General features: G+C 73.0%; 52 protein-coding genes (2 of these 52 running past the window's edge). 18 read left to right on the forward strand and 34 right to left on the reverse strand.

What is annotated here, in order from left to right:
* The 3 genes in view from FB554_RS13985 to FB554_RS13995 are tightly spaced (at most 47 nt apart) and all read right to left on the reverse strand, a layout consistent with a single transcriptional unit that may run on beyond the window.
* Positions 1-1,576: the 5' portion of a flavin-containing monooxygenase gene (locus FB554_RS13985; RefSeq protein ID WP_142007006.1), read on the reverse strand. 2 nt of this gene lie to the left of the window's left edge; 1,576 of the gene's 1,578 nt are visible here — the first part of the coding sequence; the start codon lies at positions 1,574-1,576; the stop codon is cut by the window's left edge — 1 of its three bases falls inside, at position 1.
* A 47-nt stretch (positions 1,577-1,623) separates the two neighbouring features.
* Complete coding sequence (locus FB554_RS13990; protein ID WP_170206726.1) at positions 1,624-2,547, reverse strand: transglutaminase family protein; 924 nt, start codon at positions 2,545-2,547, stop codon at positions 1,624-1,626.
* Positions 2,540-5,170, reverse strand: coding sequence for a circularly permuted type 2 ATP-grasp protein (locus FB554_RS13995; RefSeq protein ID WP_142007008.1), 2,631 nt, complete (start codon positions 5,168-5,170; stop codon positions 2,540-2,542). The genes FB554_RS13990 and FB554_RS13995 overlap by 8 nt, the downstream gene beginning before the upstream one ends.
* Before the next feature lie 141 nt (positions 5,171-5,311).
* Here FB554_RS13995 and FB554_RS14000 point away from each other — a divergent pair, with 141 nt between their 5' ends.
* A complete protein-coding gene (locus FB554_RS14000) occupies positions 5,312-6,841 on the forward strand; it encodes an amidohydrolase (RefSeq protein WP_142007009.1) in 1,530 nt (509 codons plus the stop codon).
* 242 nt (positions 6,842-7,083) lie between these two features.
* Here the strand turns inward: FB554_RS14000 and FB554_RS14005 are convergent, their stop codons facing one another.
* The 9 genes from FB554_RS14005 to FB554_RS14050 form a co-directional block, all read right to left on the reverse strand.
* On the reverse strand, positions 7,084-10,551 hold the full coding sequence (locus FB554_RS14005) for a transglutaminase family protein (RefSeq protein ID WP_142007010.1): 3,468 nt from the start codon (positions 10,549-10,551) through the stop codon (positions 7,084-7,086).
* A gap of 21 nt (positions 10,552-10,572) precedes the next feature.
* Complete coding sequence (locus tag FB554_RS14010) at positions 10,573-11,640, reverse strand: hypothetical protein (RefSeq protein WP_142007011.1); 1,068 nt, start codon at positions 11,638-11,640, stop codon at positions 10,573-10,575.
* Between the two features lie 120 nt (positions 11,641-11,760).
* Positions 11,761-12,219, reverse strand: coding sequence for a hypothetical protein (locus FB554_RS14015; protein ID WP_142007012.1), 459 nt, complete (start codon positions 12,217-12,219; stop codon positions 11,761-11,763).
* 8 nt (positions 12,220-12,227) lie between these two features.
* Positions 12,228-12,470: a hypothetical protein gene (locus tag FB554_RS14020; RefSeq protein ID WP_142007013.1), complete on the reverse strand. Its 243-nt coding sequence runs from the start codon at positions 12,468-12,470 to the stop codon at positions 12,228-12,230.
* A gap of 404 nt (positions 12,471-12,874) precedes the next feature.
* Entirely contained in the window at positions 12,875-13,288 is a 414-nt protein-coding gene (locus FB554_RS14030) for a hypothetical protein (RefSeq protein ID WP_142007014.1), read from the reverse strand.
* Positions 13,289-13,489: 201 nt separating this feature from the next.
* Positions 13,490-14,158 carry a class I SAM-dependent methyltransferase gene (locus FB554_RS14035; protein ID WP_142007015.1) on the reverse strand — a complete coding sequence of 223 codons (669 nt, stop codon included), beginning with the start codon at positions 14,156-14,158 and terminating at the stop codon, positions 13,490-13,492.
* Positions 14,142-15,197, reverse strand: a complete 1,056-nt coding sequence (locus FB554_RS14040) for a prenyltransferase/squalene oxidase repeat-containing protein (RefSeq protein WP_142007016.1) — start codon at positions 15,195-15,197, stop codon at positions 14,142-14,144. The genes FB554_RS14035 and FB554_RS14040 overlap by 17 nt, the downstream gene beginning before the upstream one ends.
* Complete coding sequence (locus tag FB554_RS14045) at positions 15,194-15,910, reverse strand: class I SAM-dependent methyltransferase (RefSeq protein ID WP_142007017.1); 717 nt, start codon at positions 15,908-15,910, stop codon at positions 15,194-15,196. Before FB554_RS14045 ends, FB554_RS14040 begins: the two co-directional genes overlap by 4 nt.
* The gene (locus FB554_RS14050; protein WP_142007018.1) at positions 15,907-17,160 is read right to left on the reverse strand and encodes a glycosyltransferase family 4 protein; all 1,254 of its coding nucleotides are present in this window, start codon (positions 17,158-17,160) and stop codon (positions 15,907-15,909) included. Before FB554_RS14050 ends, FB554_RS14045 begins: the two co-directional genes overlap by 4 nt.
* A gap of 98 nt (positions 17,161-17,258) precedes the next feature.
* On the opposite strand from FB554_RS14050, the gene FB554_RS14055 reads away from it, so the two are divergent.
* The 5 genes from FB554_RS14055 to FB554_RS14075 all read left to right on the forward strand — a co-directional run bounded on the left by FB554_RS14055 (position 17,259) and on the right by FB554_RS14075 (position 22,271).
* Entirely contained in the window at positions 17,259-18,374 is a 1,116-nt protein-coding gene (locus FB554_RS14055; RefSeq protein WP_142007019.1) for a serine hydrolase domain-containing protein, read from the forward strand.
* A gap of 21 nt (positions 18,375-18,395) precedes the next feature.
* Complete coding sequence (locus FB554_RS14060; RefSeq protein ID WP_142007020.1) at positions 18,396-18,857, forward strand: hypothetical protein; 462 nt, start codon at positions 18,396-18,398, stop codon at positions 18,855-18,857.
* A 55-nt stretch (positions 18,858-18,912) separates the two neighbouring features.
* Entirely contained in the window at positions 18,913-20,376 is a 1,464-nt protein-coding gene (locus FB554_RS14065; RefSeq protein ID WP_142007021.1) for a purine-cytosine permease family protein, read from the forward strand.
* On the forward strand, positions 20,373-20,915 hold the full coding sequence (locus tag FB554_RS14070) for a cysteine hydrolase family protein (RefSeq protein ID WP_142007022.1): 543 nt from the start codon (positions 20,373-20,375) through the stop codon (positions 20,913-20,915). Before FB554_RS14065 ends, FB554_RS14070 begins: the two co-directional genes overlap by 4 nt.
* Before the next feature lie 78 nt (positions 20,916-20,993).
* Positions 20,994-22,271: a Fic family protein gene (locus FB554_RS14075; protein ID WP_142007023.1), complete on the forward strand. Its 1,278-nt coding sequence runs from the start codon at positions 20,994-20,996 to the stop codon at positions 22,269-22,271.
* 15 nt (positions 22,272-22,286) lie between these two features.
* Here the strand turns inward: FB554_RS14075 and FB554_RS14080 are convergent, their stop codons facing one another.
* On the reverse strand, positions 22,287-23,840 hold the full coding sequence (locus FB554_RS14080) for a class I adenylate-forming enzyme family protein (RefSeq protein WP_142007024.1): 1,554 nt from the start codon (positions 23,838-23,840) through the stop codon (positions 22,287-22,289).
* Entirely contained in the window at positions 23,837-24,805 is a 969-nt protein-coding gene (locus tag FB554_RS14085) for a phosphotriesterase family protein (RefSeq protein ID WP_142007025.1), read from the reverse strand. The genes FB554_RS14080 and FB554_RS14085 overlap by 4 nt, the downstream gene beginning before the upstream one ends.
* A 127-nt stretch (positions 24,806-24,932) precedes the next feature.
* Here FB554_RS14085 and FB554_RS14090 point away from each other — a divergent pair, with 127 nt between their 5' ends.
* A complete protein-coding gene (locus FB554_RS14090) occupies positions 24,933-25,955 on the forward strand; it encodes an ATP-dependent 6-phosphofructokinase (RefSeq protein ID WP_142007026.1) in 1,023 nt (340 codons plus the stop codon).
* A complete protein-coding gene (locus FB554_RS14095; protein ID WP_142007027.1) occupies positions 25,952-26,212 on the forward strand; it encodes a hypothetical protein in 261 nt (86 codons plus the stop codon). Before FB554_RS14090 ends, FB554_RS14095 begins: the two co-directional genes overlap by 4 nt.
* Positions 26,213-26,230: 18 nt before the next feature.
* Here FB554_RS14095 and FB554_RS14100 read toward each other — a convergent pair whose 3' ends face one another.
* Positions 26,231-27,640 (reverse strand): hypothetical protein, encoded by a 1,410-nt coding sequence (locus FB554_RS14100; RefSeq protein ID WP_236022409.1) that lies wholly within the window; start codon positions 27,638-27,640, stop codon positions 26,231-26,233.
* A 238-nt stretch (positions 27,641-27,878) separates the two neighbouring features.
* Between FB554_RS14100 and FB554_RS14105 the strand changes: the two genes are divergently transcribed.
* From FB554_RS14105 to FB554_RS14120, 4 genes are all read left to right on the forward strand, one after another.
* Entirely contained in the window at positions 27,879-29,171 is a 1,293-nt protein-coding gene (locus FB554_RS14105) for a DUF3533 domain-containing protein (protein ID WP_170206892.1), read from the forward strand.
* Positions 29,172-29,206: 35 nt separating this feature from the next.
* On the forward strand, positions 29,207-31,204 hold the full coding sequence (locus FB554_RS14110) for an acetoacetate--CoA ligase (RefSeq protein WP_142007030.1): 1,998 nt from the start codon (positions 29,207-29,209) through the stop codon (positions 31,202-31,204).
* 73 nt (positions 31,205-31,277) lie between these two features.
* Positions 31,278-32,726 (forward strand): sugar porter family MFS transporter, encoded by a 1,449-nt coding sequence (locus tag FB554_RS14115; protein WP_142007031.1) that lies wholly within the window; start codon positions 31,278-31,280, stop codon positions 32,724-32,726.
* 52 nt (positions 32,727-32,778) lie between these two features.
* A complete protein-coding gene (locus tag FB554_RS14120) occupies positions 32,779-33,723 on the forward strand; it encodes a helix-turn-helix transcriptional regulator (protein WP_142007032.1) in 945 nt (314 codons plus the stop codon).
* A gap of 28 nt (positions 33,724-33,751) precedes the next feature.
* Here FB554_RS14120 and FB554_RS14125 read toward each other — a convergent pair whose 3' ends face one another.
* Together FB554_RS14125 and FB554_RS14130 are read right to left on the reverse strand one after the other, a co-directional pair.
* A complete protein-coding gene (locus FB554_RS14125) occupies positions 33,752-34,405 on the reverse strand; it encodes an NAD(P)H-binding protein (protein ID WP_142007033.1) in 654 nt (217 codons plus the stop codon).
* 65 nt (positions 34,406-34,470) lie between these two features.
* Positions 34,471-35,568, reverse strand: coding sequence for a DNA glycosylase AlkZ-like family protein (locus FB554_RS14130; RefSeq protein WP_142007034.1), 1,098 nt, complete (start codon positions 35,566-35,568; stop codon positions 34,471-34,473).
* 137 nt (positions 35,569-35,705) lie between these two features.
* On the opposite strand from FB554_RS14130, the gene FB554_RS14135 reads away from it, so the two are divergent.
* The 3 genes from FB554_RS14135 (at position 35,706) to FB554_RS14145 (ending at position 37,543) form a co-directional block, all read left to right on the forward strand.
* The gene (locus FB554_RS14135; RefSeq protein WP_244937443.1) at positions 35,706-36,704 is read left to right on the forward strand and encodes an LLM class flavin-dependent oxidoreductase; all 999 of its coding nucleotides are present in this window, start codon (positions 35,706-35,708) and stop codon (positions 36,702-36,704) included.
* Between the two features lie 81 nt (positions 36,705-36,785).
* On the forward strand, positions 36,786-37,223 hold the full coding sequence (locus FB554_RS14140) for an SRPBCC domain-containing protein (RefSeq protein ID WP_142007036.1): 438 nt from the start codon (positions 36,786-36,788) through the stop codon (positions 37,221-37,223).
* On the forward strand, positions 37,220-37,543 hold the full coding sequence (locus FB554_RS14145) for an ArsR/SmtB family transcription factor (protein ID WP_142007037.1): 324 nt from the start codon (positions 37,220-37,222) through the stop codon (positions 37,541-37,543). The genes FB554_RS14140 and FB554_RS14145 overlap by 4 nt, the downstream gene beginning before the upstream one ends.
* Positions 37,544-37,587: 44 nt before the next feature.
* Here the strand turns inward: FB554_RS14145 and FB554_RS14150 are convergent, their stop codons facing one another.
* From FB554_RS14150 to FB554_RS14180, 7 genes are all read right to left on the reverse strand, one after another.
* On the reverse strand, positions 37,588-37,863 hold the full coding sequence (locus FB554_RS14150) for a type II toxin-antitoxin system RelE family toxin (RefSeq protein WP_142007038.1): 276 nt from the start codon (positions 37,861-37,863) through the stop codon (positions 37,588-37,590).
* A complete protein-coding gene (locus tag FB554_RS14155; protein ID WP_142007039.1) occupies positions 37,860-38,129 on the reverse strand; it encodes a type II toxin-antitoxin system Phd/YefM family antitoxin in 270 nt (89 codons plus the stop codon). The genes FB554_RS14150 and FB554_RS14155 overlap by 4 nt, the downstream gene beginning before the upstream one ends.
* 63 nt (positions 38,130-38,192) lie before the next feature.
* Positions 38,193-39,218: an aldo/keto reductase gene (locus tag FB554_RS14160; RefSeq protein WP_142007040.1), complete on the reverse strand. Its 1,026-nt coding sequence runs from the start codon at positions 39,216-39,218 to the stop codon at positions 38,193-38,195.
* Entirely contained in the window at positions 39,215-39,661 is a 447-nt protein-coding gene (locus tag FB554_RS14165) for a MerR family transcriptional regulator (protein ID WP_142007041.1), read from the reverse strand. Before FB554_RS14165 ends, FB554_RS14160 begins: the two co-directional genes overlap by 4 nt.
* 44 nt (positions 39,662-39,705) lie before the next feature.
* A complete protein-coding gene (locus FB554_RS14170; protein ID WP_142007042.1) occupies positions 39,706-40,098 on the reverse strand; it encodes a type II toxin-antitoxin system VapC family toxin in 393 nt (130 codons plus the stop codon).
* Positions 40,095-40,343, reverse strand: a complete 249-nt coding sequence (locus FB554_RS14175) for a type II toxin-antitoxin system VapB family antitoxin (protein ID WP_142007043.1) — start codon at positions 40,341-40,343, stop codon at positions 40,095-40,097. Before FB554_RS14175 ends, FB554_RS14170 begins: the two co-directional genes overlap by 4 nt.
* A gap of 118 nt (positions 40,344-40,461) precedes the next feature.
* Positions 40,462-41,022 carry a YceI family protein gene (locus FB554_RS14180; protein WP_142007044.1) on the reverse strand — a complete coding sequence of 187 codons (561 nt, stop codon included), beginning with the start codon at positions 41,020-41,022 and terminating at the stop codon, positions 40,462-40,464.
* A gap of 88 nt (positions 41,023-41,110) precedes the next feature.
* Here FB554_RS14180 and FB554_RS14185 point away from each other — a divergent pair, with 88 nt between their 5' ends.
* Positions 41,111-41,599 carry a MarR family winged helix-turn-helix transcriptional regulator gene (locus FB554_RS14185; protein WP_142007045.1) on the forward strand — a complete coding sequence of 163 codons (489 nt, stop codon included), beginning with the start codon at positions 41,111-41,113 and terminating at the stop codon, positions 41,597-41,599.
* Here FB554_RS14185 and FB554_RS14190 read toward each other — a convergent pair.
* A complete protein-coding gene (locus tag FB554_RS14190) occupies positions 41,590-42,009 on the reverse strand; it encodes a VOC family protein (RefSeq protein WP_142007046.1) in 420 nt (139 codons plus the stop codon). The genes FB554_RS14185 and FB554_RS14190 overlap by 10 nt on opposite strands.
* 156 nt (positions 42,010-42,165) lie before the next feature.
* On the opposite strand from FB554_RS14190, the gene FB554_RS14195 reads away from it, so the two are divergent.
* Entirely contained in the window at positions 42,166-43,617 is a 1,452-nt protein-coding gene (locus FB554_RS14195; RefSeq protein ID WP_142007047.1) for a M16 family metallopeptidase, read from the forward strand.
* A gap of 15 nt (positions 43,618-43,632) precedes the next feature.
* Here the strand turns inward: FB554_RS14195 and FB554_RS14200 are convergent, their stop codons facing one another.
* From FB554_RS14200 to FB554_RS14230, 7 genes are all read right to left on the reverse strand, one after another.
* The gene (locus tag FB554_RS14200) at positions 43,633-44,043 is read right to left on the reverse strand and encodes a GNAT family N-acetyltransferase (protein ID WP_338070570.1); all 411 of its coding nucleotides are present in this window, start codon (positions 44,041-44,043) and stop codon (positions 43,633-43,635) included.
* A 63-nt stretch (positions 44,044-44,106) separates the two neighbouring features.
* Positions 44,107-45,168, reverse strand: coding sequence for an NAD(P)-dependent alcohol dehydrogenase (locus FB554_RS14205; RefSeq protein ID WP_142007049.1), 1,062 nt, complete (start codon positions 45,166-45,168; stop codon positions 44,107-44,109).
* A gap of 70 nt (positions 45,169-45,238) precedes the next feature.
* Positions 45,239-47,170: an exodeoxyribonuclease V subunit alpha gene (gene recD, locus FB554_RS14210; protein ID WP_142007050.1), complete on the reverse strand. Its 1,932-nt coding sequence runs from the start codon at positions 47,168-47,170 to the stop codon at positions 45,239-45,241.
* Complete coding sequence (locus tag FB554_RS14215; RefSeq protein ID WP_142007051.1) at positions 47,167-50,484, reverse strand: UvrD-helicase domain-containing protein; 3,318 nt, start codon at positions 50,482-50,484, stop codon at positions 47,167-47,169. Before FB554_RS14215 ends, recD begins: the two co-directional genes overlap by 4 nt.
* A 3-nt stretch (positions 50,485-50,487) precedes the next feature.
* Entirely contained in the window at positions 50,488-53,862 is a 3,375-nt protein-coding gene (recC, locus tag FB554_RS14220) for an exodeoxyribonuclease V subunit gamma (RefSeq protein WP_142007052.1), read from the reverse strand.
* 123 nt (positions 53,863-53,985) lie between these two features.
* Positions 53,986-54,693, reverse strand: a complete 708-nt coding sequence (locus tag FB554_RS14225) for a dienelactone hydrolase family protein (RefSeq protein WP_142007053.1) — start codon at positions 54,691-54,693, stop codon at positions 53,986-53,988.
* 117 nt (positions 54,694-54,810) lie between these two features.
* Positions 54,811-55,557: a hypothetical protein gene (locus FB554_RS14230; protein ID WP_142007054.1), complete on the reverse strand. Its 747-nt coding sequence runs from the start codon at positions 55,555-55,557 to the stop codon at positions 54,811-54,813.
* Between the two features lie 129 nt (positions 55,558-55,686).
* Between FB554_RS14230 and FB554_RS14235 the strand changes: the two genes are divergently transcribed.
* Entirely contained in the window at positions 55,687-56,343 is a 657-nt protein-coding gene (locus tag FB554_RS14235; RefSeq protein ID WP_142007055.1) for an SIMPL domain-containing protein, read from the forward strand.
* A gap of 51 nt (positions 56,344-56,394) precedes the next feature.
* Here FB554_RS14235 and FB554_RS14240 read toward each other — a convergent pair whose 3' ends face one another.
* Both FB554_RS14240 and FB554_RS14245 read right to left on the reverse strand, forming a co-directional pair.
* Positions 56,395-57,054 (reverse strand): FMN reductase, encoded by a 660-nt coding sequence (locus FB554_RS14240; RefSeq protein ID WP_142007056.1) that lies wholly within the window; start codon positions 57,052-57,054, stop codon positions 56,395-56,397.
* Positions 57,051-57,067, reverse strand: the 3' end of a protein-coding gene (locus FB554_RS14245) for an LLM class flavin-dependent oxidoreductase (protein ID WP_142007057.1). 1,153 nt of this gene lie beyond the right edge of the window; 17 of the gene's 1,170 nt are visible here — the last part of the coding sequence; its start codon lies beyond the right edge, outside the window — the gene reads right to left on this strand; it ends in the stop codon at positions 57,051-57,053. Before FB554_RS14245 ends, FB554_RS14240 begins: the two co-directional genes overlap by 4 nt.

Consider the following 57,067-nt stretch of genomic DNA (forward strand, 5'->3'; position numbering starts at 1 on the left):
AGCCGGCGAGCGCGGGCGCCTCGTCCGGCGCCTCCGCCGGCGGGGTGACCGGGACGACGGGCGGTGCGTCCTCGGGCACCGAGGCCGCGGTGCCGTTGCCGAGCTTGGGTCGCTCGCCCGGACGGACGTACTCCATCTCGGAGTCGACGGTCGCCCGGCGCATCTCGAGAGAGTCGAGGAGGTAGTTCTGGCGGACCATCCACGGGCGGCGGTCGCCGCGCTTGGGGAAGGTCGCGACCAGCCGCTGCACGTAGCCCGACGTGAGGTCGAGCACCGAGAGCGACCGCAGCGGCGCACCCTTGACGCGCGGGACGAACGCGGCGAAGCCGCCCTTCTCGGTGTGCTTGACGACGCGACAGAAGAACTGCGCCGACAGGTCCGAGCGCAGCGTCCACGACGCGTTGGTGTAGCCGATCGACAGGGCCGCGTTGGGCACGCCCTCCAGCATGCAGCCGCGATAGACGAAGTGCCTCGACAGGTCGACCTGCTCGCCGTCGATCTCGACGTCGGCGCCACCACCGAGGAGCATCTGCAGGCCGGTCGCGGTGACGATGATGTCGGCCTCGATCAGCTGGCCGGAGCCGGTGCGGATGCCCTCGGGCACGAACTCGGCGATCGTGTCGGTGACGATCTCGGCGTTGCCCTTCTTCAGCTCCCGGAACAGGTCGCCGTCGGGGATGATGCACACGCGCTGGTCCCACGGCTTGTACGGCGGCTGGAAGTGCTTGGGGTCGTACGCCTCCGAGCCGCGCAGCGCGACCCGTGGCCCCGAGGTGAGCACCTTCGTCGCGACCTTCGGCATCCGTCGCGAGAACTGGTAGAAGCCGAGCGTCTGCACGATGTTGCGCCACCGCGTCAGGGTGTACGCCCGCTGCTTGTTGCTCATCCGCGCGCGCATCTGGTTGGCGACCGGGTCGGCGCCCGGCAGCGGCAGGATGTACGACGGGGTGCGCTGCAGCATCGTCACTTGCCCGGCGCCGCGCTCGGCGAGCGCCGGCACCAGGGTCACGGCCGTCGCGCCGGACCCGATGACCACGACCTTCTTGCCCCGGTAGTCCAGGTCCTCGGGCCAGAACTGCGGGTGGACGACCTGCCCGCGGAAGGTCTCCCGCCCGGGGAACGGCGGGGTGTAGGGCGCCTCGTAGCTGTAGTAACCGGAGGCGAAGTAGACGTACTTCGCGCGCACCTCGCCCGGCCCGTCGGCCCGGTCGACCCGCACCGTCCAGCGCTCCTGCTCCGAGGACCAGGAGATGCCCCGGACCATGGTGTCGAGCTGGATGTGCTGGTCGATGGCGTACTTGCTCGCGGTGTGCTTGATGTAGGCGAGGATGTCGTCACCGCCCGCGATCGAGCGCTCACCCTGCCACGGCTCGAACGGGAAGCCGAGGGTGTACATGTCCGAGTCGGACCGCAGCCCGGGGTACTTGAACAGGTCCCAGGTGCCACCGATCGAGGAGCGGCCCTCCAGGATGGTGTAGCTCAGGTCGGGGTTGCTCGTCTGCAGTCGATAGCCGATGTCGATGCCGCTGATGCCGGCACCCACCACGACGACGTCGAACTCCTGCTGGTCGGACATGCTGCCTGCCTCCATCGACGGCTACGCGCTGATTACGGCAGCGTAACTTAGCCGGGGCCGTCTTGCCGGAGAACGTCGACGGCGACCTTGAGCTCGCTGCTCTCGGCCTCGGTGTAGATCACACCCTTGAGCGGCGACACGTCGCGGAAGTCCCGGCCCCAGGCGGTCACGACGTAGCGGCTGTCCACCAGGTGGTCGTTGGTCGGGTCGAGGTCGATCCAGCCGCCGCCGGGCACCATCGCGGCGGTCCAGGCGTGGGTGGCGTCGGAGCCCTGCAGCTTCTTCTTGCCCGGCGGCGGGAAGGTCTCGAGGTAGCCGCTGACGTAGCGCCCGGGCAGGCCGACCGAGCGCAGGCAGCCGGCCGCGAGGTGGGCGAAGTCCTGGCAGACCCCCTCGCGCTGCTCGAGCAGCTCCGGCAGCGTCGTCTTCACCGACGTGGCGCCCTTGGCGTAGCGGAAGTCGGCGAAGATGCCGCGGGTCAGCGCGACGAGCGCGTCGCCGAGGGGCGCGTCGTCCGGCAGGTACGTCTGCGCATAGTCGCGCACCTGCGGCACCACGTCGACGAGCGGCGACGGGAGCAGGTAGGTCGTGCGCTCGACCGGATCCGCCTGCGCCGCAACGAGATCCCGCGCCTGGGCGACGGTCGTCTCGTTGAGCCGGTCGAGGTCGGGGCGCGGCCACGCCACGTCGACGCGCGAGGTCTTGGTGACGACCAGCTCGCGGTGCGGGGTGCGCACCTCGACGTAGTGGCTGAAGTTGCCGAAGAAGTCGCGGTGCTCGGTGACCAGGTCGGGCTCGGGGCTCACCTCGATGTCGCTGGAGCGCACCGTCTGGCTCACCGTGTCGCGCGGCTGCAGGCACCCCCGCTCGTAGCAGGAGGTGACGTCGTCGCTGTAGGTGTAGGTCGTCTGGTGCCGCACGACATAACTGCGCGGTGCGTAGACGTCCTCTTTCTCCGGCTGCTCAGCCACGGGCCACCCCCTGCGACTGCGACTGGCGCTGCGACTGGGAGAAGGTCCACTCGGTGAGCTGGGTGCCCTGCGGTCCCTTGCGCCGGAAGTGTTGCGAGGCAAGGGCGTTCGCGAGCGCATCGACCCGGCCGCGCAGGTCGACGAGCAGCCGGTCGAGGCCGCTGCGGTCGGTCGCGCCGAGCGTCTCGACGTCCAGCTCGGGCAGGTCCATCGCGATCGCGGCGCCGGCGGCCACGCCCTGCGGGTCGTCGACCAGGCGCAGGTCCTCGGAGAACCGGTCGAGCTGGAAGGCCAGCGAGCGCGGGTTGGCCCGGTCGACCAGCAGCAGGTGCAGCGCGGACTGCACCGGCACCGACGGGCCCTCGCCGGCGGACGTGCGGCGGCGGTGGGTGATCACGCTCTCGCCGACCTGCAGCACCGCCTCGACGATCTGCCCCTCGATGACCGGCGAACGCTCGATCGCCAGCGTCGCGCGCACCAGCTCGACGGTGAGCGCGGCCCGCTCGACGCGCACGCCCGCATCGACGTACGCCCAGGTCGCGTCGCGGATCATGCTCTGCTGCACGATCCCCGCGAGCGCGAGCGAGGACTCCAGCACCGCCTCGAGGGTGTCGCGGCGGCTGGTGTTGGGCTCGCCGGCGCGAGCCAGCGTCTGCTCGAGGCGGGCGAGCACCGGCCAGGTGTGCAGCGACAGCTGGTCGCGCACCCGCTGGGCGCACTGGACCAGCCGGGCGACGGCGTACGCCAGGGTGCCGGGCGTGGACTCCTCGCCGACGAGCAGGCTCAGGTGCGCCTCGGGGTCGGTGGCCCACTGGTCGGGCGCGGTGTAGTCGAGGCCGGTGCCGGTGCGCTGCTGCGGCGCGATGCCGGTGACCATCGTGACCGCGTGCTGGATCGACTCCATCGCGATCGCGCCGAGCGAGCCGGGGCGGGCGGCGTAGTCCTCGGTGAGGTCGTCGACGACGGACAGGATGCGGGCGGTGGCCTCGACGCGCTCGGCGTAGCGACCGAACCAGTGCAGGTCGTCGGCCATGCGGGGCGCGAGGGTGCCCGCGGCCAGCGCCGGCGCCGCGGGCTCGGCGGCCGACTCCCGCTCGGACCAGTCGGGCGCGGCGTCGCGACCGGCGAGCACCCACACGTCCTTGGCGAGCGCACCGGCGTTGTTGGACACGACGTCCTGCTCGGCCTCGCCGGCCACTCGGCCGAGCGCGCCGGGGAGGAACGCATAGCGGTCGTCGTGGGCGACGCCGAACGTGCGCAGCACCAGCCGCCGCGGCTCGATGCCGTTGCCGGTCACCACCGGCGCGGTCGACTCGGGCAGCGGCTCCTGCGCCGCCCAGGCCCACGGTGTCGCCTCGACGCGGGCGGCCAGCTCGTCGCGCTCGGACGCGCTGAGCAGCCACCCGAACCGGGTGCTGGTCCCCGCGTCGCGGCTGAGCGGTTTGATGACCAGACGGTCGAGGTTGGCGAGCACGTGCTGCCGGTCGGTGTCGTCGCCGCACCACCACGAGTCCGGTTGCGGCAGCAGCAGATCCTCGCCGAGCAGGTCGCGGCTGATGGGCGCCAGGAAGTGCAGGAGGCAGGGGTTCTCGAGCACGCCGGCCCCCATCGGGTTGACGATCGACACCTGCCCGCGCCGGGCGGCGTCGATGAGCCCGGGCACCCCGAGCTGGCTGCCCGAGCGCAGCTCGAGCGGGTCGGCGAAGTCGGCGTCGACCCGGCGCAGGATGACGTCGACCGGCTGGTCGGCGCCGGGCGTGCGCATCCACACCCGCCCGTCGCGCATCGCCAGGTCGTCGCCCTCGACGAGCGGGAAGCCGAGCAGGGTGGCGAGGAACGCCTGGTCGAAGGCCGTCTCGCTGCCCGCGCCCGGGCTGAGCACGACCACGCGCGGGGCCTCCGCGTTGGTCGCGGCGGAGTCGAGCAGGGCCGCGCGCACGGTGTGGAAGAAGCCCCGCAGACGTGCGGTGGACGTACGGCGGTGGACGGCGGGCAGCGTGCGCGCCACGATGCGCCGGGTCGCCATGGCATAGCCGGCGCCGGACGGCGCCTGGGTGCGGTCGCCGAAGACGACCCAGCCGCCGTCGGCGGACCGGGCGACGTCCGTCGCGGCGAGGATCAGCTGCTGCCCGGTCGGCAGGGCGATGCCGTCGGCCTGCCGGACGAAACCGGGGTGGCCGAGCACGATCTCGGGCGGGACGACGCCCCGGCGCAGCAGGCGGCGCGGGCCGTAGACGTCGCGCAGGATCAGGTCGAGCAGCCGCGCGCGCTGCTCCAGCCCGCGCTCGAGGGCGGCCCACTCCGCGCTGCCGACGATCGTGGGCAACGGGTCGATGTGCCAGTTGCGGGCCTGCGCGCCGTCGGCGGTGGCGCCGTAGGTGATGCCGTCGCTGCTGACGTAGCGCGCGGCCTCGGCGGCCTTCGCCCGCATCCCGCCGGGCCCGAGCGCGTCGATCGTGTCGGCGAGCATCTCGTCCTCGGGGTGCACCCCCTCGGCGCCCACGAGCTCGTCGTACCCCGGGAGGCGGTGCGGCTCGGCGGCCCCGACGCGGCGCAGCGCCGCGCGATAGGACTCGACCGCGCCACCGGACCCCTCGGGCTGGGTCGACACCTGAGCAGACATCGCCCCGACCCTACGTGCCACGGTCGGCAGGATGAGTCAGGCGGCGGGCCTGTCCCGCATCTCGTGCACCGGTGAACGATCTGCCGGGGTGGCGCCGAGGCGGGCGCGCCCACCCCGGGTCGGCGTGGGCATACTGCGCGCGTGAGCGAGTGGGAAGGCGCGCTGGCGGGTTCGGCCCTGCTGCGCGACGTACGTCTGGTGCCGCTGACGCAGGCCGCGCCCGCGGGACCGGTCGACGTGCGCGTACGCCGGGGTCGGGTCGTGCAGGTCGGTCCGGGCCTCGCGCCGGAGGGCGAGGAGACGCACGACGGCGGCGGGCGCTGGCTGATGCCGGGCCTGTGGGACCAGCACGTGCACCTGGGCCAGGCCGCGCTGACCCGCACCCGCATCGACGTGTCGGCCGCGCAGTCGGCACCCGAGGCGGCGGCGATCGTGGCCCGCGCGCTGCCGGCGGGCGAGCACGCCGAGCCGTGGCGCGTGATCCAGGGGTTCGGGCAGCGGCCGGCTCTGTGGCCGCAGCAGCCCACCGCGGCCGCCCTCGACGAGGTCGTCGGCGACACCCCGGTGGTGCTGGTGAGCGGCGACGCGCACCACGGGTGGCTGTCGACCGCGGCGTTCCACGTGCTCGGGATCCCGCCGCGCGAGGGGATCCTCGAGGAGGAGGAGTGGTGGCCGGTCTTCGCGCGGCTGTCGTCGCTGCCGGGGGCCGAGCAGCTGCTCGACGCGGGCTACCGCGCGACGTTCGCCGACTGCGCCGCGCTCGGGCTCGTCGGCATCACCGACCTGGAGATGGGCGAGGGCTGGTCGGAGTGGCCCGGCCGGGTCGCCGACGGTCTCGACACGATGCGGCTGCGGCCGGGCGTCTACCGCCAGGACCTCGCCGGCGTGCTCGAGGCGGGCGTGCGCACCGGCGACCCGCTCGGCGACTCCGGGCTGGTCACGATGGGCCCGCTCAAGGTCATCTCCGACGGGTCGCTCAACACGCGAACGGCCTTCTGCTGCGAGCCTTTCGCCGACTCCGGCGACCTGGCCGAGCCGTTCGGCGTGCAGAACGTCACGCCCGAGGAGCTGCGCTGGCTGCTCGACCAGGCGACCGACGCGGGGCTGGAGGCGGCGATCCACGCGATCGGCGACCACGCCCTCGCCGACGCGCTCGACGCGTTCGAGCAGACCGGCGCGCGCGGGTCGGTCGAGCACGCCCAGCTCGTGCGCCTGGGCGACGTGCCGCGCATGGCCGCGCTGGGCGTACGCGCCTCGGTGCAGCCGGTGCACCTGTGGGACGACCGCGACGTCATCGACCACTGCTGGCCCGACCGGGCGCAGCGCTGCTTCCCGCTGGCGACCATGCGCGACGCCGGGGTGGAGCTCGCGCTCGGGTCGGACGCGCCCGTCGCGCCGCTCGACCCGTGGCTCGCCGTCGCCGCCGCGGTGCACCGCTCGGCCGACGAGCGCGAGCCGTGGCAGCCGCAGGAGGCGCTCACCCTGCGCGGCGCCCTCGCCGCCTCGACCGACGGGCAGGGCACCGTGGCCCCCGGGTCGCGCGCCGACCTGCTGCTACTGGACGTGAACCCGCTGGATCTCGAGGGAGATTCGCGGGCCCAGGCCGATGCCGTACGCCGGTTGCGGCCGCTGCTGACGATGGTCGCCGGCCGCGTGGTCCACACCCGCTGACCCCACGCTGATCGAGTAGGGCACATCCACGCTGATCGAGTAGGGCGAGGCGCTAGCCGAGTCCGTATCGAGATCACCCACCAGGGTCTCGATACGCCTCGCCTAGCGGCTCGGCTACTCGACCAGCGTGGGTCACCAGGGTCTCGATACGCCTCGCCTAGCGGCTCGGCTACTCGACCAGCGAGGGTCACCAGGGTCTCGATACGCCTCGCCTAGCGGCTCGGCTACTCGACCAGCGTGGGTCAGCGGTCGCCCGGGAGGTGGCGGCGCAGGTCGAGGGTCGTGGGGTACTCCGTCGCGGCGGAGCCGAACCCGACGCCCGAGACGGGCCAGTGCGAGGAGTCGACCTCGCCGAGGCTGTGCCCGATCGCCTCGAAGCGCGACCCGCGACGCGTCTCGGCCGCGGCGGCGTTGACGGGGTAGTCGTCGTAGGAACGGCCGCCCGGGTGCACCACGTGGTAGGTGAACCCGCCGAGCGAGCGCCGGCTCCACAGGTCGACCACGTCGAACGTCAGCGGCGAGTGCACCCCGATCGTCGGGTGCAGCGCCGACGGCGGCGCCCACGCCCGGAACCGGACGCCACCGACGAACGCCGCGGCGCCCGACCCGGTGGATATCCCTGTGCCCCAACCGGTTCCGCCGACAGGGACCATCGGCACCGGCACCCCGTTGCAGGTGACGACGTGCCGGCCCTCGACGAGCCCGGACGCGGCGACCTGCACCTTCTCGACCGAGCTGTCGACGTAGCGCGACGTCCCCGACTGGCTGATCTCCTCGCCGAGCACGTGCCACGGCTCGACCGCCTGCCGCAGCTCCAGGTGCACCCCGGCGACGTCGGTCTCGCCCAGCCGTGGGAAGCGGAACTCCAGGAACGGCTCGAACCACGCCTCGTCCAGCTGCGGCGCGTTGGGTCCGGTGGTCGCGAGCCACCGGTTGGTGTCGGCGACGACGTCGCGCAGGTCGGCCGCGGCGAACGCCGGCAGGAGGAACCGGTCGTGCAGCCGCGATCCCCACCGCACCAGCGGCGCGGCGTACGGCTCGTCCCAGAACCGCGCGACCAGGGAGCGCACGAGCAGTGCCTGCACCAGCGACATCTGGGCGTGCGGCGGCATCTCGAACCCGCGCAGTTCCAGCAGCCCGAGCCGCCCGCGCTCGGTGTCGGGGCTGTAGAGCTTGTCGATGCAGAACTCGGCCCGGTGGGTGTTGCCGGTGATGTCGGTCAGCAGGTGTCGCAGCAGCCGGTCGGTGAGCCACAGCTGGGAGGTGCGCTGCCGCGCGCGTCGCTCCTCGAACGGCTCGTCGAACCGCTTGTCCTGCTCGATCTGCGAGCGCAGCTCCGCCTCGCTCGACCCGGTCACCCGGTCCAGCTCGGCGAACGCGGTCTCCAGCTCGTAGAGCGTCTCGTGCCGTCCCTCGTCGACCCGCGGGGACTGCGAGGTGGGGCCGATGAACCGGCCGGAGAAGACGTACGACAGCGCCGGGTGGTGCTGCCAGTACGTCAGCATCGAGCGCAGCAGGTCGGGCCGGCGCAGCAGCGGTGAGTCCGCGGGCGTGGGGCCGCCGAGGGTGATGTGGTTGCCGCCGCCGGTGCCGGTGTGGGTGCCGTCGACGTCGAACTTCTCGGTGGCCAGGCGGGTCTGGCGCGCGTCCTCGAACAGCGTGGTGGTCAGCTCGCGCAGGTCGGCCCACGTCGCGGTGGGCTGCACGTTGACCTCGATGACGCCGGGGTCGGGCGTGACCGACAGCGAGCGCACCCGCGGGTCGCCCGGCAGCGGATATCCCTCCAGCACGACCGGCACGCCGGCCTCGGCGGCGGCACCCTCGACGGCCGCCACCAGCTCCAGCGCCGCATCGAGCTGCTCGACCGGCGGCAGGAAGACGAACACGTGACCGTCGCGCTCCTCGACGGTGAGGGCGGTGCGCGGGGCGTCGGCGATGTCGCGCACCGCCGCCGGACGTACGGCCGTGCCCAGCTCGTCGGGCGCCGGCAGTTCTCCCCGCTCGGCGAACGTCGACAGCTCCGGCTCCTGCGGGGCCTCGCCCCACGCCACCGAGTCCAGCGGCAGCCGCAGCCCCATCGGCGAGGTGCCGGCCGTGAGGAACAGGTACCGGCGCCGCGTGCGCCACCGGGCCGTGCCCCACCCCTCGCTCTCGCTGTCGCGGAAGATCGGCAGCACCCAGCCGCGCGGCTCCCCCGCCCGGGCGTCGAGCTCGTCGATCTTGCGCGCCCGCACGTCGGGCCGGTCGAGGTCGCGGTCGGTGGGGTCGAGATCGTCGGCGGGCCGCGCCTCACCCGCCGGGCGACGCGCCTCGGACCAGATGTCGTTGAGCACGTCCTCGTAGGCCGGCTGCACGAAGTCGTCGTCGATGCCGAGCCGCGAGGCGATGCACTTGGCGACCTGCTCGCTGCTCGCCGCGTCGACGTCGCGCGGGTCGCCCCAGGGGTCGTCGAGCAGCGACTGGTCGCGCCACAGCGGCTGACCGTCGGCGCGCCACGAGAGCTGAATCTGCCAGCGCGGCAACGGTTCTCCCGGATACCACTTGCCCTGGCCGTGGTGCACGAGACCGTTCGGCGCCCAGCGCTCGCGCAGCCGCCTGGCCAGCTCGCGCGCCCGCTCCCGCTTCTGCGGGCCGTCGGCGCTCGACTCCCACTCGTCGGCCGAGGTGTCGCCGGCGGCGACGAACGTCGGCTCCCCGCCCATGGTCAACCGGACGTCCTCGCGCTCGAGCAGGCCGTCGACGTACGACCCCAGCGCGTCGACCTGCTCCCAGTGCTCGGGGCTGTAGGGCTTGGTCACCCGCGCGTCCTCGTGCACGCGAGTCACGGTGTTGGAGTAGGAGAACTCGACGTCGCACACCTCGGTCGCGCCGGTGATCGGCGCGGCGGAGCTCGGGTGCGGCGTCGCCGACAGGGGGATGTGCCCCTCGCCGCAGAGCAGGCCGCTCGTCGCGTCGAGCCCGACCCAGCCGGCGCCGGGGACGTAGACCTCGGCCCACGCGTGCAGGTCGGTGAAGTCCTGCGCGGGGCCGTCGGGGCCGTCGATCGCCTCGACGTCGGAGGTCAGCTGCACGAGGTATCCCGACACGAACCGCGCGGCGAGCCCCAGCTGGCGCAGCGTCGACACGAGCAGCCACGCGCTGTCGCGGCACGACCCGAGCCGCTTGGTGAGCGTCTCGTCGGGCGCCTGCACCCCGACCTCGAAGCGCACGGTGTAGCCGATGTCGCGGTTGACCGCCTGGTTCAGCGCCACGAGGAAGTCGACGATCCCCTGGCCGTCGGCGGGGCGGTTGTCAGCCAGCCACTGGCGTACGACGGGGCCGGGCCCGCTCCCCGCGTCGCCCTCGTCGACGGGCACCAGGTAGGGGTCGAGCTCGGCGCGCAGGCCGTCGGGGTAGCTGAACGGATAGGTCTGGGCGTAGTCCTCGACGAAGAAGTCGAACGGGTTGATGACCGTCATGTCGGCGACGACGCCGACGGTGATGTCGAGCTCGGACACCCGCTCGGGGAAGACCAGGCGGGCGAGGTAGTTGCCGAACGCGTCCTGCTGCCAGTTGAGGAAGTGGCCGCGCGGGCTGACCTTGAGCGAGTACGCCTGGATGGGCGTGCGCGTGTGCGGCGCCGGCCGCAGCCGCACCGTGTGCGGGAAGACCTTGACCGGCCGGTCGAAGGTATAGGTCGTCCGGTGCTCCAGGGCCACACGAATGGTCACCCCGCCAACCTAACGAAGGCCTCAGGTGAGCCCGTCGATCACCTGGACGGAGGTGATCCCCTCGGCGAGCACCGTGGTGCGGCCGGTGCGCAGGTCGTGGCGGGCGTACTGCCCCGGTGGGAGGTAGGCCTCGCGGCTCGTGGTGACCGTCAGCCACAGGGTCGGCCCGCGGCCGGCGACGATGTCGCGCACGGGCGCGGTGCCGGAGGCGGGCGCGGGCCAGACCGGCCACACCTTGCCCGCGCGCACGAACACCGGCCCGTTCGGGGCGTACGTCCGGGTCGCCGTCACCGGCGACGTCGGCCACACCTTCTTCAGCCCCTGCTGGTGCGCGCCGATCAGGCGGGCGCGCCCGGTCGAGGGGTCGACGACGTACGTGTTCTCGCTGCCGGGCTGGTCGCCGCACCACAGCTTGGGGGCGCCGTCGGACCACAGGCCGCTGGGGTAGCAGGCCACCGGCTGGGGGTTGCGGGTGGAGCTGACCAGCCGGCCCGTGGGGATGTCGACGACGTCGATGCCGGTGGGGGTGGCGTACATCAGCGTGGTGCCGCCGGGCGAGACGGCCGGGCTCCCCCCGGTACGCCCGGGGATGGTGCGCACGATCGTGCCGCGTCGGTCGCGGATCGCCGTGTAGGTGCGTGGATAGGCCTCGGTCGTGACCAGCGTGCCGCCGCCGCCGAACAGCACGTCCGCGTCGTGTCGCAGCACGAACCGGTGCGACTCGCCGGTCTCGAGGTCCCAGACGGTGAACGGCGTGGGCACGTCGGGGCTGGCCCCCACCACCTTCGTCAGGATGCGGCGGCCGTCGTGGGAGATGTCCACGACCGTGCTGTTCGGGGAGACCTGGCCGACGGTCTGCTCGCGCCCGTCGGGGCTCACGAGCATCAGCTCGGTCGGCCGGTTCGCCGCACCCCGGGTCGCGGCCGCCCACCCGATCGCCCAGCTGCCCTCCGCGGGCAGGTCGAACGGTGAGGTCGGCGCGTCGGGGCCGCCGTCGTACGTCAGCGCGCGGGTGACCACGACCGTCGCCGCCACCACGAGCACCAGGGCGACCAGCGCGACCACCCCAGCGCGGATCCTGCGAGCCATCGTGCGTGCCTCCCTCACGAGAGCTGACGGCCCCACGCTAGGCACCCCGGCGGCTGCTCCCGGGTCGAGTGGTCACTTGTTGCTGGTACGAGCTGCGGCGCACCCGCCACAAGTGACCACTCAACGGCGGCCAGGTTGCGGGTCGATATCGGTGGACGCACCCCACGGCTGGGCCATCCGGCGGCGGTTCAGCCACCAGGGGCCCGGCCTCGCGGCATCGTCCAGCTGCGCGAACCCGTCGCGCTCGCCGACACGCACCATCTCGTCCAGCAGCCGACGGGGGTTCCTCGCGTCGGGGAAGAGACGGTGGTGGACGACCTTCGGGTGCCAGTTCTTGCGGAGCCGGAAGACGGTCACCGCCCACCCGTTCTGGCGATTCTCGGCCCACGCGTTCCGCACGGAGTCCAGCGCGGACAGCATCAGGAAGCCCGTGACCCCCTCGACCAGTCCGACGCCACCGGCCGCGGAAGTCGGCGCCTCGTTCCAGGCGCTCAGTCGTACGCCCGACCTGGCCACAAGGATCACGTGCCCGCCGACCCGCCGGAGGTAGCGGTTGTCGTCCCAGGCCTCGGCGCTCATCCCGAGACTCAGGGGCGGCGGCCGAAACGCTGCTGCGCGGCCTGTTTGGAGACACCCAAGCCGGCTCCGATGACCGTCCACGACGTCCCCCCGCGGCGCGCTTCGGCGACCACGTCGGCCAGCTGTTCCTGCGCGGCCTCGACCTTCTCCGCCGCAGCGATGATGGCCCGCAGGTGAGCCGCGTCGCGCCCATGGTGGGTCGCGGGGTCAATCAGCTCCAGGCCGGTGTCGTGCGTCGTGGTTCGGGTCATCGAGATCACCTGAGGTAGTCGTAGAACTTCGCGCGGAGACGGTCGGCATGGATGATCCGCGTCGGGCCACTGCTGGGGACGAGCACAAGCTCCAGGAGCCGCCCGCTTCGGTCAGCGCCGATGACCAAGCAGTCACTCCTCCCCCTCGTACTCGTACTCGACGTATCGCAGACCGTTGCGCCAGGCATGGCGGATGTCTTCGTCTGCGAGGCCATGTCGTCGCGCGCTCTGCTCTATGTGCACGTGTCCAAGACATCGTGACGCACCGACATCGTCAATGCAACCTTGACGTCGAGTCTCGATACGAGCTCGTTCCCCGCGCCACGCGACCCCCCCCTGGGTCGGCGGTGAGCGGCGCTACCTCGAGCGCAACCGTGAGGCCGGCTCGAGGTAGCGCCAAGTGGTCAGCAGCCGCCCCAGGAAATTGATCGTACGACGATGACGTCGGGTCGTTCAGCCACGGTGAGGGTGGCCTTTGCGTTGTAGCAGTCGCTGTCGGTGTACAGCTTCGAGGCGGAGCCTGCTGAGAGCGGCGCCCCTGCAGGCAGCGCGTCTGCGGTGGCGACGCCAGGTTGGCCCCAATCTGGATTCCCGAACATCATCTTCCAGGCCACGACTTCCACCCGTACGCCCGTGGTGGGCTGGTCGCAGGTGGCTGTGCCGTTGGCCACGACGTTCCAGTTCACCTCGTCCGGCCCCATGGTCAGGTCGATGTCGCAGTTCGGCTGGTCGGCCTGCGCCGGGCCGGCTGCGGTGACGCCGGCCGCGCCCAGGGTCGTGATTGTTGCCAGTGCGAGCGATGCTGCACGTCGTCGCATGGTTGGTCCCCCTTCGCGTGGCCCCGCTCGCTCGGCTGCGAACGGGCTTGGTCTGTACGACCCTGGGCGAACCGGGCGGGGCAGCCCAACCCTTGAAGAGGCTGCTCTCAAACCGGATCCACGGCGACAGCGGCTACTCCCGGGGTCGAGTGGTCACTTGTTGCTGGTGTGAGCGGCGGTGCACCCACCACAAGTGACCACTCAGCGGCCGGTGGGTCTCGATACGCGCTCGTTCCTCGCGCTACTCGACCAGCTTTGGGGGCGGCGGAGGGTGCGCAGGGAGCCGGTGACCGCGACCTGCTCGAAGCCGTCGGTGAGGGCGCGTTCGACCACGTGCCAGGGGGCCTGGCCGCCGTCGGCGGGGTCGGGGAAGACGTCGTGCACCAGCAGCAGGCCGCCGGGCACGACGTGCGGGGCGAACGCGGCGTAGTCGTGCTGCGCGGTCTCCTCGGTGTGGTTGCCGTCGAGGAACAGCAGCTCGACGCCGGTCTGCCACCACGACGCGACCTGCGCGGTGGTCGCGACGACCGCGGTCACGACGTCGGCGAGGTGGTCGTCGTACGTCTGCCGAAAGGTCGGGAGCGTGTCCAGCCGCCCGGTGCGCGGGTCGACCATCGAGGTGTCGTGCCACTCCCAGCCCGGCTGGTTCTCCTCCGACCCGTGGTGGTGGTCGACGGTCACGACCTGGGCGCCGACCTCGCGGGCGGCCGCCGCGAGCAGCACGGTGGACTTCCCGCAGTAGGTCCCGATCTCCAGCCAGGTGCCGGGGCGGGCGGAGGTGGCGACGGCGTACAGCGCCTCGCCCTCGTCGCCGGGCATGAATCCCTTGACGGCAGAAGCGATCTCGGCGGTCTCAGCTGGCAGCGTCATCGGCGCGGTCGTCCTCCACCCAGGCGTAGTCACGGAAGATGCCGGAGCCGCCGGTGGTCCCGGTGACTGCGTCGACGGCGAGCACCACGGCGGCGGCGGTCCAGGTGGTCTGCTCCTCGGGCCACACCGCGTCGTCGTCGACGACATAGCCGGTCCAGTAGCCGCCGGTCGTGTCGTCGCGCATCTGCTGGATGTCGCACAGCAGCCGCCGCGCGTCGTCGGTGCGGCCCACCGCGTCGAGCGCCATGACCAGCTCGCTGCTCTCGGCCGCGGTGACCCACGGCCGGTCGCTCACGCAGCGCACGCCCTGGCCCGGCCAGACGAAGGTGTCCCACTGCTCGGCCAGCAGCCCGAGCGCGGCGTCGGAGCGCAGCGCGCCGCCGAGCACGGGGTAGTACCAGTCCATGGAGTAGCGGCTGCGGTCGGCGAAGCTCTCGGGCCGCTCGACCAGCGCCTCGTGCAGCCGCGCGGCCGACCGCTCCCACTGCGGCCGCGCATGTCCGAGGTGCGCGGCGATCTCCAGCGCGCACACGATCGAGTGCAGCGTGCTGGCCGACCCGGTGCGCAGCGCGAACGTGTCGGGACGCCGGTCGGCGGACACCGCCCAGGCGATCTCGCCGCCCGGAAGCTGTTGCCGCAGAACGAAACCCACGGCCCGGTCGACCGCCGGCCACAGCTCGCGCAGCAGCGCGCTGGACCCGGTGACCAGGTGGTGGTGCCACAGGCCGGTGGCCAGATAGGCGCACTGGTTGGTGTCGGACGCGGCCTCGGTGACCACCCCGACGCGCTGCTCCATCGGCCAGGACCCGTCGGTCGCCTGGGTGCGCGCCGACCAGCGATAGGCCGCGGCCGCGGCGTCGGCGTGACCGAGCACGGCCAGGCCCATCGCCGCCTCGACGTGGTCCCACGGGTCGAGCTGCCCGCCGCGCCACCACGGGATCGCCCCGGAGTCGTCCTGGTGCTTGAGCAGGAACGCGCCCGTGCGGCGCAGCTGCTCGGCGGTCAGGGCGCCCTCGAGGTGCAGCTCCCGCGGCGTCATCGCGCCTCCGGCTTGCGCAGGTAGACCGCCACGCTCTTGCCCAGCACGGGGTTGAGCGCGGCCTCGCTCCACCGGGTCAGCCGCGGCGCCTTCATCAGGTCCCAGACCAGCAGCCGGTGGTAGGCCCGGGTCGCCGCGTTCTCGGTGTCGGGCCCGACCGCGCACTTGAGCCACCAGTACGGCGAGTGCAGCGCGTGCGCGTGGTGCCCGCCGACCAGCTCCAGGCCCGCACGCTCGAGCCGCTCGACCAGCTCGCTGCGCCGGTAGACGCGCACGTGGCCGCCCTCGACCTCGTGATACTCGTCGGACAGCGCCCAGCAGACCTTCTCGGGCCACCAGCGCGGCACGGTCACCGCAGCGAGCCCGCCGGGCTTCAGCACCCGGGCGATCTCGGCCATCGCGGTCTCGTCCTCGTGGATGTGCTCGAGCACCTCGGCGGCGATGACCCGGTCGAAGCTGCCGTCGGCGAACGGCATGTCACGCGCGTCGCCGTGCTGCACCTGCCCCTGCCCGCCGGGGCCGACCTCGTCCTCGAGCTCCATCGCGCCGAACATCGTCTTCACGTCGGCGAGGTCGGACTCGTTGCTGTCGAACGCCGTCACGTCGGCCCCGCGGCGCAGCACCTCGAAGCTGTGCCGGCCCTGGCCGCACCCGACGTCGAGCACGGTGGTGCCCGGGGTGATCGGGAACTGCTTGAAGTCGACGGTGATCATGCGTTGGTCTCCCGGGGGATGGCGCGAGAAGCGTTGTGCTCGCTGACGATTCGCTCGTAGATGTCGCTCGTGGCCTGGGCCACGGCGGCCCAGGAGTAGGTCGTGATGGCCCGCCGCCGACCGACGGCGCCCAGGCGCGCGGCCCGCACCGGGTCAGCCAGTACGTCGGTGATCCCCTGCGCGAGCGCCGCCGGGTCTCCCGGGGCCACCAGCAGCCCGGCGTCGTCGCCGACCAGCTCGGGCAGCGCGCCGACGCGGGAGGCGACCACGGGCGTTCCGGTCGACATGGCCTCGACCGTCGGCAGCGAGAACCCCTCGTAGAGCGAGGGCACCACGCACGCCTGCGCGGACGCGAGGAGGTCGGCGAGCTCGAGGGTCGACAGCCCCTGCTCGAAGCGCACCCGGTCAAGCAGGCCGGCGTCGGCGAGCGCCTTGCTCGTGCGCTCGCTCGGCCGGCCGACGACGACCAGCTCGGACCAGGCCAGCGGGTCGAGGCGCGCCAGCGCCTGCACGAGCACCCCGAGGCCTTTGAGCGGCACGTCGGCCGAGGCGATGGTGACGAGCCGGCCGGGGTGGCGCTCGGCGTACGGCCGTGCGGCGAAGGTCTCGACGTCGACGCCGACGGGCACGACGTCGAGCCGCTCCCGCGGGACCTCGAAGTCGGCGACGATGTCGCGGGCCGACTGCTCGCTCACCGTGAGCAGGTGGGCCGAGCGCTGGGCGACGCGGCGCTGCATGGTGACGAAGGCGTACCACCGGCGCTTGGTGATGCGTTGCACCCCGCGGGCCGCGGCCAGCTCGAGCCGCCGGTCGCGGGTGATCGGGTGGTGGATGGTCGTGAGGGTCGGCAGCCCGCGCCGGGCAAGCTCGAGCACGCCGGGGCCGAGGGTCTGGTTGTCGTGCAGCACGTCGAACTCGCCGAGCCGGCCGCGCAGCTCGCGTGCCAGCCGCCAGGAGAACGTGCGCGGCTCGGGGAAGCCGCTCGCGCACATGGTGAGGAACTCGGCGACGTCGATGCGGTCGCGGAACTCGCGCAGCCCGGGGCGGCGGAACGGGTCGTCCTCGCGGTAGAGGTCCAGGCTCGGCAGCCTGGTGAGCCGCACGCCGGGGTCGAGCTCGGGATAGGGCTGACCGGAGAAGACCTCGACCTCGTGACCCAGCCGCACCAGCTCGCGCGACAGGTTGCGCACGTAGATGCCCTGCCCGCCGGAGTGCGGCTTGGAGCGGTACGACGACAGCGCGACGCGCACGCGCGTCACCTCCTCGCAGCCGGGTGGACAGGGTGAACTCGTGGGTAACGTTACGCGCCACCGGAAAGGGTGAGGGCGTCGCGGGCGTTGGGTCTGGCATGAGCATCCCTGAACTCGACGCCGTCATCGACCGAGCCATCGCCGACGAGGTGATCGCGGGCACCGTCGTGCTGGTCGCCCGCGACGGAGAGGTGGTGCACGAGCGCGCCGCCGGCTTCGCCGACCTCGCCGAGCAGCGGCCGATGCGCGTCGACCACCTGCTGCGCTACGCCTCGCTGACCAAACCGATCACCGCGCTCACCACGATGGCGCTCGTCGAGCGCGGCACGCTCGACCTGACCAGCCCGGTGACGCGCTGGCTGCCCAGCTTCCGCCCGCGCCTCGCCGACGGCACCGAGCCCGCCATCACCGTCGACCACCTGCTCACCCACACCGCCGGGCTGACGTACGGATTCGGTGGCGCCACAGGCGAGTACGCCGCTCTCGGCATCTCCGCCGGCATGGACCTCACCGACCTCACGCTGGCCGAGGAGGTCGAGCGGATCGGGCGCTCCACGCTGCTCTTCCCGCCCGGCGCCGCGTGGGCCTACTCCGTCGCGTACGACGTGCTCGGCGGCCTCGCTGAGGCCGCCACGGGCTCGGCGTTCCCCGACGTGGTGGCCGAGCTGGTGACGGGGCCGCTCGGGATGAGCCGGGCCGCGTTCGCGGTGACGCCGACGCCGGACCTGGCGACGGCGTACCAGGACGGGCGGCCGCCCACCCCGATCCGGGACGGGGTGCCGGTGCCGACGCCCGACGGCGGGCCGGGGCTGCTGCTGTCGCCGAGCCGCATCTTCGACGCCGACCAGTTCCCCTCCGGCGGTGGCGGGATGGTCGGCGACGCGGCGGGGTTCCTGCGCCTGCTCGAGGCGGTCCGCACCGGCGGGGCAGGCGTGCTGTCCCCGGAGACGGTCGAGGGGATGCTCGAGCCGCGGGTGAAGCGGCCGGTCGCGCCGGGGGTGAGCGGGGCGTTCGGCCGCGGCTGGGCGGTGATCACGCCGCGCGAGACGACGCCGCTCACCCCCGGCAGCGTGCAGTGGGGCGGGGTCTACGGCAACGCCTGGGCCATCGACCGCGAGCGGCGGGTGAGCGTCGTGCAGCTCACCAACACCTCCCTCGCCGGCATGGCCGGCCCGTTCCCCGACGCGGTGCTGGAGGCGGCCCTGGCCGGCTGACCGGGTGGCTACGCTGCGCGCGTGGCTGAGGCACTGGTCGGGCGACCGCACTGGAGTCGCCGGTTCGCCATGGCCGTGGGGACGCTCCTGGCACTGCCGACCGGGGCGTACGGCGTGCTGCGCGGCGAGCCGGCCGCGCTGGTCTTCCTGCTCGTCGGGCTGTACGCCCTGACGGACGTCGCGTGGTGGAAGGTGCGCGTCACCGACACCGAGCTCGTCGCACAGGGCCGGTTCAGCCGGCGCAGGGCCACCCTCGCGACCGTCCGCGACCTCGGCATCTCCACGTTCGGCACCGTCTGGGTGGCGCCGGCCGACGGGCGGGCGTTCTCGCTGCGCATGGTGTCGCCGTACGGCGAGGGCGGAGTGCAGGACTTCTACCGCGAGCTGCGCACCCGGGTGGTCGCCGCGGGCGGCGCGCCTGGCCGCGACCCCGACGACCTGAGCCTGCCGCCGAAGGGCGCGCATCCGGTCTTCAGCGTCTGAGTCTTCAGCGTCCGAGCGGGCGTACGTCCGCGGTCGCCGCACTAGGTTGGCGCCCATGTCCACCGAAGCAGCCCCGCGCAGGACGGGGGCGGCCGCCGCCGTCGAGGCGAACGGCCTGAACGTCATCGCCGAGTCCGAGCGGCACGGCACGCCGCGGTCGCTGTTCTGGCCGTGGTTCGCCGCGAACATCTCGGTGCTCGCGATCCCCTACGGCGCCTACGTGCTCTTCTTCGGCGTCTCGTTCTGGCAGGCCGTGGTCGTCGGCGTGATCGGCGTCGTCGGCTCGTTCCTGCTGTGCGGGCTGGTGTCGCTCGCGGGCAAGCGCGGGTCGGCGCCGACGATGGTGCTGTCCCGGGCGGCGTTCGGGGTCGAGGGCAACCGGCTGCCGGCGTTCGTGTCGTGGATGCTGCTCGTCGGGTGGGAGATCGTGCTGGTCGTGCTCGCGACCCAGGCGGGCAGCGCCGCCCTGCAGCGCCTCGGCTGGGGTGACGGCGGCACCGGCGTGAAGCTGCTGATCATCCTGGTCGTCGTCGGGATCAGTGTGTTCGCAGGGGTTTTCGGATACCAGGCGATCATGAAGGTGCAGACCTGGATCACGCTCGCGACCGCGGTGCTGACGATCGCGTACATGCTGCTGTCGCTCGACCACATCGACTTCTCCCGGGTCACGACGCTGGAGTCGGGGTCACTCGCGTCGACCCTCGGCGCGGGCGTGATGCTGCTGACCGCGCTCGGGCTCGGGTGGACCAACGCGGCCGCCGACTACTCGCGATACCTGCCGCGCTCGGCGTCCAGCGCGGGGGTCGTCGGCTGGACGACGTTCGGGGCGTCGGTCGCGCCGCTGGTGCTGTTCGTGTTCGGTCTGCTGCTCGCTGGCTCGGAGCAGGCGACGATGGACGGCCTCGCCGCCGACCCGTTCGGCACGCTGGCCGGGCTGCTGCCGACCTGGTTCATGATCCCGTTCGTCGTGGTCGTGGTGCTGGGGCTGATCGGCGGCATCGTGCTCGACATCTACTCCAGCGGCCTGTCGCTGCTGTCGATGGGGCTGCGCGTGCCGCGGGCGGTCGCGGCCGGCATCGACGGGGTGCTGATGACGGTCGGCGCGGTGCTCGTGACGTTCTTCGCGACCGACTTCCTCGGCCCGTTCCAGGGCTTCCTCATCACCGGCGGGGTGCCGCTGGCCGCGTGGCTCGGCGTGTTCCTCGGTGACATGGCGCTGCGCCGTCGCGACTATGCCGACGCCGACCTGTACGACCCGCGCGGCCGCTACGGCGCCGTCCGGTGGGGCGCGATCGGGCTGATGCTGCTCGGCACCGTCGTCGGCTGGGGCCTGGTGACCAACACGAACGCGTCGTGGCTGCGGTGGCAGGGCTATCTGCTCGGGCCGTTCGGCGGCAAGGAGGGCACCTGGGCCGGCGCCGGCCTCGGGGTGCTGGTGGCGCTGCTCGTCGGCCTGGTCGGCACGCTGTTGTTGAGCAGGGGAGCCGTGCGCGAGCAGGAGTCTGGAGCGCGAGCATGAGCGTGGAACTGTGCGACGCGCTGGTCTGCGTCGACCTGCAGCACGTCTTCGCCGACCCCGGATCCGACTGGGGCTCACCGATGTTCGCGGATGCGCGAGCGCGCATCGCGGAGCGGGTGCAGGCGTACGGCCCGGATCGGACGGTCTTCACCCGCTTCGTGGCGCCGGAGCGCCCGACGGGGGCGTGGGTGGCGTACTACGAGCAGTGGCCGTTCGCGCTGGCGCCGGCCGACAGCGAGCTCTACGCCCTGATCCCGGAGTACGCCGGTCGCCCCGCGGTCGACGAGCCCACCTTCGGCAAGTGGGCGCCGGCGCTGCAGCGGGCCCTCGGCGGGGCGAGGTCGGTGGAGCTCGTCGGTGTCGCCACGGACTGCTGCGTGATCTCGACCGCGCTGCCGATGTCGGACGCCGGGGTGCGCGTGGTGGTGCGCGCCGACGCCTGCGCCGGCTCGACCCCGCAGAACCACGCGAAGGCGCTGGACGTGATGGCGCTCTACGCCCCGCTGATCGAGGTGCGACGAGGTCGGACAAGCCCTTAGTGGGCACCAACGGTCCACCAGCGCAACTTTAAGAGTTAAAGTTGCGTCGACGGCTCCGTGCGCCCGGAAAGGACCTAGATGGCGGACTGGCGGCGCAGCTTCTGGGAGAACGACTTCACCGGCGGCCCTCGACGCGACCGGCGCTCCGGGCACTATCAGGCGTACCTTCCTGACCGCCTGTCCGGAGCCCCCCTGTCCACCGATGCCGCCGTCGACCGAGCTGTCGCCCGAGCCGAGGCCGCCGTGCGCGCGCTCGACCGCGAGGGACGCGATCTGGCCGGAATCTCCCGCTTCCTGCTCCGCTCGGAGGCCATCGCCTCCTCGCGCATTGAGGGCATCGCCCCGTCGCCCAGGCAGGTCGCCCTGGCCGAGCTGGGACAGACCGAGGTCGTGCGCGGTGTCAGCGAGCCGGCGCGGCTGGTCGCCAACAACATGACGGTCGTGCGGGAGGCCACCACTCGACTGCACGAAGCCGACACGGTCGTCCTGGCTGACCTCGTCGCGCTGCAGCGCGCGCTCCTGCTGGACGAACCACACCTGCACGGTGTTCGCACGCGGCAGAACTGGATCGGAGGATCCGACCACCACCCGCTCGACGCGCAGTTCGTCCCACCCCCGCCAGAGCTCGTGCCGGAGCTGCTTGACGATCTTCTCGGCTACCTCGCGGGGGCCACGCACTCGCCGCTGGTCCAGGCGGCCTTGGTGCACGCTCAGTTCGAGACCATCCACCCGTTCTCCGACGGCAACGGTCGCGTGGGACGCGCGCTGATCCACACCGTCCTCGCGCGCCGCGGCCTCACGTCCGACGCCGTCCTCCCGGTGAGCCTCGTCCTGTCCACGCTGCGCGAGGCCTATGTGGAAGGACTCACCGCCTATCGCTACACGGCACCAGCAGGCTCCGACGAAGCGATGGCCGCCCGGTCGGCCTGGGTCGGGATGTTCGCGGGGGTCGCCGTCGAAGCAGCGGCCCAGGCACGACAGTTAGCCGCGGAGCTACGCGAGGTCCGGGCCGACTGGGTCGCCAGGTTGACCGAGCGCCGGTCTGGTCGGCGGGCACTCCGCAGCGACTCGGCGACAGCCGCGATCCTCGAGGAGCTCCCCGCCACCCCCGTGCTCACCATCCAGACGGTCGAGCGCATCCACGCGGTTTCGCGTCAGGCCGCCGGTCGAGCTCTGGAGGAGCTGCGTGCCGCCGAGATCCTCCAGACCAAGACCATCGGACCGGGACGAACGGCGTACGTCGCGCCAGACGTCCTCGAGCTGATCACGTGGGCGGAGCGTCGGCTGGCGAGCACTCGGTTCGACACGCGGGAGAGCCCGCCGCACGCGGGGGTGCCTGCGCCGCCCGGGCAGTAAGCCCCACGTGGCCGGTCACCAGAGCCGGTCGCCCCAGTCGTCGCTGTCGCGCAACGGGCGCTTGAGGATCTTGCCGCCGGGGTTGCGCGGGAGCGGTTCGTCGCGCACGACGGCGTACTGCGGGATTTTGTAGTCGGCGATGCGGCCGCGCAGGTAGGCCAGGACGTTCTGCGGGTCGACGGTCTGCCCGGGGCGGGGGTAGAGCACCATGCCGACGGCCTCGCCGAGCACCGGGTTGGCGACGCCGACGACCGCGGCCTCGGCGACCCCGGGGGCGCCGGCGAGGGCGTTCTCGACCTCGACGCTGTAGACGTTCTCTCCGCCGCGGTTGATCATGTCCTTGGCCCGGTCGACGATGTAGACACGGCCCTCGTCGTCGACCCGCGCGAGGTCGCCCGAGCGCAGCCACCCGTCGACGAACGCCTCGCTCGTCTTCTCCGGCTTGTTCCAGTAGCCCGGGGTGATCGTCGGCCCGCGCATGAGCAGCTCGCCGACTCCGGTCTCGGGGTCGGTCATGAACAGCGCGAGATCGACAACCGGCACCGGCCAACCCACCGAGTCGGCGTGCTCGGCGGCCTCCTCGTCGGGCAGCCCGCACGCCAGCGCAGCCGTCTCGGTCATCCCGAAACCGTTGGAAACTCTCGCTTCTGGGAACGCGCGCTTGATCGCGTGCACCAGCGCCGGGGCGATGGGCGCCCCGCCGTAGCTCGCCCGCCGCACCGAGGAGATGTCGGTGCTCGGGAAGTCGGGGTGGGCGAGCATGAGGCCGTAGATCGCCGGGACCGTGGTGAGCGCGCTGATCCGCTCCTCCCCCACGGCGCGCAGCAGCCGGCCCACGTCGAGCGCGGGCAGGATGACGGCGGTGCCGCCGACGTACAGCGCGGTGAGGAGCTGGGAGTTGCAGCCGGTGACGTGGAAGAGCGGCACCGAGATGAGCGTGCGGTAGGCCTGGCCGGTGACCGCGTCGCGGTCGTCGTCGGGCGTCGCGCGCAGCATCGACTCGCAGTTGGACAGGAACGCCTCGTGCGTGGTGAGCGCGCCCTTGGGCTGGCCAGTCGTGCCGGAGGTGTAGAAGATCGCGGCCACGTCGGCGTGCTCGGGCTCGACGACGACCGGGTCGCCGTCGGGCAGCGGCTCGCCCGGCCGGAAGACGTACGCCGCCGCCGAGTCCTCGAGGACGTACGCCACCTCGGGCTCGGCGAAGCGGGTGTTGACCGGCACCACGATCGCGCCGGCGACCATCGACCCGAGGAACGCGAGGGTCCAGTCGGTGCCGGCCGGGAGCAGGATCGCCGTGCGGTCGCCCGCCTGCACGCCCGCCGCGCGCAGGCCGCCGGCGACCCGCTGCGCGCGCTCCCACAGCCGGCCGTACGTCAGCCGCCCGCCGTCGAGCTCGACGACCGCCTCGTCGTCGGGGTGGGCCGCAGCGGCGTCGCGCAGCAGGTGGACCATCGAGACCGGCAGCCCGGCGTAGCGCGTGATGCCGTCGTCGCCCAGCGTCAGGTTGCTGTCGTCGAAACTCGTTGTCCTGCGCGGGATCTCGGCGATCAGGTCGTTGTCGACGGTCATGCGACCGGGGTGAAGTATCGGCGCGGGTTGTCGACCAGCATCGTGGTGATGTCCTCCTCCGTGACGCCCTGCGCGCGCAGCGCGGGCAGGACCTCGTCGTGGATGTGGGTGTAGTTCCAGCGCGGCTGCAGCTGCTCGGGGAGACCGGGCGGGAACCAGTCGATGTAGCAGGAGGCGTCCTGCGCGAGCACGGTGCGCTCGGCGTAGCCCTTGGCGCACAGCCGGGCGACGGTGTCGACGCGCTGCTCGAACGGCAGCAGGATGTCGAGCCCGAACCGGTCCATCCCGACGTAGGACCCGGCGTCGATCAGCCGCTCGAGGTAGTCCAGGTCGGTGGTGTCGCCGCTGTGCCCGATGACGACCTTGGTGAGATCGACGCCACGCTCACGGAACACCCGCTGCACGACCAGCCCCTGCTGCGACTCGGCGTGGGTGTGCACGGTGATCGGCGCGCCGGTCTGTGCGTGCGCGTCGGCGACCGCGTGCAGCACCCGCTCGACCCCCTCGGTCAGCCCGTGCGCCTCGATCGCGCACTTGAGGAACGCCGCCTTGATGCCGGTGCCGGCGATGCCCTCGGTGAGGTCCTTCACGAACAGCGGGGTCATCGGCTCCTCGCCGCCGAGCATGGTGCCGGGGCCGGTCAGCGAGAAGACGAACGGCAGGTCGCGGTAGGTGTAGAGCCCCGTCGCGGGGACGATGTGCAGGTCGACCTGCTCGTTGATGCGCGCGACCCGCTCGACGTCGCGGCCGAGCCCGAGCACGGTCGGGTCGACGATGGTGCGCACGCCAGCGTCGGTGAGCGCCCGCAGCTTGGTGACGGCGTCGTCGAACCGCTGCTGCTCGTCCCAGTGCTCGGGGTAGTTGCGCCGGTACTCCTCGTTGACCACGAACACGTGCTCGTGCATGAGCGTCGGTCCGAGATCGTCGACGTCGACCGGACCACGGATCGTGCTCACCGTCGCCACTACCGCCTCCTCGCGCTGGCCTGCTCCCGTGCTATCACCCCGGCGCTCCCGGTGGGGAACGAACGGGGTGGCCACTCACACCCTGAGACGACTCGCGCGTACGCCATGGGCCCCTGACACTGGACGGGTGCACATCGGCATCCTGACCAGCGGCGGCGACTGTCCCGGCCTCAACGCAGTGATCCGGGGGGCGGTCATCAAGGGCACCCGCATCCACGACCGGTCGTTCGTGGGGATCCGCGACGGCTGGCGCGGCCTCGTCGAGGACGACTGCTTTCCGTTGAAGCGCAAGCGAGTTCGCGGCCTGTCGGGAATGGGCGGCACGATCCTCGGCACGTCCCGCACGAACCCGTACGAGGGTGGCGGCCCCGAGCGGGTGCGCGAGGTCATGGCGAGGAACGACATGGACTCGCTCATCGCGATCGGCGGCGAGGGCACGCTCACCGCCGCACGGCGCCTCGCCGACGAGGGCATCCACGTGGTCGGGGTGCCGAAGACGATCGACAACGACCTGTCGGCCACCGACTACACCTTCGGCTTCGACACCGCCGTGTCGATCGCGACCGAGTCGATCGACCGGCTGCGCACGACCGCCGAGGCCCACCACCGCTGCATGGTCGTCGAGGTCATGGGCCGGCACGTCGGGTGGATCGCCCTGCACGCGGGGCTCGCGTCGGGCGCGCACGCGATCCTCATCCCCGAGGTCGCGACCACCCTCGACCAGATCACGGAGTGGGTGCTCGAGGCGCAACGCCGCGGGCGCGCCCCCGTCGTCGTCGTGGCCGAGGGGTTCGTGCTCGACGGCGAGGAAGAAGCCGTCGCGCAGCACGGGCTGGACGCGTTCGGCCGGCCCCGCCTCGGCGGCGTCGCGCAGCGACTGGCCCCGATGATCGAGGACGCCACGGGCATCGAGACCCGCCAGATGACGCTCGGCCACCTGCAGCGCGGTGGCAGCCCGACGGCGTACGACCGGGTGCTGGCCACCCGCTTCGGCGTCGGCGCGATCGACGCGGTCGTCGCCGAGCAGTGGGGGACGATGGTGGCGCTCGACGGGATCGACATCGCCACCGTGTCGCTCACCGACGCCGTCGGCACCCTCAAGACCGTCCCCCGCGCGCGTTACGACGAGGCTGCGATCCTGTTCGGGTGAACCCCGAGCAGAGTCAGCACCGCACCCGGCGCGACCCCGGTCTGACGTCGGCGTTCACCGGACCGCGCACGTCCACCCCCGCCCTCGTGCTCATGCTCGGGCTGGGTCTGCTGCTGCTCGGCTACGCGGGACAGGGGCTCGGCGGCGAGCCGGGCACGGGACTGACGATCACGTACGTCGCGATGACCGTGGCCGGGCTGGCGCTGCTGGCGGGCGGCGTGAGCGCGACGCTGCGCAAGCTGCGCGCCCGTCGCTGACGCCGCGCCGCTGAGACGTCACGGGCGGGCGGCGCCCCAGCCGAGCAGGGCAGCGATGCCGAGGGCCGAGCGGGGGTCGTACGCGATCCGCCAGGTCCCGCCGTGCACGGCGGTGTGCGACTCGGCCTGGAGCGGGGTGCCGGGTCGGGCGGCCACGCCACCGGTGTGCAGGTCGTGCACGAGCATCGCCGCCATGAGCGTGCTCGCGGTCGCGGGCTCGAACACCTGGACGCCGAACCGGTGAGCGCCCGCGTAGGCCGCGGCGAGCGCCCGGTTCTTGGTCACCGAGCGGGTGCGCGTGGGCGGCGCGACGGTCATCGACACCAGGCGCCCGTCCGCCGCGGCGGACGTCGCCCGCCACCGGTGAATCCGCTTGGCCAGCAGATAGTTCGGGCCCTGCTGCGGCACGATCGCGTCGGACACGAGCGGCCCGTCGAGGCCGGGGGCGTACTGCCTGCGCAGCAGCCGGCCGCCCGACGCCGCACGCAGCGGAGCCCGCACGAACCGGGTGAACCCGGCGTCGGCGTACGCCTGCCGCGACTGCGCGACCGCGTCGCCCGGCACCTCGAAGACGTCGGTCGGCGTGGCGAGGAAGGCCAGCGCCGAGTCGTCTCGCTCGGCCGCGACGCGCTCGGTCAGCGCGTCGACCGCGGCAGCCAGACGCAGGTTGGTGCCGCCGTCGGCGTAGACGTAGTTGCCGAGCACGAGCGGGCCGTCGACGGTGCCGAGCCAGCGGGCCACAGCGGCCGGGTCGTGCAGCAGGTCGGCGCCGGCTCGCTGCTCGAGCTCGCCCGTGGAGTCGGCCCCGACCGGAAGCAGCAGCCGGCCCGCGCGCTCGGTCGCGTCGGCGAGCACGCCGCGCCACAGCTGCGGCCGCGGCAGGTCGACGGCGGCGACGGTCGCGCCCCAGCGCAGCACCGCCCGCAGCGGACCCATCTCGGCGCCCGCGCCCAGCACCACGAGGGTGCGGCCCTCGAGCCGCAGCCAGTCGGGGTTGTCCTGCACTCGCCGGACCGCCTCGCGCGCCCCCGGCTCCATGACGCCCGCGTCGACCCAGTCGTCGAGCTGTCGCGTCAGCTCCGCGCCACGGATCCGCTTGCCGCGCAACGGGATCGACAGCTCGCGCTCGGGCTCTGCGCCGCCCTCGACCACCTCGGTGGCGAGCGTGGCTCCCTGCGCGTCGAGCGCCGCGGCCAGCGGCTCGTCGTCGCCGCCGGGCGCCGGCTCCCAGCGCATCGCAGAGTGCAGCCGGTCGAGCCCCGCCCGCGCCGACGGGACGGTCCGCTGCGGAGCGTGCGCGGCGATCTCGACGAGACGACGGAAGTGCCCGGGGTACGCCGTCCGCCAGGCGGTCTCGCCGCGCACCGCGGCGGCGCTCACCGGGTCGGCCGCCTCGAGCGCCGCGCCGACGACCTCCCGGCCGACCACGCTCGTACTCCGTCCGTCCCCGCTCCTCGGGAACACCACACCCGACGTCGTCATCCGCTGCCTCAGCTCCTCCTGGCGCCTGGTCGCCGTCTCCGAGCACACCACGCACGCCGGGTTACTCGCAGGTAGGAAACGGTGACGAGGCTCATGCGCTCCCGGGGCCGCGATGGCCCTGCGACCCCGCGCGGCTCTGGCATCGTGGAAGAGTTCTGCAGTCCTGCATCAGGGGAGGCCACCAGTGGGCAAGCACAGCGCCGACGAGGCACGGTCCGACGACGCGTCGGTGCCGGTCAAGACCCGCCAGGTGCGCGGGCCGCGGCCCGGGTACGAGCGCAGCACCGACGAGCCGACGCGTGAGCGCGTGCGCGAGATGCTCTCCCCGCGTGTCGTGGGGATCTTCGTCGCGTGCTTCCTCCTGCAGGCCGCGTTCATCGCGTCCTACGTCGGCGCGTTCCACGACCCCAAGCCGCAGGGCATCTCGGTCGCGGTCGCCGGGCCGACCACTCAGTTCGCGACCCAGACGGCGCAGCGGCTCAACGCCCTCCCCGACGGGCCGCTCGAGGCGACGACCGCGACCTCGGCCCAGGACGCGCGCGAGCAGGTGCGCACGGGAGAGGTGCAGACGGCGTACATCGTGAACCCGCAGACGACGCAGGACACCCTGCTCGTCGCGACCGCGCACGGGGCGAGCCTCGCCTCCGCGGCGCAGACCGTGCTGGAGCGGGTCGACGCCAGCCAGCAGCGCACGCTGCGGGTCGAGGACGTCGTGCCCGCGCTGCCCAAGGACGGCCGCGGCCTGACCGCGTTCTACCTCGTCGTCGGCTGGCTGGTCGGCGGATACCTGATGGCCTCGCTGCTCGGCATCCGCGCGGGCAACCGGTCGCGCAACTTCCGGCGCGCGCTGTGGCGCCTGGCCGGCGCGGTCGTCTACGCCGCCGCCTCGGGCATCGCCGGCGCGGCCATCGTCGACCTGTGGTTCGAGTCGCTGACCGGGCACTTCTGGCAGATCGCCGGGCTCGGCACGCTCGTGGTGCTGGCCGCCGGGTTCTTCACGTACGGCGCGGCCGCGCTGTTCGGCGTCGTCGGCATCGGCCTGGCGATCCTGATCTTCGTCGTGGTCGGCAATCCCAGCGCGGGCGGGGCGTACTCCTACGAGCTGCTGCCCGAGCCGTGGGCCTCGGTCGGGGCGTGGCTGCCGAACGGTGCCGGCGTGGACGCCGTGCGCTCGATCGTCTACTTCGGCGGCGAGAGCGTCGGCCGCGACCTGATGGTCCTGCTGGCCTGGATGGTGCTCGGGCTGGTCATCTACTTCGGCGTCGCCGCCCGGGTCTACTGGGGCATGAAGCGTGACGTGTGGGGTCCCGGCGACGAGCCGGCGGGGCGGCACCGCAGCGGCGCTGGTGCGGCGGAGGAGTCCGACGGCGCCGACGACCGGCGCGAGATCGGTGACGGGGACGACGAGGTGGTGGACGAGGAGTCCGGCACCGGCTCGGGCGCCGACTCCGGCGCGCAGGTGCGCGAGCGCGGTTGAGGCGGCTCGGGCGGGGCGGGGTCTAGCGTGCGGATGTGAGCGAGCCGCAGCCGATCTACCTGCCCAGCCCGGACCGCGTCGAGCGGTCCCGGATGACCGCCTTCCGACGGCTGGTGGAGAGCCGGCACGGGGTGGCGCTCCCGACGTACGACGACCTCTGGCAGTGGTCGGTCGCGCACCTGCCGGAGTTCTGGGCGGCGGTGTGGGACTTCTTCGGGATCGCGGGCGACTACGACCAGGTGCTCGCCGACGAGGCGATGCCGGGCGCCCGCTGGTTCACCGGAGCGCAGGTCAACTTCGGCGGCTGGATCCTCGACCAGGGCGACCCCGACGAGGTCGCGGTCGTGTCGGTCGACGAGTCCGGGGAAGCGCGGGAGTGGACCCGGGCGCAGCTGACCACCGAGGCGCTCGGGCTCGCAACGACGTTGCGCCGCAACGGGATCGGCGAGGGCGACGTGGTCGCGGGATACCTGCCCAACGTCGGCGAAGCGATCGTCGCCTTCCTCGCGACGGCGACCGTGGGCGCGACCTGGACCAGCGTGGGGCAGGACTACGCCCCGGGTGCCGCCGTCGACCGCTTCGGCCAGCTCGAACCGGTCGCGCTGGTCTGCGCCGACGGCTACACCTGGAACGGCACCGCTCACGACCGGGTCGCGGCCAGCGAGGAGCTGCGGGCAGCGCTTCCCTTCGTGCGCCTCGGCGTCATGGTGCGGCGGAGCGGTCGTGACTCCTCGCCCGCGGGCGCCCCGACCGCCCCCGTCGCGGCCGCGGGCTGGATGTCGTACGACGACGCGGTCGCCGGCCCCGACCCCGCCGTACGTCCGGTGCCGCTCGCGTTCGACGCTCCCCTCTGGGTGCTGTTCTCTTCAGGGACGACCGGGCTGCCCAAGGGCCTCGTGCACGGCCACGGTGGCGTGCTGGTCGAGGCGCTGAAGACCGCCGGGCTGCACGAGGACCTGCAGCCGGGCGACCGCTACTTCTGGTTCACCTCCCCGAGCTGGGTCATGTGGAACACCCAGCTGCACGCGCTGGCGGTCGGCGCGAGCGTGGTCTGCTACGACGGCTCACCGACCCACCCCAGCCCCGACCGGCTGTGGCAGATCGTGGCCGACCACGGCGTGACGCTGTTCGGGGTGAGCCCTGGATTCCTGCAGGCGTCGGAGGGCGCCGGGCTCGACCCCGCGCGCGAGCACGACCTGTCGCGGCTGCGGGCGATGGGCTCGACGGGCGCGCCGCTGCCCGCCCACTCCTTCGCCTGGGTGCGCGACCACGTCGGTGACCTGCCGCTGTGGTCGCTGAGCGGCGGCACCGACGTGGCGAGCGCGTTCGTCTCCGGCGCGCCCCTCGTGCCGGTCTGGCCGGGCGAGATCTCCACCCGGTGCCTCGGCGTCGCGGTGGCCGCGTGGGACGACGAGGGCCGGCCGCTGGTCGGGGAGGTCGGTGAGCTCGTCGTCACCCGGCCGATGCCGAGCATGCCGCTGCGGCTGTGGGGCGATGACGACGGATCCCGTTATCAGGACTCGTATCTCGCGACCTACCCCGGCGTGTGGCGGCAGGGTGACTGGATCACGGTCACCGAGCGCGGGTCGGTCGTGATCCACGGTCGCTCCGACGCGACGCTCAACCGCAACGGCGTGCGCATGGGCAGCGCCGACATCTATGCCGCGGTCGAGCGCCACCCCGCCGTGGTCGAGGCGCTCGTGGTCGGGTGCGAGCTCCCGGACGGCGGCTACTGGATGCCGCTGTTCGTGCACCTCGCCGACGGTCAGGAGCTCACCGACGAGCTCGTGGCCGAGCTGCGCGAGGAGATCCGGCGCGCCGCGTCGCCGCGGCACGTGCCCGACGAGGTGATCGCGGTCGAGGGCGTCCCGCACACCCGCACGGGCAAGAAGCTGGAGGTGCCGGTGAAGCGGCTGCTGCAGGGGGCTGCGCTCGAGAAGGTGGCCCAGGCTCAGGCCGTCGACCGGCCCGAGCTGCTGCGGACGTACGTCGGCCTCGGGCGGGGCGCGCCGCCAACGGCTCAGGGGGAGTAGCGTTTTCCTGTTCCGCAACACGCCTTCCGCCTGACCGGCACCGCCGGCCGCGCGGCCGGAGCAGGAGGTCCCCATGAGCGAGCACGGCCCGGCCCCGGAAGCCGAGTCCATCTACGACGAGTCAGACACCAGCACCGGCCGCAGCGCGGTGCGCATCGCGTCGGTCGCCGCCCTCGGCGGCTTCCTGTTCGGCTATGACAGCGCGGTCATCAACGGCGCGGTCTCGGCCATCGAGCGGGAGTACCAGGTCGGGTCCGCCGAGCTCGGGTTCGCTGTCGCCTCAGCACTTCTCGGCGCCGCAGCCGGCGCGGTCTTCGCCGGGCGGCTCGCCGACCGGGTCGGCCGCCTGTCGGTGATGAAGCTCGCCGCCGTGCTCTTCTTCATCTCCGCGTTCGGCACCGGCTTCGCCAACAGCCTGATGATGGTCGTGATCTTCCGCATCGTCGGCGGCCTCGGCGTCGGAGCCGCCTCGGTCATCGCGCCGGCCTACATCGCCGAGATCGCGCCGGCCAAGATCCGTGGCCGCCTCGGCTCGCTGCAGCAGCTCGCGATCGTGTCCGGAATCTTCATGTCGCTGCTCATCGACTACCTGCTCGCGCGGGCCGCCGGCGGGTCGAGCGAGGAGCTGTGGCTCGGTCTCGAGGCCTGGCGCTGGATGTTCTTCGCGATGGCCATCCCGGCCGTGATCTACGGCGTGCTGTCGCTGACGATCCCCGAGTCGCCGCGCTACCTCGTCGCGACGCACAAGGTGCCCGAGGCGCGCAAGGTGCTCACCACGCTGCTCGGGCAGAAGAACCTCGACATCAAGATCGACCAGATCCAGCGCAGCCTCTCCCGCGAGAAGAAGCCGTCGATGGCCGACATCAAGGGCCCGGCGATGGGTCTGATGCCGATCGTGTGGATCGGCATCGGGCTGTCGGTCTTCCAGCAGTTCGTCGGGATCAACGTGATCTTCTACTACTCCAACGTGCTGTGGGAGGCCGTCGGGTTCAGCGAGGACGACTCGTTCAAGATCACCGTCATCACCTCGGTGGTCAACATCCTTACCACGCTCATCGCGATCGCCACCGTCGACCGCATCGGGCGCAAGCCGCTGCTGATCATCGGCTCGATCGGCATGACGATCTCGCTCGGTGTCATGGCCCTCGTGTTCGGCACCGCCTCGACCGTCACCAACGCCGCCGGCGAGGTCACCCCGGTGCTCGAGGGGGCGCAGGGGCCGATCGCGCTGGTCGCGGCCAACGTCTTCGTCATCGCGTTCGGCATGTCGTGGGGACCGATCGTGTGGGTGCTGCTCGGCGAGACCTTCCCCAACCGCATCCGCGCCGCCGCCCTGTCGCTGGCCGCGGGTGCCCAGTGGGTCGCGAACTGGCTGATCACCGTGTCGTTCCCGTCGCTCAAGGACGTCTCGCTCGGCCTGGCGTACGGCCTCTACTGCCTCTTCGCCCTGCTCTCGCTGATCTTCGTGAAGAAGTTCGTGCAGGAGACCAAGGGCAAGGAGCTGGAGGACATGACCGGCTGAGCGTGCGTGCGGCAGGCTTGGTGGGCGTACGCCATCGACCAGGAGGTCGCGCATGCCCCGCGCCGCCAACCCGACCGCGCGAGCCCTGCTGGCCCTCGAGGCGATCCAGAACACCCCCGGCATCACCGCCCAGCAGCTGGGCGAGCGGCTCGGCGTGACCGAGCGGGCGGCCCGCCGCTACGTCGGCACGCTGCGCGAGGCCGACCTGCCGATCGAGTCGACGACCGGGCCGTACGGCGGGTATCGCGTCGGCCGCGGCCTGCGCCTCGCCCCGCTCATGCTCTCCCCCGCCGAGTCGCTCGGGCTGGTGATGGCGGCGCTGGAGGGGCACCGCGCGGCGGCCGAGCCGTCCGACCCGGTCGGCGCGGCGATCGCCAAGCTGGTGCGGGTGCTGCCGCGCGAGCTGGCCGAGCCGGTGCGCAGCACGTGGGAGCGCACGGCGGCGCCGAGCATCCGGCCGCAGCTCGACCCCGACCTCACGTCGCGGCTGGTGCTGGCGTGCGCGGCGGGGCGCCGGCTGCGGCTGGACTACCGCATCGGCGAGAAGACCCGCGAGATGGAGGTCGACCCGTGGGCGGTCGTGCTGCGGCACAGCCGGTGGTACCTGCTGTGCTGGTCGCACACCGCCGGAGCGCAGCGAGTGCTACGGGCCGACCGCATCGACGAGATCCACGCGCTGCCAACGGTTTTCGACCCGCCCGACGACCTGGACGCCCTCACCGCGCTGGAGGACCACCTGGCCCAGGGCTGGGAGCACGAGGTCGAGGTGATCATCGACGCGCCGGTCGAGCAGGCGCGCTACTGGGTGCGGCGCAGCCTGGGAAGCCTTGAGCCCGTGGGGGACTCGCAGTCGCGCCTGCGGGCGACGACGAACACGCCCGACTGGTTCGCCCGCCAGCTGGCGACCATCGAGGTGCCGTGGCGGGTGGTCGGGTCGGAGCCGCTGCGTCAGGCCGTGCGCGAGCTCGGCCGGCAGCTGGGCGAGTCGGCGGGGTGAGCCGGCGAGGGCGTACGGCCCCCGGTGGTCACTCCACCAGGCTCTGGACGGCCTCGGCCACCGGCACGTCGCCGGCGTTGAACTCGAACGTGACGTTCTTGACCTCGGGGTTGTCGACGACCGCCGCGATCACGGCGGCGACGTCGGCGCGCGGCACCCCGGTGCCCTCGGTGTCGCCGACGCTGACCGTGCCGGTGCCCGGCTCGTCGAGCAGGCGGCTGGGACCCAGCACCACCGCGTCGACGTCGGCGGCGCGCAAATAGGCATCGGCCGCGGCCTTCGCCTCGGCATAGGTGAAGAAGCCCTCGTCCTCCGGAACTCCGTGGTCGGGGCCGGCGCCGAAGTAGGACACCATCACGTAGCGCGGCACCTGGGCCACCTGGGAGGCGCCGATCGACCGGATCGCGGCGTCCCGGTCGACCGCCTCGGTGCGCTCGGGGTCGCCGCCGCCGGCCCCCGCCGACCAGATCACGACGTCGTGCCCCTCGACGAGATCCTGCATGTCCTCGGGCTCGAGCTGCTCCACGTCGGCGACGATCGGGTTGGCCCCGGTCGCGGCCACCTCGTCGCGGTGGTCGGGGTTGCGGATCACCGCGTCGACGGTGTGCCCGGCGTTGACGAGGAGCGGCTCGGCGAGGAGGGCGATCTTGCCGTGCCCGCCGAAGATGAGGATCGAAGCCATGCCCAAACCGTATGTCGCCGCCCCTTCGCGCACGACCACCCGTGGGGAGATGCGCGGGCCGGGGGCTACCCGCTCGGGGTGAGCTCGCGCCCGACCAGGGCGGACAGGCGGGCGACCTCGGCGTCGTACGCCTTCGCCACCGTCGCGCTCGGCTCGTCCAGCCAGGCGGTGTGCAGCGTGTCGTCGCCGACCCGCCAGGTGCCACTCACCACGCCGTCGACCACGATCGGCGCGACCCCGCGCGTCATGTCCTGCCGCGTGGCCGGCGGCACGACCCAGGTGTGCTTGGTGCCGGGGCCGAAGACCCAGGCATCCTTGCCGGGGAGCAGGACGACCCGCCCGGCCGGCTCCGTCTCGAGCAGCTGGTCGACGAGATCGCCCGCGTGCCAGACCTTTTCGCCGTCGACGTCGACCTCGACCAGCCGGTCGGTGACGTCGTCGAGCCACCGCTCCACGCGCGACCGACCCGCGCTCAGCCCGTCGCCGAGCCAGTGGTGCACGTCGGCCCTGGTCGCCGGGCCGTAGGCCGCGAAGTAGTCCAGCACCGCGGCGCGCCCGGCCTCGGCGAGGTCGGGCAGACCGCGCCAGCCGCGGGTGGCCTCGGGGCTCTGCAGCAGCATCGGGCCGTCGAGGCCGGGCCCGAGCACGATGTCGCCCTGCCAGGAGAACGGCTTGAGCAGGGTGATGTTGGGCTCGGCGAACTGCGGTGCCAGATGGGCGAACCGGCGCGAGCGCGCGAGCGCGTCGGCGACGGCCTGCGGCGGCACCGGTCCGTCGGCGACCACGCCGCGCACGATCTCGCGCAGGTCCGGCCAGTCGTCGGGCTGCAGGTCGTAGAACTCGACCCAGCTCTTGCGCGCCCACTGCCGCCCGGCGGCCCGGATCACCAGGAAGCGGCCGGCGGTCGCCGGCTCCATCAGGCTGACCGCACCCCGGGCCCAGGTGCGCAGCAGTCGGCCCTCGCCCAGCGCCCGCTGCACCTCACCGGGCGGGCCGGGCGAGGCCAGCCGGCGGCGTACGGCCAGGTCGGGGTCGCTCCCGAAGATCGCCAGCATGCCGAGGGTGCGCACCACCTCGTCGGGGTCGGCCGCGCCGTCGAGCAGGTGCTGGCGGCGCAGGCGCCAGGCGAGGGCCTGGGCTCGGGTGACCTTCGGGCGGGGCATGAGGTCATCATGGCCGGGATCGGGGCGCGTGGGTCTCGATACGCCGCTCGGCACCTCGCGGCTGCTCGACCAGCGTGGGGGTGGGGAATAGCGGGCGGGCGGGCGCTGCTGCACCTGACGTGCCTAGTTCGTCCCGTGTGCCGCTGTCCGTGCTCGACCTCGTGCCGGTGGCGTCCGGCACCGGGGCGCGCGAGGCGATCGACCAGTCGCTGGAGCTGGCCCGCCTCGCCGATTCCCTTGGATACCAACGGTATTGGTACGCCGAGCACCACAACTCCGTGGCGTTCGCCTCGTCCGCGACGTCGCTGCTGATCGGCCGCGCCGCCGAGCACACCGAGCGCATCCGGCTCGGCTCCGGTGGCGTCATGCTGCCGAACCACAGCCCGCTCATGGTCGCGGAGTACTACGGGACGCTGGCGGAGATGTACGGCGACCGGATCGACCTGGGGCTGGGTCGCGCGCCGGGCACCGACCCGATCACCGCAGCGGCGCTGCGGCGCGGCGCGGCGACGACCGACACGTTCGTGCAGGACGTCGTCGACCTGCACCGCTATCTCGCGCCGCGCGACGAGGAGCAGCTGCGTCAGCAGGTGCGCGCGCTGCCCGGCCAGGGCACGCAGGTGCCGCTGTGGATGCTCGGCTCGAGCCTGGACGGCGCCGCGGTCGCGGCCTACCTCGGCCTGCCGTACGCGTTCGCCTCGCACTTCGCCCCGCAGCTGCGGCACCAGGCGCTGGCGCTCTACCGCGAGCGCTTCTCCACCGAGTTCGAGACCGCTCAGCTGCCGCAGGCGTACAGCATGGCCGGGGTGAACGTGCTGGTCGCGCCGACCGACGAGGAGGCGGCGTTCCTGTTCACCACCGCCCAGCAGATGGCCGCCGGCATCCGCACCGGGCAGCGGGTCAAGCTGCAGCCGCCGGTGGACGACCTCGACGCCGCGATCGGGCCGGAGGTCGCGCGCTTCGTCGACGGGTTCCAGGCGGTGCGCGCCGTCGGGTCGCCCGAGACGGTGGTGCGCCAGCTCGAGGCGATCGTCGCCGACCTGGAGGTCGACGAGCTGATCGTGACGACGTACGCCTTCGACCCGGCCCACCGGCTGCGCAGCTTCGAGCTGCTGGCCCAGGCCTGGCAGGCGTAACCACTCGGTGCAACCTGGGGGTTGCAAGTGGGTGCTCGCGTGTGCAACCGTAGAGTTGCACATATCGGACGAGGAGATCCCATGAGCACCAGCACCGTTCAGGACAGCATCCGCCGGCAGATCACGATCGACGCGCCCGTCGACCTGGTGTGGCGTCTCGTCTCCACCCCCGGGTGGTGGATCAACGACGGCGAGGTCTTCGAGCACGACACGACCGTCGAAGGCGACACCACGACCCTGCACTGGAAGGGCGCGGACTACCCCATCCGCACGCTCGCCACCGACGAGCCGAGAAGCGTTGCCTTCCAATGGGGTTCGGGCCGCAGCGACGAGACCGACGCCCCGCGCACACGCATCGACTTCACCCTCGAGCAGACCGGCGACGGCGTGCTCGTCACGGTCGTGGAGTCCGGGTTCGCGGCGTACGCCGACGCGGCCGAGGCGACGAGGACGTACGGCGAGAACGTGGCCGGCTGGGAGCAGGAGCTGGCCGCCGCGAAGACCGCGCTGGAGCGATGAGCCGGCTCGACCCCGACACGTTCGCGGCGCTGGCCGACCCCAACCGGCAGACGATCCTCGAGCTGCTGGCGGAGGCCGACGGGCGCACCGCCGGCGACATCGCCGAGGGCGTCGGCATCTCGCGGCAGGGCGTGCTGAAGCACCTGCGGGTGCTCACCGGCGCCGGCCTGGTCGGGTCACGGCGCTCGGGGCGCGAGGTGCGGTTCACCGTGCGCCCCGAGCGGCTGCGCGCCACCGCGCGCGACCTCGACGCTGTGGCAGCCCAGTGGGACCGCGCGCTGCTGGCCCTCAAGCGCGCGGCGGAGTCGGCGCGCGACTGAGTGTGTCGCGTCACTCGCGATCACGCACGCTCCTGCAGCAGTCGTCAACGCTGCCGATAGGCATGCGCACGGTGCTCGATGCGACCGATCAGAAGCACCCGCTGGTCTTCGTGGATCTCGAAGATCACCCGATAGTCGCCCCGACGAGCAACGTGCCAACCCTCCAGCTCGAACCGCAAGGGCTCTGACAGTCGACGAGGGTTGCTGGGGAGGGTGCGCGTCACGAACTCCACGATCGCGGACGAGACCTTCTCGGGCAGCTGGCCCAGCGACCGGATCGCCCCGGGAGCGAGCTCGACACGCCAGCCCGATTCGGTCACGCCAACCCGTATCGCTGACGCAGCTCGTCCCCACTCACCGATTCGCCCGACGCGAAGTCGACGCGAGTCTGGTTGAGCTCGTCGACCGCGCCGGGCGTGGACAGCACCCGGAGCGTCTCGTGCAACGACTCCAGGTCGTCGGCCGACATCAGCACCGCAGCCGGGTGCCCGTGCTTGGTGATGCGGATGATCTCGTGAGTGCTCGCCGCCTCGTCGACCAGAGACGACAACTTGTCTTTCGCCTCACTCAGCGCCACAGACCTCATGCGCCAAGAATAGCCTCAATACTGGCCTGTAACTAGCCTCGTTCATAGCCATGGACGGCCGCGTCACTCGCGGTTGCTGGAGATCCACTGCGGGTCGGTGAACGTCAGCTGCCGGCCGCCCTGCACGAGGTCGGCCGCGGCGTCGAGCCGCTGCAGCTGGTCGTCGCTCAGCGTCAGGTCGAGCGAGCCGGCGTTCTCGGCCATGCGAGACGCCTTGCGGCTGCCGGGGATCGGCACGACCGGCAACCCGAACCGCTCGCCCTGGGCGAAGAGCCAGGCCAGGGCGACCTGCGCGGGCGTGGCGCCCAGCTCGTCGCCGACCGCGGCGATGACCTCGACCACGCGCTGGTTGGCGTCGTAGTGCTCGGCGAACCGCGGCTCGGCCTTGAGCACCCCGCCGGCGACCGCCTCCCGGGTCATGGCGCCGGCGAGGAAGCCGCGACCGAGCGGGGAGTAGGGCACGAAGCCCGCGCCGACCTCGCGCGCAGCCGGGACGACGTTGGTCTCGACGTCGCGCGACCACAGGCTCCACTCGCTCTGCACCGCGGCGATCGGGTGCACCGCCGCGGCCGCGCGCAGCTCGTCGGCCGTGACCTCGGACAGGCCCAGGTGGCGCACCTTGCCGGCCTGCACGAGCTCGGCCATCGCGCCGACGGTCTCCTCGATCGGGCGCGTCAGCTCGCGCCGGTGCATGTAGTAGAGGTCGATGGTGTCGACCCCGAGACGACGCAACGAGTCGTCGCAGGCGGCGAGGACGTACGCCCGGTCGCCGCGTGCGGCGGTGGCGCCGTCGCCCACCGCACCGGTGATGCCGAACTTCGTGGCCAGCTGCACCTCGTCGCGCCGGGTGCGCAGCACCGTGCCGACCAGCTCCTCGTTGGTGCCGGCGGGGCCGGTGGTGCCCGGCCGCGGCTCGCCGTAGACGTCGGCCGTGTCGATGAACGTGATGCCGAGGTCGATCGTCTCGTGCAGGGTGCGCTCGGCGGCCTGCGGCTCGATGCCGCCGTAGACGTGGCTGAGGGCCATGCCCCCGAAGCCGAGCCGGCTCACGGTGAGCCCCTGACCGAGGTCGATGGTGCCGATGCTCATGCGAATCTCCTTTGCTGAGAACGGATCCCGGGATCCGTGACGGGAGTCTCGGCGCAGTCGAGGCCGCGCTCGATAAGGTCTTCGTAGTGCGAGATCTTGTGGTCGACGGCGGCCAGGTCGTCGCGCAGCTGCGCCTGCTGCTCGAGCAGGCGCACGCGGTGCTCCAGCAGCAGGCTCATCCGCCGTCCGTGCGTCGCCGCGCCCTCGCCGACCATCACGCAGAACTCCTTGACCTGCGCGATCGGCATGCCGGTGCGCCGCAGCCGCACGACCAGCTGCACCATGCGCACGGCCGCGTCGTCGTACGTCCGCCGCCCGGCCGGCGTGCGCGGCACCGGCGGGATCAGGCCCTCGCGCTCGTACCACCGCAGGGCGTCCTGGCTGAGACCCGTGCGCTCGGCGACGGCGGCGATGCCGAGCTCGGGGGTGCTGGTCGTGGTCACGTCAGTGACGCTAGGTCCTGGAGTGCGCTCCAGCGCAAGACGGTTCAGCGAAGAGCCGCGCGGACGTCGGTATGGGTGAAGTCGTCGCCCACGAACAGGAGGGGTTCGTCGCGCACGACGGCGAGCGCGTAGGAGAAGCAGTCCCCGAAGTTGAGTCGTGCCGCGTGCCCGGAGCCACGGCCGAAGTCGCGGTAGGCCTGCCGCGCCACGGCCGCCATCTCGGGCGTCACGTCCACGACGGCGATGCCGAGCGTGCTCAGCAGGGCGTCGAACTGGCGGGACAGCGCAGGATCTCGGCGGGCGTCCACCACGACCGCAGCCTCGACGTAGGTGGCCGCGGACATGGCCGTCGAACGGTCACGCATCAACGTCACCAGCTCTTGCGCCCTGGGCTCGTCGTTGAGGACGGCGACCAGCGCGGACGAGTCGACGATCACCGCGGCAGGCCGGCCTCGTCGTAGAGCTCGTCGGTCGTGAGCCGGCCGCCGGTCCGGCTCACGCGATCGCGCATGTCAGCCAGCAGCCCGTCGAGCTCTTGGCTCCCGGCGTCGTCCTCGCGCCCCAGCTCTGCCAGCAACCGCTCCAGCGCCAGCTCCACGGCACTCGTCTGGGAACGACCCGTGCGCCGCGCCACCTCACGCACGAGGTCGTGCACACGCTCGTTCTTGATGTTGAGGCTCATGGTAGACACCACTCTATCAAGGGTAGACGTCTACCCGACCGTCCGCGGGCAGACAAGAACCGGGCCGATCAGCTGATGCTGATCGGCCCGGCTGGAGGGTCGTGCGCGGCGCTGCGGCTCAGGCCTGCTTGATCGCCGAGACCTCGAACTCGAGGGTGATCTTCTCGCTGACCAGCACGCCGCCGGTCTCGAGCGCGGCGTTGAAGGTGATGCCGTAGTCGTTGCGGTTGATGACCGTCGAGCCCTCGAAGCCGATGCGCTCGTTGCCGAACGGGTCGGTGGCGGCGCCCTCGAAGGTGAACGGGACGGTGATCGGCTTGGTGACGCCCTTGATGGTCAGGTCGCCGGTCAGGTTGAGGGTGTCGCCCTCGACCGAGCAGCCGGTGGAGTGGAACTCGATGGTCGGGAACTGCTCGATCGCGAGGAAGTCGCCGCTCTTGACGTGACCGTCGCGCTGCTCGTTGCGGGTGTCGAGGCTCGCGACCTGGATCGTGACGTCGACCTTGGCGTCGTTCACGCCACCGTTCGCCACGGCGCTGCCCTCGAACTCGTTGAACGAGCCGCGGACCTTGGTCACCATCGCGTGCCGGGCGACGAAGCCCATGCGGCTGTGGGCGGGGTCGATGGCGTACGTGCCGTCGAGGTTCTGCAGGCCGGAGAGGTTGGTGGTGGTCGTCACTGGGGGACTCCTTGTCGGTTCGGTGATCCGTCAACTACAGAGTTCCAGAACGTTGGTGATGTGTCAACTATTCCGGTACGCTGTTCGCATGACCACCACCGAGACGTCCTGGTTGAGCGACCAGGAGCAGCGGGTGTGGCGCCAGTGGATCCGGGCCTCGTGGGCGCTGCCCGCCGAGCTGAACCGCCACCTGCAGGAGTTCTCCCTGAGCATGCAGGACTACGGCGTGCTCGTCTGCCTCACCGACACCGAGTCGGGGCAGCTGCGGATGAGCGACCTCGCCGACCTGATGCACTGGGACCGCTCGCGCCTGTCGCACCACATCACACGCATGAGCACCCGCGGCCTCGTGGAGCGGCGGCACTGCGCCGAGGACGGCCGCGGCGCCTTCGTCGCCGTGACCGACCAGGGGCGCGCCAGCATCGAGCGCGCGGCGCAGCGTCACGTCGACGGCGTGCGCGAGCTGTTCTTCGACGGCATGACCGAGGACGAGATGCGCGCGCTGGAGTCGGTGACCTCGCGCCTGCTCGAGCGCCTCGAGAGCGACAAGCGCCCCGGGGGCGCGGCTCAGGCCTGAGCGTCGCCGGCGATGTTGACCATCCAGGCGATGCCGAACCGGTCGATGCACATGCCGAACTCGTCGCCCCACATCTGCTTCTCCAGCGGCATCGCGACCTGGCCGCCCTCGGAGAGCCGGGTGAAGGAGTGGCGCAGCGCGTCGGCGTCGTCGCCGCTGAGGCTGATCGAGATGGTGCTGCCCTCGCGGTAGGGCATGCCCTCGGGGGTGTCGCTCGCCATCAGCGTGTAACCCGCGGGCGTCTCGAGCATCGCGTGCATCACCTGCTCGGGCACGATGCCGGGCGCCTGCGCCCCGGCCTCGCCGAAGGTCGTCAGCTGCAGGTCGCCGCCGAAGACCGACTGGTAGTGCTCCATGGCCTCCCGGGCCTGGCCGCGGAAGCTGATGTAGGGGTTGAGGCGGGACGCCATCGCGTGCTCCTTGGTGGACGGGCTCGGTGCGTGGCCGGGCGGGCGTGGGCTGGTGACGCACGCATCACGGTAGGGCCCGCCACCGACAGGCGCGGCTCGTCGGCAGCATTCCGCCAATCCGGCTCGCCGGCACCGGCGCCGCGATACCTTCCCGCCGTGCAGCAGACGACGATCGAGGGTGTCCGCACCCTGTGGGCCGATATGCCCGGCCCGTTCCGCGCCGCTCTGGTGGTCGGCATCGGCGCGCGCGACGAGACCTTCCCGACCTCCGGGCTCGCGCACCTGCTGGAGCACGTCGTGATGTCGCGCATCGGGCGGCGCCCGATCGACAACAACGCCGAGGCCACCACCGACGCCACCGTGTTCTCTGCGATCGGTGAACGGTCCGACGTCCTGCAGTTCCTGCACGACGTCTGCCTGCAGCTCGCCCGCCCCGACACAGCCCGCATGGCCCACGAGGCCAAGGTCATCGCGATCGAGTCGGGGATGTACGACTCCCCCGGCGCGACCATCGCGCTGCAGGCCCGCTTCGGCTGGCGCGGCCCCGGCCTGGCCGCCGGGCCCGAGCCCGCGCTCGACCAGGTCACCCCGGAACAGCTGCTCGACCTGGTGTCCCGGCTGGTCACCCGGGACAACTGCGTGCTCGCGATGACCGGGCCGCCCGGTGACGACATCCGGCTGCCGCTGCCCGACGCGCCCGCACGGCGCGCCCCCGAGCCGACACTGCTTCCCCGCAGCACTCCGGCCATGATCCAGGCGCCCGAAGGGGCGCCGGTGACGCTGTCGTACCTCACGCGAAGCCCCGCCGTCGGCCTGGCGACGATCCTGCGCGAACGGCTCATGGACCGGCTGCGGCACGACCTGGGCATCAGCTACGACATCAGCGACGACACCCTGCCGCTGCAGGCGGGCTGGCTCACCGCGATCGCGGCCGACTTCGCCCCGGACGCCGAGCCCGACGTCGCGCGGGTGATGCGCGAGGAGGTCCTCGGGCTGGCGAACCGGCCGCCCGACGCGGGCGAGCGGGCCCACGCCGCGCGAATGGCGGAGCTGCAGCTGAATGACCCCACGCAGCTGACGGGCTACCTGGGGTTCTCCGCCGTGCGACTGCTCGCGGGCCTCCCGGTGCTCACCCCGGAAGAGATGCTCGCGCGCGAGCTGGCCGAGCTGGAGCCGGCGCGGCTGCGCGAGGCCGCGGCCCATGCCGTGGCCACGATGCTCGTGCACGTGCCGATGGAGGAGCTGCCCGAGGTGGTCGGCCTCGCGGTGACGACCGAGCTGTACGACGGCCCCACCTTCGGCGACCGGCGGCACCGCCGGCGGACGGTGCGGCCGGTGCCGCGCAGCCTCGAGGTCAGCGTGGGCGAGGACGGCATCTCGATGCACCTGCGCGGGGAGCACATCGGCGCGCCGTGGTCCGACGTCGTCGGTGTCGCGCACCACGAGGACCAGCGGATGGTCGTCTTCGCCGACGGCAACACCGTCTGGTTGCGTGCCCGCGACTTTCGCGACGGCCAGCGGCTCATCGAGACGGTCGACCGGGCGACGGCAGGCCGGCGCTTTCACGACCCGGGCATCGACCCGATGGCGGAGGAGCCTCAGGGCTGAGACGAGCCCCGGTCGCTACGGCAGCGACCGCGTCATGAACGCGCTGTTCGAGTCGGGCGCGTAGTCACCGAACGGGGCGCAGTCGACGAAGCCGGCGCTGGCGTACAGCGCGCGGGCGGGGGCGAAGAACTCCATGCTCCCGGTCTCCAGCGAGACACGGGTGACCCCGCGTGCTGTCGCGTCGGCGAGCGCGTGCTCCAGCAAGGCGCGACCGATCCCCTGCCCGCGGCGCAGGGGATCGGCGCGCATGCTCTTCAGCTCCTCGTGGCCCGGCTCGACCGGCGCGAGCGCGACCGTGCCGACGAGGTGCGGTCCGTCGTGAGCCGACCACAGACGTACGCCGGGGGCGCGGAGCCCGTCGAGGTCCAGCGCGTGCTGGCTGCAGGCGGGAGCCGTGGGGGCGATGTCGGCGAGGTGGTCGCTCAAGAACCGCGCCAACGCCGGATCGTCGAGATCAGCAGCTCGAATCTGCAGCATCCGCAACGTGATTCAGGCGCCGGGCTGGATGGTCGCGACGTCGATGACGTAGCGGTAGCGCACGTCGCCGGCCACGACCTTGTCGTAGGCCTCGTCGACCTGGGAGGCGTCGATCGTCTCGACAGTGGCGCCGATGCCGTGCTCGGCGCAGAAGTCGAGCATCTCCTGGGTGTCGGGGATGCCGCCGATCATCGAGCCGGCCAGCACCTTGCTGCGGCCGACGACCGCGCCGGGCGCGAAGGCGTAGTCACCCGTCGGCAGCCCGACGTTGACCAGCGCGCCGTACGGCTTGAGCAGGCCGAGGTAGTCGCCCATCGGCAGGTCCGCGCTCACCGTGTTCAGGATCAGGTCGAAGGAGCCGGCGAGGCGCTCGAAGGTCTCGGGGTCCTTGGTGGACAGCTGGTGCGCCGCGCCGTACGTCGCCGCGTCGTCAGCCTTGTCGAGCGTGCGGGATAGCACGGTCACCTCGGCGCCCATCGCCGCGGCCAGCTTGACGCCCATGTGGCCCAGGCCGCCCATGCCGACGACGGCGACCTTCTTGCCGGGCCCGGCGCCCCAGCGCTTCAGCGGGGCGTAGGTCGTGATGCCGGCGCACAGCAGCGGCGCGGCCTGGTCGAGCGGCAGTCCGTCGGGGATGCGGCAGGCGAACCGCTCGGACACGACGATGGACTGGGCATAGCCGCCCAGGGTGATCTCGCCGTCGTAGCCCTCGTCGCCGTAGGTGAACACGGCGCCCTTCTCGCAGAACTGCTCCTCGCCGTTCTTGCACATCTCGCACTCGCCGCACGAGTCGACCATGCAGCCGACGCCGACCTGGTCGCCGACCTGGTGGCGGGTGACGGCCGGGCCGACCTCGGCGACGACGCCGGCGATCTCGTGCCCGGGCACCATCGGGAAGGTGCTCTTACCCCACTCCTCGCGCACCTGGTGGATGTCGCTGTGGCAGATGCCGGCGAACCGGATGTCGATGCGAATGTCGTTGTCGCGCAACGGTCGCCGCTCGATCGTGGTCTGCTCGAAGGGGGCGTTGGCGGCGGGGGCGGACAGGGCGGGGGTCGTGGTGGGGGTGCTCACCGGCCCACGCTAACCCCGCCCGGGCGCCACCCCGCAAACGTGTCCGCCCAGGGTGCGCGGCGCCCTCCGCTCAGGCCGGTACGCCGGTGTCGCCTCCCCCGTCGGCCGCACCCAGGCGCTGGGCGAGCCCGCTCGCCCGGTGGGTGCGGCGGGCGATGGCGGCGCGCAGCACCTCGGGGGTGCCGACCACCGTGACGTGCCGCTGGGCGCGGGTGACCCCGGTGTAGAGCAGCTCGCGGGTGAGCAGCGGCGAGTCGAGCTCGGGCAGCAGCACCGTGACGTGGTCGGCCTGGCTGCCCTGCGCCTTGTGCACCGTCATCGCGTGCATCGTCTCGATGTCGCTGAGCCGCGACGTGGGCAGCAGGCGACGCCCGCCGGTGGTCTCGAGCTCGGCGCGCAGCACCCCGTCGGCCGAGCGGATCACGACGCCGGTGTCGCCGTTGAGCAGGTCGTTGGCGTAGTCGTTGCTCGTGACGAGCAGCGGGCGGCCGGGGTACATCGGCGTCCAGAAGGTCTCGCCGGTCTCCTCCGACACCCACTGCTCGACGAGCCGGTTCCACGCCGAGACGCCGAACGGCCCGGTGCGGTGGGCGCACAGCAGCCGGTGGCCGGCCAGCGCCCGCAGCGCGCCCTCGCCGTCACCGGCGGCTGCCCGCCGGCGCAGGTCGACGGCCTGGCGCACCAGACGGTGACGCACGTCGTCGGGGTCGGCGACCAGGTCGACGTCGTCGGCACCGGCCAGCACCGCGAGGGCGCGGCCGGCGTCGCCATCGCGGATGGCCTGCGCGAGGTCGCCGATCCCGCCGCCGAAGCGGTAGGTGTGGGTGAGCCGCACGACGGGCGGCCCCAGCCCCGGTCGTACGCCGTCCCCACCCGACGCCTCGACCTCGACCTCGTCGCCCGCGACACCGTCGTCCGCGCCATCCTCGACCACGTCCTCGTCGCCCGCGCGTCCGCGCAGACCGGCCACCAGGTCGGCGAGCACGGCCCCCGCGTCGACCGACGCGAGCTGGTCGGGGTCACCGACGACGACGAGCCGGGTCTCGGGGCGCAGCGCCTCGAGCAGTCGCGCCATGAGCGTGAGCGACACCATCGAGGCCTCGTCGACGACCACGACGTCGTGCGGCAGCCGGTTGCGCCGGTCGTGCCGAAAACGGTTGCTGCTGCCCGGTTTCCAGCCCAGCAGGCGATGCATCGTCAGCGCCTCGAGGCCCTCGATGCGGGCCTGGTCGGCCGCGGACATGTCGGACGCGGCGCGGGTGACGGCGTCGCGCAGCTGGGCCGCGGCCCGGGCGGTGGGGGCGCACAGGGCGATGCGCAGCCGGTGGCCCCCCGGGCGTTGCTCGGCCTGCTCGACCAGCAGCGCCAGCAGCCTGGCGACGGTGGTGGTCTTGCCGGTGCCGGGGCCGCCGGTGAGCACGGTGGTGCCGCGGGTGACCGCGACCCGGGCCGCCGCGCGCTGCTCGACCGGGTCGTGCCGCCCGTCGCCACCGTCGCCCGCGGCGTCACCGACCGGCGGGAAGAGCCGCTCCAGCCCGGTCGCGAGCAGGCTCTCGTCGTGCGTCTCGGCGGTGGCCTGCAGCCGCTGCTCGAGGTCGCGGGCGACCTGCACCTCCTGCTCGTGGTAGCGGTCGAGATAGATCAGGCCGTGCTCGACCCGCAGCACCCCGGTGGCGACCAGCGGGCTGTCCTGCACCTGCTCGAGCCAACCGGCCGGCTCGGGCCACTCGATCTCGACGCGGGGGTCGACCGCCGCGCCCAGGTCGAGGCAGGTGGACCCGCTGACGACGGCGTGCACCGCGAGCGCGAGGGCGAGCAGCACCGGCTCGCGCTCCTCCCCCGCGAGGCGCCCGACCCGCACCGCGGTGTGCACGTCGGCGGCGGTGATCGCGCCGGCCTGGTTGGCCTCGCGCAACAGGCCCTCGGGGGCGCGCTGCGCCAGCCTCCGGTCGTCGGCCGAGGTGGGCTCGAAGAGCGTCGACCCGGTGACGAGCTCGCTCATGCGGCACCCCCCGCCGCGCGCCGGCCGTCGAGCAGGTCGGACAGCTCCTCGACGAGCGCGACCGGTGGCCGCCAGGAGAAGACCCCGGTCGGGTGCCCCTCGACGATCGGGGTCTCGGGGCCGCACATCCCGCGCAGGTAGAGGTAGAGCACGCCCCCGAGGTGCCGCTCGGGCGCGTAGCCGCTCAGCCGCCAGCGCAGGAAGCGGTGCAGCACGACGGCGTACAGCAGCGCCTGCAGCGGATAGCTGGAGTGGCCCATGGCGGCGGCGAGCTGGCGCGGGCCGTACGCCGCGGCGGTCAGCGGCTCGTCGGCCGGCCCCAGCCAGTTGGTCTTGTAGTCGACGACCAGGTATCGCTCCCCCACGCGCAGCACCACGTCCACCGAACCGGTGAGGTATCCGCGCAGCGTCTGACCGCCGAGCTCGGGCTGATCGAGGGCCTCGGCATAGTCCCGCAGCGGGTCGCCGTCGGGCAGGTGCCGACGCAGCAGCGGCGCCACCTCGCCGAGCGTGACGTCGGAGTCACCGGCGGCGCCCGCGACGAGGTCGCCACCGACCAGCGGCAGCTCGAAGTCCATCTCGCACAGGCGATCTCGGCGCCCGATGTCGGTGAGCGTCGACTCGCCGACCAGCGGGCCGAGCGGGCTGGTGCACACCTGCACCAGCGCGTCGGCGAGCGCCCCCTGGTCGAGGTCGGGCACCGGCCAGCGCACCAGCTGCTCGCGGACGTGGGCGGCCAGCTCGGCGCGCAGGTCGTCGGCCTGCGGGTCGGCCTCCTCGAGCACGGCGTGCACGAGGGACCCGAAGGTCGCGCCGACCGGCAGCTCGCCCATCGGGGAGGGCACGTCGCCGAACGGCAGCTCCAGCACGGCCGGGGGCTCGGGCACCGGCGGCTCGTCGTCCTTGACGGTGACCTCGGGCTCGCTGGTGGCGGTCGTCGACTCGCCCTGGGCGACGCTGAGCGCGGTGTACGACGTGCGTCGCCACTGCTCGTCGATCGTGCGTGACCACGCGCGCACCGCCAGCTCGGCCTCGGGCGCGGCGTCGGGGGGCACCGCCACCGGCTGCTCGTCGGCCGCCTCGACCACGGGGCCGCCGGCCTCCTGCCACGCTGCGAACCGGGCCTGCGCCGCGGCGTCGTCGGGCAGCCCGACCGCGGTGGGCAGCTCGACGTCGCCGGGCTGCCGGCCGAGCAGCAGCCGGTGCAGCGCGGCGTGGTTGGCGTTGGTGCTCGGCGACCACCAGGTGACGACCTGCGACTGGGCGCGGGTGAGCGCGACGTAGAAGAGCCGCAGCGCCTCGCCGTCGCCCTCGGCCTTGGCGCGGGCGACGTGGTCGGGAGCGGGGTCGCCGCCCACGTCGAGGCACCGCTGGGTGCCGTCGGGCCCGCCGTGGAACTGGGCCGGGTCGGGGACGCGCTTGACGAACTCGTCGGCGACGAACGGGAGGTAGACCAGGGGGTACTGCAGGCCCTTGCTCTTGTGGATCGTCGAGAGCTGCACCGCCCGGCTGTCGCTGTCGAGCCGGCGCGAGCGCGGGGTCACGCCGCCGGTGTCGACGTCGGCGATCTGCCGCCGCAGCCAGGCGGTGAGCGCGACGAGACCGAAGCCCTCGTCGAGGGTGACCTCGTGCAGCAGCTCGGTGACGTGCCGCAGGTCGGTCATCAGCCGCTCGCCGCCGAGGTGGCGCAGCACCCGGCCCGACAGGCCCGTCGCGAGCGCCGCCTCGAGCAGGGCGGGGACGCCGCGCAGCGCGAACAGCTCGGCCCACCGCCGCAGCTGGGCGGCGACCCGGTCGGTGGCCTCGGGGTCGGCGTCGATTTCGGCGGCGGTCAGCCCGATCATCGGGGTCAGCGCCGCGGCGCGCACCCGGCCCGAGCGGTGCGGCTGCTCCATCGCCTCGAGCACCGCGAGCCAGTCGCGACCGGCCTCGGACGCCAGCACGCTGTCGGTGGACGCGATGACCGACGGCACCCCCACCCGCCGCAGCGCGGCCTGCACCTGGAAGAGCTGGCTGGTGGTGCGGGTCAGCACGGCCAGGTCGCCCGCGTCGAGGGGCCGGCCGTCGAACCGGGCCCCCGAGGCGAGCACGCGGGACACGTCGGCAGCCAGGTCGGCCGCGATCGCCGGCCGCGTCACGCCGACGGTGACCGCCCGGCCGGTCGTCTCGCCGAGCTGCTCGCGGTTGAGCACCCGCAGGCGCCACGGGGCCTCGTGGCCCGCGGGCAGGCCGGTGAGGCGCTGCCCGTCGTGCTGCGCCGCGACGTCGTGCACGACGATCTCGGGGTCGCCGAGCGCGACCCCGCGCAGCACCGCCTGCTGCGCCGCGACGAGCGGTGCGTCGGCGCGCCAGTTGCGCCCCAGGGTCTGGCGCGTGCCGGCCGTACGGCTCGCGGCCAGATAGGTGACCACGTCGCCCCCGCGGAAGGCGTAGATCGCCTGCTTGGGGTCGCCGATCAGCACGAGGGTGCTGTGGCCGCTGAACGCGCGGTCGAAGACCTGCCACTGCACCGGGTCGGTGTCTTGGAACTCGTCGACCAGCACGACCTTCCAGCGGCGGCGCATCCGCTGGCGGGCGGGCGCGTCGGGGTCGGCCAGCGCGTCGGCGAGCTGGCTGAGCAGGTCGTCGAAGCTGAGCACGCCGAGCAGCCGCTTGCGCCGGTCGAGCTCGGCGCGCACGTGCTGGGCGAACCCGGCCCGCCGCCCGGGCACGGTGCCGCGGTCGGCGGCCGGCTCGAGCCGGGCCTGCGGGTCGCCGACCGCCTGCCGCGCGACCTCGAGCGCGGTCGCCCGGTCGAACGCCGGCGGCTCGGCGCTGCGGCCGAACCCGCGCAGGTAGGCGTCGTCGACCACCTCGACCAGCAGGTCGTCGAGGTCTTCGACCAGCTGGGCGTCGGCGTCGGTGTCGCCGGCCACCCCGAGCCCGCGCAGCACCAGCTGGCAGAACTGGTGGATGGTCGCGATCGTCGCGCCGTCGAAGGTGGTCAGCGCCTCGCGCAGCCGGCGACGACGCGCGGCGAGCTCGGCGTCGGACCCGGTGAGCAGCAGGTCGACCAGCGCGTCGGACCGGTCGGCGGTCTCGGGCTCGGCGAGGGCGCGCTCGGCGCCGAGCAGCTGGGCGCGCACCCGCTCGCGCAGCTCCTGGCTCGCGGCGCGGCTGAACGTCACGACCAGCAGCTCGTCGAGCGTGGCCCGCCCCTCGGCGACGTAGCGCGTGACGAGCGCCCCGATCGTCCAGGTCTTGCCGGTGCCGGCGCTGGCCTCGAGCATGACCGTGCCGGTCGGCAGGTCGTCGCGGATGTCGAAAACGTCCATGGCTCAACGCTTCCCGTGGGTGAGCATCGGGCCGAAGACGCGCAGGGCGTACTGACCGAGGCGGGTGCCCGACCCGCTCCACGCCTCGTCGCCGAGCGGCGGCCCGGTCAGGTCGTCGATGGTGCTGCCCGGCCCGCGCAGCCGCACCACGGCCGGGTCGTCGCGCTCGCCGTCGAACTTGCCGCCCTCCCAGTCGCGCTGCGCGGCATAGGTCGCGCTGCGGTCGGAGCGCCGCGACGACTTCAGCAGCGCATCGGCGTATGCCAGCGCCGTCTTGGGCGCGAACGGCACCGGCTCGCGCAGCCCGCGGTCGCGCACGTCGACCAGCTCGCGCAGCCAGCCGCGCGCCTGCTCGGGGTCGACCGGGCCGTAGGAGGCGACCTCGGCCCCGCCGCCGCGCCGGGCCTTGCCGACGGTGTGCGCGCACCAGCCGTCGTCACGATGCGGCGCGCCGGCCGCGAGCGCGAGCGCCGTGATCCAGGCGCGCAGCTGCGGCTTGGCGCCGATGCGGGAGTATCCGGCGCTGACCTGGCCGGAGTCGTAGACGCCGCCGACGGTGCCGGTGAGCCGGCGGTCGCCGCCGAGGTCGACGGTGATGTCGATGCTGCGGGCCTCGCCCTGGCGCAGCTGCCCCGCCCGCTCGACCACGGCGGCGACGGTCGGCACGATCGCCTGCAGCGCGTGCTCGCCGAGCTGCCCGGGCGGCAGCAGCCCGCGGCGCCGCTCGCCCTCGAGCACGTCCTGCGGAGCGACGCCGTCGAGCGCGTCGGCGAGCAGCCGCTCCCCCACCTGCCACTCGTCGAGCCCCTTGGCGACCTCGACGGGCACGGCGTCGTCGGGGTCGTCCTCCTCGCGGGCGAGGAGCACGTCGAGCCGGTCGCGCAGCAGCGCGCGGGCGGGGTTGTCGAAGAACCGGATCAGGTCGTCGAGCAGCACGTCGCCCGTGGGCGCCGCGGGCAGCGGGTCGGGCAGCAGCAGGGGCGGCGGGTCGGTCGCGGAGCGGGCCGCGCGCGCCCCCTCGAGCGCGGTCGGGTCGAAGCTGAACGGCGTTGCGGCGTCAAGGGATCCGGCGGTCAGGTTGCGCGGGTCGTACGCCTGCAGCGGGTGCCGCACGACCACCTCACGACCCTCGGGGAGAGTGGCGGTGCGGCGTGCCGCGTCGACGAGCTCGCCGAGCGGCACGGCCGGCGGCCGCTCGCCACCGGTGTGCTCGTCGGCCCCGGAATAGGTGACCACGAGGTGGTCGGTGGCCGCGAGCACGGCGTCGAGCAGCAGCTGGCGGTCCTCGCTGCGCTGGTCGCGCTCGCCGGTGAACGGGTCGCGGGCCAGCACGTCGTCACCGTCGACGGTGGGGGTGCGGGGGAAGACGCCGTCGTCGAGGCCGAGCAGGCAGACGACGCGGTGGGGCACGGACCGCATGGGCGTCATGGTGCAGACGGTGAGGCTGCCGGTGCGGAAGCTGGAGCGGGTCGGCCGCCCGCCGAGGCTGCGGTCGAGCATGAGCCGCACGTCGGTGAGCTGCAGCGGGGTGTCGGCGTCGGCGGACGCGACGACGGCCCCGAGCTCGCGGTCGAGCTGGGCCATCTGCCAGGCGTCGGCGAGCGGCACGTCGGCCAGGGCGCGGATGCCGTCGGCGAGCACGTCGATCCACTCCTGGGCGCCGGTGGCGGCCAGCAGCCCGTCGATGACGGCGGTGAGCCGGTCGAGAAGCTCGGCGAGCGCCCCGGCGAGGTCGATGTCGGTGGAGCTGACGTCGTCGACGGGGAGCACCCCCTCGACGGCGTGGCCGGCGCTGCCGGCGCGGGTGACCCCGAGCAGCAGCCGGTCGATGCCCAGCGCCCAGGTGTTGTCGCGCAGCCAGCCCAGGTCGTACGCCTCGCGGTGCCGCTCGTCGATGCCCCAGCGGACGGCGGCCTGCTCGACCCAGCCGGCCAGCGTGGCGAGGTCTTCGTCGTCGAGCTCGAACCGGCGGCGCACCGGCGCCAGCGCGGCGAGGTCGAGCACCTGGCTCGCGGTGACCCGGCCCCCGGCGAGCGCGACGAGCCGCGCGGCGAGGTCGAGCAGCGGGTTGGTGCTGGTGAGGGCGCGGTCTGCCAGCCGCACCCGCAGGTCGTGACCGGGGTGGCCGCTGCGGGAGGGCTCGCCTGGCCGCGCGAGGTTGAGGTCGTGCAGCCCGAAGGCCGCCTGCACCAGCGGCGCGTACGTCTCGATGTCGGGGCACATCACCAGCACGTCGCGCGGCTCGAGGGTCGCGTCGTCCTGCAGCAGCCCGACGAGCACCTCGCGCAGCACCTCGACCTGCCGGGCCGGCCCGTGGCAGGCGTGCACCTGGATCGAGCGGTCGGCGTCGGCCACCTGCCGGGCGGCGCGGTCGCTCTCGAGGGGCTCGTGGTTGGCGCGCAGGTCGGCCTGCAGCCAGCCCAGCCACGTGTCGGGGGTGCCCGGGTCGACCCCGGGCGCGGCCTCCTCGGCGCCCAGCCCGCCGAGGGTGCGACGCAGCTCGCGCGAGTCGCGGCCGAGCGAGAGCAGCAGCAGATGGTCGACCTCGTCGGCCGAGCGGTCGTCGCGGCGGCGCACCGGCCCGCTGGCGGCTAGCGGCTTGAGCGTGTCCCACAGCGCCGGCGAGGGCTGCGGCAGCCACAGGTGCACGTCGCGGCGGGCCCCGAGCGCGGCGAGCAGCTCGGCGTCGGTGCGCGCGATGCGGGTGTGGCCGAACAGCGACAGCCGGTCGGGCAGGTCGAGGGTGTCGTCGCCGCGCCGCAGCCGCTCCAGCGTGGTGCGGTGCCGCTCGTCCGGAGGTGGCTCGCCGATGCGCGCCACGACGTGCCGCCACAGCGGCGGCTGCCAGCGCAAGTCGTCGTCGAGCAGCCCGCCGCCGCCGTCGTCGTCGCGCTCGTCCCGCCAGGCGGTGAGCAGGGCCGGCCGCTGCTGGGCGTACGCATGGAACAGCCCGGCCACCCGCCGCGCCACGGAGTATCTCCGGCCCCGGCGCAGCTGCCCCTGCACGCTGTCGTCGCCGTGCCCGAGGTGCCGCGCGAGCGGCCGCGCCCACTCGTCGTCGAGGTGCTCGTCGATGGTCGCGAGGACCGACCAGACCAGGTGGTCCGGCAGCCACGGGTCGTCGCGGTCGCGCCCCAGCAGCATGGTGACGAGGGAGGCGGGGGTGAGGAAACGCACGCCCGCGCAGACTCCGTCGGCGCCCGCCCCGCTCGTGCCGAGCCGGTGGGACAGGCGCTGGGTCACCCAGCGCTCGACGCCCCGGGCCGGGACCACCACGACCTCCTGCGCGAACGGGTCGCTCGGCGGCACCGCGAGGAGACCGGCGAGCTCGTCGGCGAGCAGGTCGGTGCGCGCGGCGCGATGCAGGTGGAGCGGCACGGGACCGACTGTAGGTGGGAGGGGTGACAGGGGCGCCGACGCTGGTCGAGTAGCGGCGAGGGACGAGCCGCGTATCGAGACCGCTTGGGAAGGTCTCGATACGCCCCTCCGCAGGCTCCGGGGCTACTCGACCAGCGTGGCCTTCAGGAACTCCAGCGTGCGCGCCCAGGCGAGCGAGCTGGCCTCGGGGTGGAACCAGGCGGCGTCGTCGTTGTCGAAGGCGTGGTCGGCGCCGTCGTAGGTGTGGAAGGTCGTCGCGGGCTGCGCGGTGACCGCGGTCTCGATCTGCCGCACCGTCTCGACGTCGATGAACGAGTCGGCCAGGCCGAAGTGGTGCAGGCTCGCGCAGGTCACCTGCGGCGCCAGGTCGAGCAGCCCGGGCAGCGCCGAGCCGTAGTAGCTGACCAGCGCCTCCACCGGCTCGACCGCCGCGACGTTGAAGGCGAGACCGCCCCCGAAGCAGAAGCCGACGAGCCCGACCCGGTCACCGGTGACAGCCGGGTCGGCCCGCAACGCACGTACGGCCGCGGCGCCGTCGCGCACCGCCGCGTCCCAGTCGAGCCGCTGCGCGGTCGCCATGCCCCGCTCGAGTGCGTCGTCGCCCTGGAACGGCTCGGACTCGCCCAGCCGCCAGAAGATCTCGGGGACGAGCACGACGTAGCCGGCGTCGGCGAGGTCCTGCGCGCGGCGGCGGACGTAGTCGCTGACCCCGAAGATCTCCTGCATCAGCGCGATGCCGGGCCCCGTGCCGCCCTCCGGCAACCACCGGTGGGCGGGCATCGGCCCGGCGTCGGTCTCGACGGTGATGCGTTCGGCGCGCGACTCGCTCATGCGCCCAGTATGTGCGGGCGGGCGGGTGATCTCGATACGCCGGCTCGTTCCTCGCCGGCTACTCGATCAGCTTGAGGGGCTTACCGGCTACTCGATCGGCCCAGGACCTCGATCAGCTCACGCGTCGCAGCTCGGCGCCTTGTCGTACGCCGCCCGCGCCTTGGCGAACGCGTCCTGGTTGGGGCCGGCGCCGGAGACCATGGAGCGCCACTCCTTGAGGTAGGTCTCGGGGTTGGTGTGGTCCTTGCGCTTCATCATCGCGACGTGCTTGCCCCAGTCGCCGTTGACGTTGCGCCCGGCCACCACGGCCTTGTCGAGGGTCCCGGCCCGCTCGAGGCAGTCACGCACCTGCGGGCTCGCGGAGTCGCGGTCGATCGTGTCGCAGCCGCCGGACTTGCTGCCCTGATAGGTGCTGTTGGCCTTGGTGAACCCGGAGACGTCGCTGTCGCCGTTCTTCTTGGTGTCGGCCCAGATCTTCTTGGTCTGGTCCCAGCTGATCTTGCCGGCGCGGTAGTCCTTGTCGGCGTTGGTGTGGCCGGTCCAGCTGCTCCAGCTGGCGCCGGCCGCCTTGACCGCCTTGTCGCCGGCGTCGAGCTGGCTGCGGCAGCCGGCCGGCAGGGAGCCGTCGCTCGGTGCCGGGGTCTGCGACGCGGAGCTGCTCGTCGTGCTCGGCTCGCTCGGCGCCGCGGCGCTGGCCGAGTCGTCGGTCCCGCTGTGCGTGCTGTGGTCGCTGCCGCTCGCGGACTCGCTCGCCGTGGCTCCGGGCGAGGTCGGTGACGACGCCGACGTCGTGTCGCCGCCGTCGTCGGACATCAGCTGCCAGGCGCCGAACCCGAGTCCCCCCACCAGAAGCAGGCCCAGCACCGCCGCGACGGGAGCGCCCCCTCCGCCCTCGTTCTGGGCTCTGTGTTTCCCTGCCATGACAAGACGATGGCACAGTCCGGGCGCGGACGAGAACGGCGTTCATGAAATCTGGCTGCGAGACTTGGCGTCATGCAGATCGAGGTTGACGGCCGCGCGGCGGTCGCGCAGGCCCCCGAGCGAGCGACCCTGACGATGCGCCTGGGCTTCGAGGGCGGCGACCCCGACGCCCCGCTGCGCGCCACGACCGAGCTGGTGCGGCGGGTGCAGTCGGAGGTGCAGCAGCTCGCGGCGGCCCAGCCGTCGCCCACGACGTGGTCGGCGTTCCTGCCGATCAGCACCCGCAGCTGGCGGCCGTACGCCCAGGACGGGTCGCTGGCGCCGATGCGCTACGCCGCGGCCGCCGACGTGAAGGTGAAGTTCCGCGACTTCGCCGCGCTGGCCCGGTTCTGCTCCGCCTGGGGCGCTCAGGAGGGCGTGACGCTCAGCCACGTCGAGTGGACCCTCGTCGAGCAGACCCACCGGCAGCTGTCGGACGAGGTGCTGACCAAGGCGGTGCAGTCGGCGCAGCGGCGGGCCGAGTCGATCGCCCGCGCGGCCCGGGTCGACGGCGTGCAGTTCGAGAGCGTCAGCGACCCCCGGCCGAACGACGCCGGCGGCCAACCGGCCTTCGCGGCCCGCGCGATGTCGGCGAACGCCGGCGGCGAGGGGTTCGACCTCTCGCCGGAGGACGTGCGCATCGAGGAGCACGTCCGGGCCGTGTTCTCCACGAGCCGTCCGGGCGAGTAGCGCTGCGGCACAAGGCCTTCGGCGCCACTCGCCCGAGGCGACGGACGGGGCTCAGCCCGCGTGGTTGCGCAGCAGCTGGGTGAAGGGCGTGACCTCTCCGAGGTCGGTGCCCGACCTGCGCGTACGCCGGTTGTCACCGGCCGCGGGCGCGAACCCTTCGACACCGGTCGGCTCCGCGACGACCAGCGCGGCCAGCTGGTCGGCCGCGCGGTGGATGCGCTCGCTGAGGCCCTCCTCGGCGGAGCCGAAGTCGGAGGTCGCGGCGAACACCGCGGTGGGCACGACGACGGCCCGCAGGTAGCTGAACAGCGGTCGCATCGCGTGGTCGAGCACCAGCGCGTGGCGCGCGGTGCCGGCGGTGGCCGCGATCAGCACCGGGGTGCCGGTGAGCGCGTCGGTGTCGAGCGAGTCGACGAACATCTTGAACAGGCCGCTGTAGCTCGCGCTGAACGTCGGGGTGACGGCGATGATGCCGTCGGCCTCGGCGATGAGCTCGTGCGCGCGGGTCAGCTTCGGGGTGGGCATCCCGCCGCTGGTCATCATCTGCGCCAGGTCGCTGGCGAGCTCGCGCAGCTCGAGGACCTCCACCTCGAGCGCCTCCCCGCGCGCGGTGACCGCGGCGCGGGTGGCGTCGATGAGCTGGTCGGTGAGCAACCGCGTCGAGGACGGGTTGGACAGACCGGCGGTGATGGCGACGACGCGACGGCTCATACCGACGCCTCCT

The sequence above is a fragment of the Barrientosiimonas humi genome, assembly GCF_006716095.1.
Classification (GTDB): domain Bacteria; phylum Actinomycetota; class Actinomycetes; order Actinomycetales; family Dermatophilaceae; genus Barrientosiimonas; species Barrientosiimonas humi.

Excerpts from the sequence above, each read along its gene's own strand:
- FB554_RS13995 (WP_142007008.1), bottom strand. The coding sequence starts at position 5,170 with ATGTCTGCTCAGGTGTCGACCCAGCCCGAGGGGTCCGGTGGCGCGGTC.
- FB554_RS14010 (WP_142007011.1), bottom strand. The coding sequence starts at position 11,640 with ATGGCTCGCAGGATCCGCGCTGGGGTGGTCGCGCTGGTCGCCCTGGTG.
- FB554_RS14015 (WP_142007012.1), bottom strand. The coding sequence starts at position 12,219 with ATGAGCGCCGAGGCCTGGGACGACAACCGCTACCTCCGGCGGGTCGGC.
- FB554_RS14020 (WP_142007013.1), bottom strand. The coding sequence starts at position 12,470 with ATGACCCGAACCACGACGCACGACACCGGCCTGGAGCTGATTGACCCC.
- FB554_RS14030 (WP_142007014.1), bottom strand. The coding sequence starts at position 13,288 with ATGCGACGACGTGCAGCATCGCTCGCACTGGCAACAATCACGACCCTG.
- FB554_RS14035 (WP_142007015.1), bottom strand. The coding sequence starts at position 14,158 with ATGACGCTGCCAGCTGAGACCGCCGAGATCGCTTCTGCCGTCAAGGGA.
- FB554_RS14040 (WP_142007016.1), bottom strand. The coding sequence starts at position 15,197 with ATGACGCCGCGGGAGCTGCACCTCGAGGGCGCCCTGACCGCCGAGCAG.
- FB554_RS14045 (WP_142007017.1), bottom strand. The coding sequence starts at position 15,910 with ATGATCACCGTCGACTTCAAGCAGTTCCCGATCACCCCGGGCACCACC.
- FB554_RS14055 (WP_142007019.1), top strand. The coding sequence starts at position 17,259 with ATGAGCATCCCTGAACTCGACGCCGTCATCGACCGAGCCATCGCCGAC.
- FB554_RS14065 (WP_142007021.1), top strand. The coding sequence starts at position 18,913 with ATGTCCACCGAAGCAGCCCCGCGCAGGACGGGGGCGGCCGCCGCCGTC.
- FB554_RS14070 (WP_142007022.1), top strand. The coding sequence starts at position 20,373 with ATGAGCGTGGAACTGTGCGACGCGCTGGTCTGCGTCGACCTGCAGCAC.
- FB554_RS14075 (WP_142007023.1), top strand. The coding sequence starts at position 20,994 with ATGGCGGACTGGCGGCGCAGCTTCTGGGAGAACGACTTCACCGGCGGC.
- FB554_RS14080 (WP_142007024.1), bottom strand. The coding sequence starts at position 23,840 with ATGACCGTCGACAACGACCTGATCGCCGAGATCCCGCGCAGGACAACG.
- FB554_RS14115 (WP_142007031.1), top strand. The coding sequence starts at position 31,278 with ATGAGCGAGCACGGCCCGGCCCCGGAAGCCGAGTCCATCTACGACGAG.
- FB554_RS14120 (WP_142007032.1), top strand. The coding sequence starts at position 32,779 with ATGCCCCGCGCCGCCAACCCGACCGCGCGAGCCCTGCTGGCCCTCGAG.
- FB554_RS14125 (WP_142007033.1), bottom strand. The coding sequence starts at position 34,405 with ATGGCTTCGATCCTCATCTTCGGCGGGCACGGCAAGATCGCCCTCCTC.
- FB554_RS14130 (WP_142007034.1), bottom strand. The coding sequence starts at position 35,568 with ATGCCCCGCCCGAAGGTCACCCGAGCCCAGGCCCTCGCCTGGCGCCTG.
- FB554_RS14140 (WP_142007036.1), top strand. The coding sequence starts at position 36,786 with ATGAGCACCAGCACCGTTCAGGACAGCATCCGCCGGCAGATCACGATC.
- FB554_RS14145 (WP_142007037.1), top strand. The coding sequence starts at position 37,220 with ATGAGCCGGCTCGACCCCGACACGTTCGCGGCGCTGGCCGACCCCAAC.
- FB554_RS14155 (WP_142007039.1), bottom strand. The coding sequence starts at position 38,129 with ATGAGGTCTGTGGCGCTGAGTGAGGCGAAAGACAAGTTGTCGTCTCTG.
- FB554_RS14160 (WP_142007040.1), bottom strand. The coding sequence starts at position 39,218 with ATGAGCATCGGCACCATCGACCTCGGTCAGGGGCTCACCGTGAGCCGG.
- FB554_RS14175 (WP_142007043.1), bottom strand. The coding sequence starts at position 40,343 with ATGAGCCTCAACATCAAGAACGAGCGTGTGCACGACCTCGTGCGTGAG.
- FB554_RS14185 (WP_142007045.1), top strand. The coding sequence starts at position 41,111 with ATGACCACCACCGAGACGTCCTGGTTGAGCGACCAGGAGCAGCGGGTG.
- FB554_RS14190 (WP_142007046.1), bottom strand. The coding sequence starts at position 42,009 with ATGGCGTCCCGCCTCAACCCCTACATCAGCTTCCGCGGCCAGGCCCGG.
- recD (WP_142007050.1), bottom strand. The coding sequence starts at position 47,170 with ATGAGCGAGCTCGTCACCGGGTCGACGCTCTTCGAGCCCACCTCGGCC.
- FB554_RS14215 (WP_142007051.1), bottom strand. The coding sequence starts at position 50,484 with ATGGACGTTTTCGACATCCGCGACGACCTGCCGACCGGCACGGTCATG.
- FB554_RS14225 (WP_142007053.1), bottom strand. The coding sequence starts at position 54,693 with ATGAGCGAGTCGCGCGCCGAACGCATCACCGTCGAGACCGACGCCGGG.
- FB554_RS14235 (WP_142007055.1), top strand. The coding sequence starts at position 55,687 with ATGCAGATCGAGGTTGACGGCCGCGCGGCGGTCGCGCAGGCCCCCGAG.
- FB554_RS14240 (WP_142007056.1), bottom strand. The coding sequence starts at position 57,054 with ATGAGCCGTCGCGTCGTCGCCATCACCGCCGGTCTGTCCAACCCGTCC.